Origin of the sequence: Plantactinospora mayteni, from assembly GCF_016862935.1 — a bacterium.
Taxonomy (GTDB): Bacteria; Actinomycetota; Actinomycetes; order Mycobacteriales; family Micromonosporaceae; genus Plantactinospora; species Plantactinospora mayteni.
This window is the reverse complement of sequence record NZ_BONX01000026.1, coordinates 1-57,671: the sequence shown is the minus strand read 5'-3', so window position 1 is coordinate 57,671 and position 57,671 is coordinate 1. Positions and strand designations below refer to the sequence as shown.

The 57,671-nt window shown below is 72.9% G+C and carries 40 protein-coding genes and 1 pseudogene (1 of these 41 running past the window's edge); 18 read left to right on the top strand and 23 right to left on the bottom strand.

The window, feature by feature from the left end; translation table 11 throughout:
- Positions 1–1,481, bottom strand: the 5' portion of a protein-coding gene (locus tag Pma05_RS19375) for a tetratricopeptide repeat protein (RefSeq protein WP_203858851.1). Its footprint begins 1,414 nt before the window's first position; only the first 1,481 of its 2,895 coding nucleotides appear in the window; its start codon is at positions 1,479–1,481; its stop codon lies beyond the left edge, outside the window.
- 235 nt (positions 1,482–1,716) lie between these two features.
- Between Pma05_RS19375 and Pma05_RS19370 the strand changes: the two genes are divergently transcribed.
- Entirely contained in the window at positions 1,717–2,694 is a 978-nt protein-coding gene (locus Pma05_RS19370) for a hypothetical protein (protein ID WP_203858850.1), read from the top strand.
- 107 nt (positions 2,695–2,801) lie between these two features.
- On the opposite strand, the gene Pma05_RS19365 is transcribed toward Pma05_RS19370, so the two are convergent.
- A complete protein-coding gene (locus Pma05_RS19365) occupies positions 2,802–5,204 on the bottom strand; it encodes a hypothetical protein (protein ID WP_203858849.1) in 2,403 nt (800 codons plus the stop codon).
- 258 nt (positions 5,205–5,462) lie between these two features.
- Between Pma05_RS19365 and Pma05_RS19360 the strand changes: the two genes are divergently transcribed.
- From Pma05_RS19360 to Pma05_RS19345, 4 genes are all read left to right on the top strand, one after another.
- Positions 5,463–6,215, top strand: coding sequence for a hypothetical protein (locus tag Pma05_RS19360; RefSeq protein ID WP_203858848.1), 753 nt, complete (start codon positions 5,463–5,465; stop codon positions 6,213–6,215).
- A gap of 166 nt (positions 6,216–6,381) precedes the next feature.
- Entirely contained in the window at positions 6,382–6,813 is a 432-nt protein-coding gene (locus Pma05_RS19355; protein WP_203859034.1) for an RNA polymerase sigma factor, read from the top strand.
- The gene (locus tag Pma05_RS19350) at positions 6,810–7,589 is read left to right on the top strand and encodes a DUF11 domain-containing protein (RefSeq protein ID WP_203858847.1); all 780 of its coding nucleotides are present in this window, start codon (positions 6,810–6,812) and stop codon (positions 7,587–7,589) included. Before Pma05_RS19355 ends, Pma05_RS19350 begins: the two co-directional genes overlap by 4 nt.
- Positions 7,590–7,687: 98 nt before the next feature.
- Complete coding sequence (locus Pma05_RS19345) at positions 7,688–9,196, top strand: Nramp family divalent metal transporter (RefSeq protein WP_203858846.1); 1,509 nt, start codon at positions 7,688–7,690, stop codon at positions 9,194–9,196.
- A gap of 85 nt (positions 9,197–9,281) precedes the next feature.
- Here Pma05_RS19345 and Pma05_RS19340 read toward each other — a convergent pair whose 3' ends face one another.
- Both Pma05_RS19340 and Pma05_RS19335 read right to left on the bottom strand, forming a co-directional pair.
- On the bottom strand, positions 9,282–10,082 hold the full coding sequence (locus tag Pma05_RS19340; protein ID WP_239312657.1) for an ABC transporter permease: 801 nt from the start codon (positions 10,080–10,082) through the stop codon (positions 9,282–9,284).
- A 31-nt stretch (positions 10,083–10,113) separates the two neighbouring features.
- Positions 10,114–11,133, bottom strand: a complete 1,020-nt coding sequence (locus Pma05_RS19335; protein ID WP_203858844.1) for an ABC transporter substrate-binding protein — start codon at positions 11,131–11,133, stop codon at positions 10,114–10,116.
- A 366-nt stretch (positions 11,134–11,499) separates the two neighbouring features.
- On the opposite strand from Pma05_RS19335, the gene Pma05_RS19330 reads away from it, so the two are divergent.
- The gene (locus Pma05_RS19330; protein ID WP_203858843.1) at positions 11,500–12,444 is read left to right on the top strand and encodes an LLM class F420-dependent oxidoreductase; all 945 of its coding nucleotides are present in this window, start codon (positions 11,500–11,502) and stop codon (positions 12,442–12,444) included.
- A 137-nt stretch (positions 12,445–12,581) separates the two neighbouring features.
- Here Pma05_RS19330 and Pma05_RS19325 read toward each other — a convergent pair whose 3' ends face one another.
- The 5 genes from Pma05_RS19325 to Pma05_RS19305 all read right to left on the bottom strand — a co-directional run bounded on the left by Pma05_RS19325 (position 12,582) and on the right by Pma05_RS19305 (position 19,962).
- Positions 12,582–14,075 carry a (Fe-S)-binding protein gene (locus tag Pma05_RS19325; protein ID WP_203858842.1) on the bottom strand — a complete coding sequence of 498 codons (1,494 nt, stop codon included), beginning with the start codon at positions 14,073–14,075 and terminating at the stop codon, positions 12,582–12,584.
- Complete coding sequence (locus Pma05_RS19320; protein ID WP_239312655.1) at positions 14,075–15,397, bottom strand: FAD-binding oxidoreductase; 1,323 nt, start codon at positions 15,395–15,397, stop codon at positions 14,075–14,077. The genes Pma05_RS19325 and Pma05_RS19320 overlap by 1 nt, the downstream gene beginning before the upstream one ends.
- 3 nt (positions 15,398–15,400) lie before the next feature.
- A complete protein-coding gene (locus Pma05_RS19315) occupies positions 15,401–16,867 on the bottom strand; it encodes an FAD-linked oxidase C-terminal domain-containing protein (protein ID WP_203858841.1) in 1,467 nt (488 codons plus the stop codon).
- A gap of 126 nt (positions 16,868–16,993) precedes the next feature.
- Positions 16,994–18,574 (bottom strand): malate synthase A, encoded by a 1,581-nt coding sequence (gene aceB, locus Pma05_RS19310; protein WP_203858840.1) that lies wholly within the window; start codon positions 18,572–18,574, stop codon positions 16,994–16,996.
- A gap of 104 nt (positions 18,575–18,678) precedes the next feature.
- Positions 18,679–19,962, bottom strand: a complete 1,284-nt coding sequence (locus Pma05_RS19305) for a phospholipase D-like domain-containing protein (protein ID WP_239312652.1) — start codon at positions 19,960–19,962, stop codon at positions 18,679–18,681.
- Between the two features lie 177 nt (positions 19,963–20,139).
- On the opposite strand from Pma05_RS19305, the gene Pma05_RS19300 reads away from it, so the two are divergent.
- From Pma05_RS19300 to Pma05_RS19290, 3 genes are all read left to right on the top strand, one after another.
- Positions 20,140–20,298: a hypothetical protein gene (locus tag Pma05_RS19300; RefSeq protein ID WP_203858839.1), complete on the top strand. Its 159-nt coding sequence runs from the start codon at positions 20,140–20,142 to the stop codon at positions 20,296–20,298.
- A 333-nt stretch (positions 20,299–20,631) separates the two neighbouring features.
- Positions 20,632–20,922 (top strand): HesB/IscA family protein, encoded by a 291-nt coding sequence (locus Pma05_RS19295; protein WP_203858838.1) that lies wholly within the window; start codon positions 20,632–20,634, stop codon positions 20,920–20,922.
- Positions 20,923–21,272: 350 nt separating this feature from the next.
- Complete coding sequence (locus Pma05_RS19290) at positions 21,273–22,196, top strand: DMT family transporter (protein ID WP_203858837.1); 924 nt, start codon at positions 21,273–21,275, stop codon at positions 22,194–22,196.
- A 136-nt stretch (positions 22,197–22,332) separates the two neighbouring features.
- Here Pma05_RS19290 and Pma05_RS19285 read toward each other — a convergent pair whose 3' ends face one another.
- The gene (locus Pma05_RS19285) at positions 22,333–23,277 is read right to left on the bottom strand and encodes an NAD-dependent protein deacetylase (protein WP_203858836.1); all 945 of its coding nucleotides are present in this window, start codon (positions 23,275–23,277) and stop codon (positions 22,333–22,335) included.
- Between the two features lie 232 nt (positions 23,278–23,509).
- Here Pma05_RS19285 and Pma05_RS19280 point away from each other — a divergent pair, with 232 nt between their 5' ends.
- Together Pma05_RS19280 and Pma05_RS19275 are read left to right on the top strand one after the other, a co-directional pair.
- A complete protein-coding gene (locus Pma05_RS19280) occupies positions 23,510–23,947 on the top strand; it encodes a hypothetical protein (protein WP_203858835.1) in 438 nt (145 codons plus the stop codon).
- 444 nt (positions 23,948–24,391) lie between these two features.
- The gene (locus tag Pma05_RS19275) at positions 24,392–24,781 is read left to right on the top strand and encodes a cupin domain-containing protein (protein WP_203858834.1); all 390 of its coding nucleotides are present in this window, start codon (positions 24,392–24,394) and stop codon (positions 24,779–24,781) included.
- Positions 24,782–24,819: 38 nt separating this feature from the next.
- Here the strand turns inward: Pma05_RS19275 and Pma05_RS42610 are convergent, their stop codons facing one another.
- The gene (locus tag Pma05_RS42610) at positions 24,820–26,382 is read right to left on the bottom strand and encodes an MGH1-like glycoside hydrolase domain-containing protein (RefSeq protein WP_239312649.1); all 1,563 of its coding nucleotides are present in this window, start codon (positions 26,380–26,382) and stop codon (positions 24,820–24,822) included.
- Positions 26,383–26,440: 58 nt separating this feature from the next.
- Positions 26,441–27,643: a threonine synthase gene (locus Pma05_RS19265; RefSeq protein ID WP_203858833.1), complete on the bottom strand. Its 1,203-nt coding sequence runs from the start codon at positions 27,641–27,643 to the stop codon at positions 26,441–26,443.
- A gap of 175 nt (positions 27,644–27,818) precedes the next feature.
- On the opposite strand from Pma05_RS19265, the gene Pma05_RS19260 reads away from it, so the two are divergent.
- Both Pma05_RS19260 and Pma05_RS19255 read left to right on the top strand, forming a co-directional pair.
- Positions 27,819–28,607 carry an aldo/keto reductase gene (locus Pma05_RS19260; RefSeq protein ID WP_203858832.1) on the top strand — a complete coding sequence of 263 codons (789 nt, stop codon included), beginning with the start codon at positions 27,819–27,821 and terminating at the stop codon, positions 28,605–28,607.
- Between the two features lie 247 nt (positions 28,608–28,854).
- Positions 28,855–29,856, top strand: coding sequence for a hypothetical protein (locus tag Pma05_RS19255; RefSeq protein ID WP_203858831.1), 1,002 nt, complete (start codon positions 28,855–28,857; stop codon positions 29,854–29,856).
- A 76-nt stretch (positions 29,857–29,932) separates the two neighbouring features.
- Here Pma05_RS19255 and Pma05_RS19250 read toward each other — a convergent pair whose 3' ends face one another.
- Complete coding sequence (locus Pma05_RS19250) at positions 29,933–31,081, bottom strand: glycoside hydrolase family 12 protein (RefSeq protein WP_203858830.1); 1,149 nt, start codon at positions 31,079–31,081, stop codon at positions 29,933–29,935.
- A gap of 266 nt (positions 31,082–31,347) precedes the next feature.
- Entirely contained in the window at positions 31,348–32,271 is a 924-nt protein-coding gene (locus Pma05_RS19245) for an IclR family transcriptional regulator (RefSeq protein ID WP_203858829.1), read from the bottom strand.
- 54 nt (positions 32,272–32,325) lie between these two features.
- On the opposite strand from Pma05_RS19245, the gene eda reads away from it, so the two are divergent.
- The 4 genes from eda (at position 32,326) to ctaD (ending at position 37,566) form a co-directional block, all read left to right on the top strand.
- Positions 32,326–32,985 carry a bifunctional 4-hydroxy-2-oxoglutarate aldolase/2-dehydro-3-deoxy-phosphogluconate aldolase gene (gene eda, locus Pma05_RS19240; RefSeq protein ID WP_203858828.1) on the top strand — a complete coding sequence of 220 codons (660 nt, stop codon included), beginning with the start codon at positions 32,326–32,328 and terminating at the stop codon, positions 32,983–32,985.
- A 106-nt stretch (positions 32,986–33,091) separates the two neighbouring features.
- Positions 33,092–34,189 carry a sugar kinase gene (locus tag Pma05_RS19235; protein WP_203858827.1) on the top strand — a complete coding sequence of 366 codons (1,098 nt, stop codon included), beginning with the start codon at positions 33,092–33,094 and terminating at the stop codon, positions 34,187–34,189.
- Between the two features lie 305 nt (positions 34,190–34,494).
- Positions 34,495–35,601 carry an FAD-dependent monooxygenase gene (locus Pma05_RS19230; RefSeq protein ID WP_203858826.1) on the top strand — a complete coding sequence of 369 codons (1,107 nt, stop codon included), beginning with the start codon at positions 34,495–34,497 and terminating at the stop codon, positions 35,599–35,601.
- Positions 35,602–35,805: 204 nt separating this feature from the next.
- Positions 35,806–37,566, top strand: a complete 1,761-nt coding sequence (gene ctaD / locus Pma05_RS19225; RefSeq protein WP_203858825.1) for an aa3-type cytochrome oxidase subunit I — start codon at positions 35,806–35,808, stop codon at positions 37,564–37,566.
- A 57-nt stretch (positions 37,567–37,623) separates the two neighbouring features.
- Here the strand turns inward: ctaD and Pma05_RS19220 are convergent, their stop codons facing one another.
- The 9 genes from Pma05_RS19220 to Pma05_RS19180 form a co-directional block, all read right to left on the bottom strand.
- Complete coding sequence (locus tag Pma05_RS19220; RefSeq protein WP_203858824.1) at positions 37,624–39,663, bottom strand: SWIM zinc finger family protein; 2,040 nt, start codon at positions 39,661–39,663, stop codon at positions 37,624–37,626.
- Positions 39,660–43,526, bottom strand: coding sequence for a vWA domain-containing protein (locus Pma05_RS42605; protein WP_239312646.1), 3,867 nt, complete (start codon positions 43,524–43,526; stop codon positions 39,660–39,662). Before Pma05_RS42605 ends, Pma05_RS19220 begins: the two co-directional genes overlap by 4 nt.
- A complete protein-coding gene (locus Pma05_RS19210) occupies positions 43,523–44,737 on the bottom strand; it encodes an ATP-binding protein (protein ID WP_239312643.1) in 1,215 nt (404 codons plus the stop codon). The genes Pma05_RS42605 and Pma05_RS19210 overlap by 4 nt, the downstream gene beginning before the upstream one ends.
- Before the next feature lie 78 nt (positions 44,738–44,815).
- Positions 44,816–49,741: a hypothetical protein gene (locus tag Pma05_RS19205; protein ID WP_203858823.1), complete on the bottom strand. Its 4,926-nt coding sequence runs from the start codon at positions 49,739–49,741 to the stop codon at positions 44,816–44,818.
- On the bottom strand, positions 49,738–50,586 hold the full coding sequence (locus Pma05_RS19200) for a DUF4132 domain-containing protein (protein ID WP_203858822.1): 849 nt from the start codon (positions 50,584–50,586) through the stop codon (positions 49,738–49,740). Before Pma05_RS19200 ends, Pma05_RS19205 begins: the two co-directional genes overlap by 4 nt.
- Before the next feature lie 113 nt (positions 50,587–50,699).
- Entirely contained in the window at positions 50,700–51,929 is a 1,230-nt protein-coding gene (locus tag Pma05_RS19195) for an MFS transporter (RefSeq protein ID WP_203858821.1), read from the bottom strand.
- Between the two features lie 78 nt (positions 51,930–52,007).
- Positions 52,008–52,595: an isochorismatase family protein gene (locus Pma05_RS19190; RefSeq protein ID WP_203858820.1), complete on the bottom strand. Its 588-nt coding sequence runs from the start codon at positions 52,593–52,595 to the stop codon at positions 52,008–52,010.
- A gap of 2 nt (positions 52,596–52,597) precedes the next feature.
- Complete coding sequence (locus Pma05_RS19185) at positions 52,598–53,896, bottom strand: nicotinate phosphoribosyltransferase (RefSeq protein WP_203858819.1); 1,299 nt, start codon at positions 53,894–53,896, stop codon at positions 52,598–52,600.
- 212 nt (positions 53,897–54,108) lie between these two features.
- Entirely contained in the window at positions 54,109–56,787 is a 2,679-nt protein-coding gene (locus Pma05_RS19180) for a LuxR C-terminal-related transcriptional regulator (protein WP_203858818.1), read from the bottom strand.
- Positions 56,788–57,012: 225 nt separating this feature from the next.
- On the opposite strand from Pma05_RS19180, the pseudogene Pma05_RS19175 reads away from it, so the two are divergent.
- A pseudogene (locus tag Pma05_RS19175) lies at positions 57,013–57,671 on the top strand (P-loop NTPase family protein); the annotation flags it as partial.

Here is a 57,671-nt window from a genome sequence, read left to right as displayed (position 1 = left end):
GCCCGGACGAACCAGGCGAGCACGGTGTCCTCGCGCAGCCGGTACAGCTCCTGGGCGGCGGCGACCTGGAAGACCACCCGGGTCGCCTCCGGACACTCCCGCAGCACCCGGCGCAGCCACTCCTTGGCGGACGGCTCACCGGGCGCGTCGGCGAAGGTCACCACCACCGGCCAGTACCGGTCGACGAACGCCTTCTCCAGGCGTTGCCGCATCTGCCGGCGTACCTTCTCCCGGTCGCCGACCCCGTCCTGCTTGAACCACTGGTGCACGGTCCGTTCGGTGTACGCGAGCGTGCAGGCGTACTGGTAGCGGAGCCTGATCGAGTCGGGTCGGCGGCGCAGATAGCGCAGCGTACCGAGCAGGTGCCGGGGCAGGTCGCGGAGCCGGTCGGCCCGGGTGGTCCAGATGTGGTCGTCATACCAGCCGCCCTGCTCGCGCAGTACCAGTGCCGACTGGTAGGTGTCCAGCGCGTCCAGGAAGAGCCCCATCTCCTCCTGCACGCTGGCCACCATCACCCGCAGGTCGGCGTTGAACGGGTCGAGCCGGAGCGCCTCGCCGTAGTAGCGCAGCGCCTCGTCGAACTGCCGCCGGTCCTGCAACTCCTTGCCCTTGTTGTACGCGGCGAAGAGCGCCGCCGGCAGTTCCCGACCGCACCAGTTCCGCCACGGGGCGGCCCGGCCCAGCCGGGTCACCGGCAGGATCGTGGCCAGCACCCAGTACGCGGTCCGCCGGGTCGCCTCCTCCCAGGTGCCGCCCCACTGGGTGGTCATCGCGCTCCGGCCGCCGCCGAGGAAGGAGGTGACGGTGGCGGAGACGCCGTAGCAGGGTGCCTGGGCCCGGACCTGCAACACCCCGGTCACCCGGTAGCCGATCCTCGGCCAGAGCCGGGGCAGCATCTGGAGCAGGATGACCAGCGGGTTGCCGCTGCGCGGGTCGACCCCGCTGGCCACGTCGAGGAAGGTCTCCGGCGGCGGGTCGGCCGGCCCGGCGTACGGCGGATAGATGTGCGTCTCGGAGAGCCGCTGGCAGAACTGGCTCTTCAGGTCGTCGACCGGCGCGCTGCGGTCCGGGGTGGCGTCGGTGAACTCGTGTACGTCCACCGGGCCGGGCCGGTAGGCGAGCCGGACCCGGCGCCGGTGCCGCCAGGCGGCGAAGCAGATCAGGGCCAGCAGGAGCAGCCCGAGTCGCTGCCGCAGCGGGTGCGGCCCGTCGCCGCCGAGGGCGATGGCGAGCCCGTCCAGCGGGCCGAGCAGCCAGGTGTCGGGGCGACCGGCCCGCAGGTGCGCCCGGCCGATCCAGACCAGCGCGGCGAGCAGGGCCAGGGTGCTGAGGAGTTGCCAGCCGAGCGCCCGTCCGGTCCGGGGGAGCGGCAGCGCGGCGGGCGCGGCCCGAGATTCTCTGCCGATCCGCCGGGGCGTTGGCTGCTCCCACTGCTCGGACCGTTGGATACCGTGCGACGTTCTTCGTGCTCGATGAGGCATCTCGGCCACCGACGAGTCTCGGCTCGCTCCCCTTTCGTGACAAACCCGCACCTCCAGGCTAGAGATCGTGGTAACGACTGCGGTCCGGAATGCCCGTTCTCGGGCGTCTCGTTGGGGTGGTCGCGACCCGCCCGTACCAGTGGTTTCCGCACCGGCCCGGCCTCCCTCCGGCGGGGGAGGCCGGACCGTCGTGCGGGGGATCCCGCTCCGCCGGCCGTCGGCGACGCTGGGGGACATGACCAGGAGACGGCACGGCATCGACGTACTGTCGCGGCGACCGCAGCGGTCGCCGGCCGGGCCGGCGCCGGGCCGGAGCGCGACGGCCTGGGTGCCGTACGCGGTCCTGCTCTGGGCGATCGGGTACGGGGGGCTGCGGGTCTACTGGGCGCTGGGGAACGCCCCGGAGTTTCCGCCGCTGGGCACCGATCTCTTCCCGGTGGCCGGCTGGGGCGCGGTCGCCCTGGTCGGCGCGGCGGCACCGCTGGCGGTCGCGCTGGATCGGGCGGACCGCTGGTGGTGGCCGCTGGCCGGGGCGGCCTGGGGGGTGAGCACGGCCCTGGCGACGCTCTGCCCACTGCTGTTGCTGGACGCCGTCGCCGTGCTCATCCCCGGGCTGGGTCTCACCGTCGACCCGGCCGGGATCGCCGGCCGGCTCGGCTGCCTGGCCGGCGGGGTGCTGCTGGCGGTGGCCACCAACGGATACCGGCGACGCTTCCGGGGCGACCGCCCGCTGTTCGGCGGCCCCCTCGCCGGTACGCCCCGGTGGGCCTGGGCGGCGGCCTACCTGGCGGTGGCCGGCTGCCTGACCCGGCTGGCCGCGCAGTACGCCGTCGGGGTGGCGGAGATCCCGTTCGCGGCCGGGCCGGCCGTACTGGTCTTCGAGGCGGGATTCCTGCTCGCCGGAGTACTGCTGCCGCTGGCCCTGGTGCACTCCTGGGGCCGGGTGTTCCCGCGCTGGCTGCCGCTGCTGGCCGGTCGGCGGGTACCCCGTTGGCTGCTGCTCGGCCCGGGCTTCGGGCTCGGACTCCTGCTGGTCGGCTACTTCGGCGTCGGCACCGGGCAGTTGGCGGTGGAGACGGTCGCCGGGAGCTGGGATCCGGGCGACGGGACGTACCCGCTCTGGTTCTTCTGGGTCTCGATGCCGGCGTACCTGCTCTGGGGGCTGGGGCTGACGGTGGCGGCGCTGGCCTACCGGCGGCGTACCCGGAGCTGACGCCCGCCGCCCGCGCCCTCCGCTTCCGGTTCGGGACTACGACGACGCGGCGATCCGGCGGCTCCGGATCGCACACCTGACGAAGCGGCGGCACCTGCGGCCGGGCGCTACGCCTCCTCGTGCAGCGCGGCCCGGCCCTGCCGGGGCACCCGACGTACGGCGCCGACCGCCTCGGCGAGGTCGTCCACGGTCCGCCAGACGGCGGGGTCGACCCAGTACCCCGAGTGCCGGGCCGCCGCCGGGGCCGGCTGCCCGTGGATGTACCAGTTGCTGACCGGGTCCGGCAACTCCACGTCGACCTCGGCCGGAGGTCGACCGGCGGGGAAGATCCGGCCGCCGATGTAGTCGGTCCGGTAGTAGAAGTTCCGCCAGGCGTGCAGCGCCACTCCGGGAGCGCCACCGGTCGGGGCGAGCCTGCCCAGCACCCGTTCGCCGAAGTAGGCCGGGAACGCCCAGCCATACAGTGTGGACAGTGGTGAACCGAAGGTGACCAGGGCGACCACGTCGTCGTCCGGCCGGTTCTCCCGTTGCAGCAGCGCGGCGGCGGCGAGTACGGTGCCCTGGCTGTGCGCGGCCAGCACCACCCGCCCGCCACTGTCGTGGATCCGCCACAGCCGCTGCTGCAACTCCGGAACGGCCCGTTCGGCGTACGACGGCGGAGCCAGCGGGTGGTAGGCGCGCGGCCAGAAGGTGAGTACGTCCCAGAGCACCCCGATCCGGCGTCGGCTGTGCAGATCCCGCCAGCCCTTCCGGAGTACCAGGATGATCACGACGGGAATGCCGGCCGCCAGGTAGCTGCCGAGGGTGAACGTCCACTGTGTCCCCCAGGGCAGCTTGCCGAAGACCCAGTACCGGATCTGGAGTACGACCAGCAGGACCGTGCCGATCGCCGCGATGGCGGTGAGCAGCTTGTCGAGGTCGTGCGGCATCCGGGCGAACCGGCGGGCCCGGGCGATCCGGGCCTCCCAGCCCCGGCCGAGCATCGCCGGCCAGAGCCGGGCTATCCGCTGCCGCTCCCGGCCCTCGTCCGCCACTGTGCTGCGCTGCCAGCGCGGCTCGGTCCGGGGCCGGGGCGAGTGCTCCCGGTACCACGCCCGGATCCGCGCCCGCTCGGCCCGGTCCGCTCCGGCCCGCCAGTAGCTGACCAGTTCGTAGGCGGCGAAGAGCAGGATCAGCGCCAGCGGAAACAGGGTCAGGTAGTGGACCAGCCGGCCGAGGATCGGATAGAGATACAGCTCGACCCGCTCGGGTGGCCCGGTCGGCAGGTGCACCCGGGTCGACACCTCGGCGGTGACCGCGGCGACCCGGGACATCACGCTGACCAGCACCACGTTGAGCGCGAAGACGCTGAGGGTGAGCGCGACGAACGGGCCGAAGGCCACGAAGGTACCCCGCCGCCAGCCGCCCGGCAGCACGGCCGCGAGCACCAGCAACAGGGTGCCGAGTACCCCGCCGAGGGTCAGCCCGGCCACCGCGCCCATCCCGGGCAGGTAGCCGAACGACTGCGGGTACGCCGGCTGCACGGCGGCGAACCAGCCGGCGCAGCAGACCGCCGTCGCCGCCACCCCGAGCAGTACGGGCGGAACCGCCAGCGGGCAGCGTCCGGCGGCCACGAACACCAGTGCACCGACCAGCACCAGTACGCCGAGGGCGAGCGCCACCCGGGCCAGCACCGGGGCGTGTACCGGTGCGCCGGCCAGCCGCGCCGCCTCCCGTACGGTGTGCCCGAGCACCAGTGCGACGAAGCCGAGACCGGCGGCGATGTGCAGGTACCCCTGTTCGAGCGCACTGCGCCGACCGTCCCAGAAACCCGGATCGGCCAAACCGATCCCGCACCGCGCCGCACCCCGCAACTCCCGCCCCCGCCCGGAACCGGGTGCGCCGGGGCTGGTCGCCTCGTAGCGGCCGATGGTGCGTAACGCGAGGACCGCCAGCAGGACCACCATGGCCAGCGGTACCAGGGTGCCGGCCAGGATCCGCCGGGCCGGGTGGTCGGCGAGCAGTGGGTCGTGCAGCAGCCGTACCGGCCAGGTGTCGTCGGCGCAGCCGGACTGCCCGCCGCACTGGTAGCCGAGCAGTTCCATCCCGGTCATCGCGGCGATGAGCAGGAGGTTGAGGGTGAGGCCGAGGGCCGCCCAGCGGACCGCCGTTCGGTGCAGCCGGAACAGCGCCGGCCGTCGGTGGGTACCCGGGCTGCACATCCAGCCGGCCACGTTCGCCAGCGCGAACGGGAAGAGCAGCAGCCAGAGCACCCGGGCCCCGCTGCGCGAGGTCAACCCACCCCACGAGTACGCCTCGACGTGCCGGCCGGGCAGGTCGGCGGTGCGGTAGAAGCCGGCGATCCGGTCGCCGGAGACGTGCTGCGGGGCCGCGTCGGCGAGCAGGTCCTCCGGCGTCGTGCCGCCGACCCCGTGCAACCGGAGTTCGGTGATCCCGGTCAGGTCGGTGCCCGGCGGGACCAGCCCGGACGGGCGCGGGACCGGGGACGTGTCGTAGCGCTGCAACGGCATGGCGTACCACCTGGGGTTTTCGGGTCCGCGGCAGGTGGTGCGCCCGCTTGCCGGCCCGGCCGGCGAACCTCGGGGCACCCGGAACGTGAACGGATCCTGTCACCTCATCCGTGCTCCGGTCTGGTCAACGGTTCGAGTCGGTTCTCCGACACGGCACCACCTTGGTCCCGATCGGGTGCAACCGCGACGCGGGGACGGATGTGTATGCCGCGACCGGGCACGACGAGCGAGCCCGGACACGAGCTTCGAGGGGGGACGATGCGAAAGATCGGGTTCGGAACCGGCCGGCGCCACCCGGTGGCGACGTCGGCGGTTCTGCTGGCTGCCGCGCTGACCGTGGCGCTGGCGGGCTGCGGCTCCGACGCCGCGCCGACAGCCGGACCGAGCGGCACACCGACGGTGACCGGCGTACCAGTGACACCCACCGGTGTACCGGCGACGCCGGCGGGGGAGAGCAGCCCGGCCACGGCGGCGCCGACCGGGGCGCCCCGGACGAGCGGGACCGGGGCGACCACCCCACGTCGGCCGGCTCCGGCGCGGTCGACCGGTATGCCGAAGCCACCGGCGTCGTACGACCCGGCCGAGGACATCACCGACCTGTCGGCGCAGACTCCCGGCCTGCGGCTCAGGGCGCCGGTCAACGGCGTACGGCACGGCGACGTGACGGTGACCATCCGGAACACCGGACCGCAGCCGGTGTGGGGGCTGACCTTCATCGTCGAGGTGCCGGAGAGCATGACGGCGGACGGCGGCGACTGGTCCGGCTGCACCCCGCTGCGGTCGAAGCGGGTCGACTTCCCGGCCGGGTCGAAGTGCGAGAAGGGCTACCTGGCACCGGGCGAGTCCCGGGTGTACCGGTTGGGCATGAAGTCGCCGGCCGCCAAGGACGGCGCGGACAGCTTGATCTCCCGGTGGCTGGTCGACGTCTGGTCCGGCGGAAAGCGTGGCGAGATCTACCGGGATCTCGGGCCGGACGACAATCGGCGCATCTTCCTGGTTTACCGTGCCTGACACCATCGCTCTGGTGACCTCCCGTGCTGATCCGCCCCGGAGTACCTTCCGTGCTGCCACGCCGAGCGTGCCGGGCGGCGAGGCCGTCGACCGGACCGGCGGTGGGGCCAGGCCGGAGGTCGCCACCTTCCAGGAGTTCTACGCACTGACGTTCCACCCGCTGACCATGCAGCTCTGGGCGTACACGGGGGATCTGGCCCAGGCGCAGGACGTGGTCCAGGACGCCTTCTGCGCGCTGTTCGAGCGGTGGGACCGGATTTCCCAGTACGACGACCCGACCGCCTGGGTACGCCGGGTCGCCTGGAACCGCGCCACCAACCGGTTCCGGCGGTCCCGTACCTTTCTGCGGTGGGCGCAGCGGCAACGCGAGAGCCACGTGCCGGAGCCGAGCCCGGACCGGGTGATGCTGGTGGCGGCGCTCGCCGAACTGCCCGCCACCCAGCGCCGTGCCCTGGTCAAGTTCCACCTCGGCGACCTCTCCATCGCGGAGATCGCGGTCCAGGAGGGTGTCTCGGCCGGCACGGTCAAGTCATGGCTGCACCGGGGACGGGCGGTTCTCGCCGCCCGGCTGGCCGAGCGGGGGGAGGAGCAGCGATGACCGGATTCGACGACGAGCGCGCGGTCGGCGCCGCCTTCGCCGAGTTCGACCGGGTCGGGCGGCCGTACCTGACGGCGCCGGGGATGGCCGACGTACGGGCGCGGGTCCGGCGGCGGCGGGTGGTCCGGCGGTCGGCGCTGACCGGTGCGGCCGGGGTGCTGGCGGTCGTCGCCGCGGTGTCCGGTACCGCCCTGGTGCAGCGGACGTCGCCCCACCAGTCGACCGCGGTCGTACCGCCGGCCGTTCCGGTGACCACGTCCGCCGCGCCGACCCCGACCGGTCTGGCCAGTCCGGACAGTTCGGCCGGCCCGACCGCGCCCACCAGGCCGGCCTCGGCGACGCCGACGGGTCGGCCGTCCGGTGTGGCGCAGCACGGCAGCACCCCGACGAGTTCGGCACCCGACACGGCGGACGTCTCGGCCAGCAGCACCTACCTGACGTTCGGTCCGCCCAGCGCCGACGTGCGCGAGGGATCCCTGTCCGTCATGGTCGTGAACGCCGGTCCGGCCGACGTCGACACGCTCTCCGTGGTGGTGACCACACCGGCCACGGTGGAACTCGGGGAGCCGCGCGACGGGTGCCGGCTTTCCGGATCCGCCGGCACCTTCCGGTGTACGGCCGGCCCGCTGGCCGCCGGGGCGACCGTACGGTTCCGGTTCGGCTTCGTCGCACCGCCCGGCCCGGTCGACAAGACCCCGGCAACGGTGACGGTACGCGGCACCGGCCGTGACCCCGACCAGTCCAACAACCGGGTCGACTACCTGATCCGGGATTGACCGACCAGGGAGCGTGCTGACAGAGATCGATTATTGCTTACCGGTTTCTGATGGATGACGATTGATGTCCGGGGGGATCTTTCCCAAGGAGGCGATCCATGGCGGAAGCAACTCAGGTCCCGGACGTCCACTCCTATCCACTCGGCACCAGCCGTCCCCCGCTCGCCGTGGCCGACCTTCCCGAACCCGAGGAGGTCTTCAAGGTCCGCCGGCTCGGCCCCCGCGAGCTGTTCAAGTACGCCCTCGGTCCCAGCCTGATCGCGCTGGGCATCTCGATCGGCAGCGGCGAGTGGCTGCTCGGCCCGCAGGCGGTCGGCCAGTTCGGCTTCGTCGGAGTGGGCTGGGTCATCCTGGTCTCGGCGCTGCTCCAGACCTTCTACAACGTCGAGTGCTCCCGGTACGTGATGGCCACCGGCGAGGCTCCGGTGGTCGGCTGGGGCCGGGTGCCGCCCGGCTACCTGCTCTGGGTACCGGTGTCGGTGTTCCTGGTCATCTTCGCGTTCATCGCCGGGGGGTGGGCGGCCTCGGCCGGCCAGGGCGTCTACGCGTTGGTGCACGGCGAGGTCGCGCCCGCCGGTGCCGAGGAACCGCGCCTGTGGGCGATCGCCCTGCTGGTGCTGGTCTTCCTGATCACCGCCGGAGCGAAGCGGATCAGCCGGGCCCTGGAACTCGCCAACTGGGTGATGGTCGGCACCATCCTGATCGTGCTGCTGGTCGTGGCGCTGCTGGTGGTGCCCTGGGACATCTGGTGGGAGGGGATCCGGGGCTTCGTCACCCCGGCCGCGCCGCCGGAGGGGATCACCGCCACCCAGCTCGGCGGGCTGGCCGGGTTCACCGCCCTCGCCTCCGGACTCAACTGGTATGTGATGGGCCACTACCGCGACAAGGGCTACGGGATGGGCCACCGCACCGGTTACCTCTCCGGGCTGCGCGGCGACCGGCGGGAACTGCTGGCCACCGGGGTCACCTTCCGGGACGACCCGGCGAACGCGGCCCGGTGGCGGCGGTGGTACCGCCTGCTGCTCACCGACATGTGGGGGATCTTCTTCGTCGGCGCGATGCTCGGGATGCTGCTGCCCACCATCCTGATGGCGCACGCGGTGCAGGTCTCCGGCACGGTGCCGACCGCGCAGGACGTACCGACGTTCGTGGCGACCGCGCTCGAACCCGACTACGGGCCACTGATGTTCTACGGCATGCTGCTGATCGGCGTACTGGTGCTGTTCAGCACCCAGCTCGGCATCTTCGAGGGCATGGTCCGGGTCAGCACCGACGCGGCACACGGGACCAGTCCCCGGCTGCGCCGGCTGCTGGAGGGCGACCCGCGCCGGTTCTACTACCCGTTCATGCTGGTGCTACTGGTGATCATCTCGGTGATCCTGCACCTGGCGGTGCCGGTCAACCTGGTGCAGTGGTCGGCGAACATGTCGAACCTGGGTGCCCTGTTCTATCCGTTCCTGCTGATCTATCTGAACAGCCGGCTGCCCCGGCCGGCCCGACCCCGCCCGTGGCACTACGTACTGCTCGTCGCCAACGTGCTGTTCTTCGGCTTCTTCTTCGTCAACTTCGTCGCCGACCTCGTCGGTGACCCGTTGATCACCTTCTGAGGTGTCCGGAGGGGTCCCTTCCCAGGCAGAACGCGACCGGAAGGGGCCCTTCTTCGGAGGCATGCCGGTGGCCGGTGACGAGCGCTCACCGGGCCGAGGTCGTCTCCCGTACCCATGGCAGGGCCAACCACTCGATGACGACCAGGGCGTTGTAGAGCACGATGCTCATGACTCCGACCAGGATGATCGCGGCCCAGGCGGTCGCGCTGTCGGCGACCCCGCTGTATTGAAGGATCTGGAAGCCCAGCCCCGCGCCGTCCGCGGCGTAGAACTCACCGAGGACGGCGCCGATGGCTGCCAGCGGCATGGCGACCTTCAGGCCGATGAATATCTGCGGCAGCGCGGCCGGGAACCGGACCTTGGAGAACGCCTGCCAGCGCGAGGCGTCCAGGGACCTGGCCAACTCGGCCAGGTCCGCGGGGGTGGTGGTGAGTCCGGTCGTCGTGGCCAGGGCGACGGGGAAGAACGCGAGCAGGATGACCATCGTCAGGATCGGCTTCTGACCGAAGTCCAGGGCGATGACCAGCAGCGGCGCAAGAGTGATCTTCGGGACCGCGTTGACGGCCACGAGCAGTGGCGAGAACATCCGCTCGGTCGCCCGGGAGGCGGCCAGGGAGATGCCGATCAGGACTCCCGCCACGGTGGCGAGCAGGAAACCGATCACGGTTTCCAGGGTGGTGGTCCAGGTGCCGTCGAGGAGCTCTCCGGGCCTGCGCCGGAACGCCGCGAGGACGTCGGTCGGCGGCGGCAGCACCGCCGGGTGGACCAGCGGGTACGCGGTGGTGACGAGCCACCAGGCGGTGATCGCGAGTAGCAGCCCGAGGACGGGCCACACCGCGGCGTACGCCACCCGGGCGGCGCCGTACCGCCACCGGGTCGCGCGCACCTCGGATACCTCGGATCGAACGTCGACCATCTCAGCGCTTCGGCGTCAGGCTGGCGTCGACGATCTGCTCCGGCGTCACACCCGGGGGGATCGACCCGGCGGTCTCCAACAGGGCGATGCTGCCGGCCACCCGGCCCAGGTCGATCCCGCCGACTCCGATCTCCGAGGTCACGTACGCGGCCATCAGCTCCAACTCGGCGGCGGCCGGTGCGGCAGCCGCGGCCGGCACGTTCCTGTGCAGAATCTCCCCGGCCTCCGCGGGGTTCGCGATGCTGTATTCCAGTCCCTTGAGCAGGGCGGCGGTGAACCGCTTGGCCAGGTCCGGCTGTTCCGTCGCGATCTTCTTCGAGGTGACCAGCACGTTGCCGTAGAGGTCCCGCATGACGTCGCTGTACGGCAGGACGACCGCCTTCCGGCCCTTCGCGGCGGCCTCGACGGTGGGCTTGCCGACCACGAACTGCCCGATGCCCTGGACGCCCCCACCGGCCAGCGTGCCGATCAGGGTCTGCGGGGTGCCGTTCACCCACTTGACCTTGCTCGCGTCGATCGCCGCCAGCTTGGCGTACGTCGGGAAGAGGTTCCGGACGACCGAACTGGGGCTGTCGGCCAGCGTCTTGCCTTCCAGGTCCTTCGGTACGGCGATCCCGTTGCCCTCCAGACTCATGATCGCGGCCATGGTCTTCTGCTGGATGGCGGCAACCGCGACGACGTCCTTGGCCTGTCCCTGCCCGGCGGCGAGGAGTAGACCGGTGAGGTCGAGCGGGCTGAACGCCGCCTGCCCGGCGGCAATCATCTTGAGGTTCTCGGCGGTGGCGTTGCCGGGCTTGATCTCCACCTCCAACCCGGCCTCCCGGAAGTACCCCTTCTCACGGGCGACCCAGGCGTACGCGTCACGCCCGAAGTTCCCGAAACTGGTCAGGTACTCCACCCGCTCCAGCGAGCCGGAGCCGCTGCCGTCGGTGCCGTCGTCGGAGGAGTCCGAGCAGGCGGCAGCGCTGAGCAGCAACGTCGTAGCCAGAGCGGCGGCTGCGGTCGTACGCGCGAGTCTCACGGGAACCGTCCTTTCGATCCGGCGGTACCCGACCGTCCGGAGTGGGGGGTTGGGTGAGTACGGGAGCCTGGTCGAAGCACGGCCGGGGCGGGGAAGGCGGGAGAGTCCGAGTAGAGCGTGGGAAAGGCCATTCTGCCTGCGAGGTCCGGTCCACACCAGCGCAATGCCACACTGGACCAGCGAACGGGGCAAACCTTGCGCCGGGTAACAATGAACCTTTTCAACCTGAACCGCGTGGCGCTCAGGCACCGCGTCCGACCTTGCGGTCCGCCGGACCGCAAGGGGAGGTTGAAAAAGGTTCAATGACGTGGATCATTACCGGACTGCTGCCCGCCGACAACGCCGGTGGGGTGGGAGGGGCATGACATGCGCGTAGCGATCTTCACCGAGCCGCACCGCGGCGCCAGCTACGACGACCAGCTCCGGATGGCGCGACTGGCCGAGGACTCCGGATTCGACGGCTGGCTGCGGGCGGACCACTACCAGGCGATGGGCGACGACCCCGGGCTACCCGGCCCCACCGACGCCTGGCTCACCCTCGCCGGCCTGGCCCGGGAGACCTCGCGGATCCGGCTCGGCACGCTCGTCACCTCGGCCACGTTCCGACTCCCCGGCCCGCTCGCCGTACTGGTCGCCCAGGTCGACCAGATGAGCGGCGGCCGGGTCGACCTGGGCCTCGGCGCCGGCTGGTACGAGCGGGAGCACCGCTCGCTCGGGATCCCGTTCCCCGCCGTGGGGGAGCGGTTCGACCGGCTCGCGGAGCAGCTCGCGATCGTCACCGGACTGTGGCGCACTCCGACCGGCTCCCGGTTCAGCTACGCCGGCGACCACTACCGGCTGGAGGACGCCCTCGGCCTGCCCAAGCCGATCCAGCGGCCAGGGCCGCCGATCATCGTCGGTGGCCGGGGCCCGAAGCGGACCCCGGAGCTGGCCGCCCGGTACGGGGACGAGTTCAACATGCCGTTCCGGACGGTCAAGGAGACGGCCGAGGCGTACGCGCGGGTCCGCGAGGCGTGCGACCGGCTCGACCGACAGGCGGCCGGCCGCGATCCGCTGGTCCTCTCCGCCGGAATCGTGGTGGCGATCGGCCGGACCGACGCCGAGGTACGGCGGCGCCTCGCACCGCTACACGAGAAGAGCGCCCTGCCACCGGAGGATCCGGTGGCCGGTTCGCCGGCCCGGCTCGTCGAGCGGATCGGCGAGTTCGCCGAGGTCGGCACTGTCCGGGTGCACCTGCGCCTGACCGAGATCGACGACCTCGACCACCTGGAACTCATCGCCGCCGAGGTGCTGCCGCAGCTCGCCGGGTAGGCCCGGCTCACGGCGCTGGCCGGACGTTGCCGGTGGGAGTGCGTAGGCCCGGCTCACGGCGCCAGCCGGAGGTTGCCGGTCGGAGTGCGGACGATCGACCCGGCCGGTGGGTCTGCCGGGTCCAGCTTGCTGGGCTGTCACGACAGCAGGCGTTCGACCGGTAGCCGCCGGATGGAGGCGTCGAGCACCTGCGCGGTGTGCGCCACGGCGACGCCACCGGCTCCGGCGGGTTCCGCCGAGCCCGTACCGCCGAGCCGGGGGATCGCGGCGGCGATCTGCATCAGGCAGCCCGGATTGGCGGTCACCAGCAGCCGGGCGCCGGTGGCGAGCACGTCTCGGGCCTTGCGCTCGCCGAGCCGGGCCGCCGGCTCCGGGTTGAGTACGTTCCAGATCCCGGCCGAGCCGCAGCACAGTTCCGGATCGGCGATCTCCCGCAGCTCCAGCTCCGGGATGGCCCGGAGCAGTTCCCGGGGCTGACTCCGGATTCCCTGGGCATGGCCGAGGTGGCAGGCGTCGTGGTAGGCGACGCTGACCGGCAGCGGATGCCGTTTCGCCACCGGCCCCAGTTCGACCAGTAGTTCGGAGAGGTCGCGGACCCGGGCGGCGAAGGTGGCGGCCGGTTCGGCGTACGCCGGGTCGTCGGCGAGCAGTTCGCCGTATTCCTTGAGTGAAGAGCCACAGCCGGCGGCGTTGACCACGAAGTAGTCGATGCCGGCGTCGGCAAAGGCGTCGATCAGGTCCCGGGCGAATCGACGCGCTTCCTCCTGGCGTCCATTGTGCACACTGAGCGCGCCGCAACAGCCCTGCCGGTCGGGCCGGATCACCACCTCACAACCTTCGGCGGCCAGCACCCGCGCGGTCGCCGAGTTCACCCCCGGGAAGAACGCGCTCTGCACACACCCGGTGAGCATCCCGACCACTGCCCGGCGTCGCCCGTACGCCGGCACCCGGTCCGGGGCCTTCGGTGCCCGGGTCAGCCGGGGGGCCAACGACTCCAGGGTGGCCAGGGTCGGCGCCAGCCGGGGCAGCAGCCCACTCCCGGCCACCAGCCGGCGCAACCCGCTGGCCTGGTACGCCCGCAGCGGCCCGCGCAGCAACCGCAGCCGCTTCGGGTACGGGAAGAGCGCGAAGACGGCTGCCCGGAGCACCCGCTCCCGGGCGGGGCGGCGGTGCCGGCGCTCCACCTGCTGCCGGGTGTTCTCGATCAGCGTGTCGTAGCGCACCCCGGACGGGCAGGCGGTGACGCAGGCCATGCAGCCCAGGCAGGCGTCGAAGTGCCCCACCATGGAGTCGCTGAGCGGTTCGCCCTCCAGCCCCTGCCGCATCAGGTGGATCCGGCCCCGGGGCGAGTCCATCTCCTCGCCCCACAGCACGTACGTCGGGCAGGTGGGCAGGCAGAATCCACAGTGCACACAGTCGGCGACGAGGTCGGCCGGCGGCGGCCGGTACTCGTCGAAGGCGGGCCCGCCGGACGCCGCCCCGAGCAGCCCGAGCACGTCCCGGGGCACGCTGGCCGGTCGGGCACCGCCCGCCGACGGCGCGTCAGGCCCGGGCGGCGCGGGCGGGGCGGCAGCGGCCGGGATCGCCTCGGGTACGGCGGGTTCGGGCGGGAGCGGGTCGGGTGACGGCATCAGATTGCTCCCACGAAACGTCCGGGTGCCAGCCGTGCGTCGGGATCGAACCGGTGCTTGACCCGGCGCATCAGCTCCAGCCCCTCCACCGGACCCCACAGGTCGACCCGGTCGCGTACCGGATCCGGCGCGGTCAGCACCACGGCGTGCCCACCGGCCTCGGCGGTGGCGCCCCGCAACTCCTCGACGATCCGGGCCACCCGGTCCGGGTCGGCCGCCGCCGGCAGACCGGCGTAGAGCACTCCGGTGCCGGCCGAGCCGCGTACCCCGACCGGCACGCCGTGTCGGTCGGCCGCCGCCCGGCCCGCGGCCAGCAGGTCGGGTACGCCGGAGAGCACCCCGGTGAGCTTGAGCCCGGTGTCGCCGGGCTGCCACGGGTACCGCCCCCACCAGGGTGGCGCCGCCGTGCCGGGCAGCGCGTCGGCACCGAGCAGCCGGGCGGCGACCTCGGCCCTTCCGGCGACTCCGGCAGGCGTCCCCTCCAGCAGCAGCACCACGTCGTAACCGCCCTCCGGCGGCGCCTCGACCTCCAGGGCGGCCGGCACCAGTTGGGCCCCGAGCACGGTGCGGAGCAGCCGGCCGACCCTTGCCACCCCGTCCGCCCCGGCGGCGGTGACCCGGCAGCGCACGTACGACCGGGCGGCCGGTACCGGGTGCAGCCGGAACACGCACTCGGTGACCAGGCCAAGGGTGCCGTACGCCCCGGTGACCAGCTTGCCCAGGTCGTAGCCGGCGACGTTCTTCACCACCTTGCCCCCGGCGTGCGCCACCACTCCGTCGGCGCGGACCAGGGTGACCCCGATCAGCAGGTCCCGGACAGTGCCGTAGAGCATCCGGCGCGGCCCGCTGCCGTTCACCGCGACGGTGCCGCCCACGGTGGCGCCGCCGACCGGATCGTCCAGCCCGAGCTGCTGCCCGGCCGGGGCGAGCGCGCTCTGGAGTTCGGCCAGCGGGGTGCCGGCCCGGACCACCACGATCAGGTCGCCGGCGGCGTGCTCGACCACTCCGGTGAGCCGCCGGGTCTGCACCACCAGGTCGAGGGTGCGCGGCGGGTTGCCCCAGTCCGACCTGCTGCCGCCGCCGGCGAAGACCACGCTGAGCCCGAGTCCGGCAGCGGCCCGGAGCAGTGCCGCCGCCTGCGCGGTCGAGCCGGGCGCGGCGACGATCCGGGCCGGTACGCCGCCGACCGCGTCCGCCGGCCCGGCCGGCCGGACCACCCCGATCTCCGCACCCTCCGGACCCGAGCCGTCGTGCGCGGCGATCGCGGCCCGGAGCGTGTCCATCTGTGCGGTGGTGTTGGTGTCGGTGTCGAGTCGGGGCATGGGTCAGAACACCTCCGCGAGACCGGCCTCCTGGAGCGGGTGTGCGCCCTTGTGCCGGCCGGGCACCTCGCCGCAGAGCCGGGGAGTGGGGAAGATCTTGCCGGGGTTGGCCAGCGAGCGCGGGTCGAAGGCGCAGCGCAGCAGTTGCATGGTGTCCAGGTCGTCGTCGGTGTACATCCGGGGCAGGTACTTCGCCTTGTCCATCCCGACACCGTGCTCCCCGGTGATCGACCCGCCGTACCCGACGCAGAGGTCGAGGATGGCGCCGGAGAGTTCCTCGGCCCGCTCGGCCTGCCCGTCGATCGCGTCGTCGAAGAGGACCAGCGGGTGCAGGTTGCCGTCTCCGGCGTGGAAGACGTTCGCCACCCGGATGCCGCGCTCGGCGGCGAGTTCACCGATCCGGCGCAGCACCTCCGGCAGGGCGGTACGCGGGATCACCCCGTCCTGCACGATGTAGTCCGGGCTGATCCGGCCGACGGCGGCGAACGCCGACTTCCGCCCCTTCCAGAAGAGTGCCCGCTCGGCGTCGTCGGCGGCGATCCGGATCTCGAACGCGGCATTGGCCCGGCAGAGCCGCTCCACCTCGGCGAACTGCGCCTCGACCTCGGCGGCCGGGCCGTCCAGCTCGACGATCAGCACCGCGCCCGCGCCGGCCGGATAGCCGCACCGCACCGCCGCCTCGGCCGCCTCGATGGCGAGCGCGTCCATCATCTCCACCGCCGCCGGCACCACCCCGGCGGCGATGATCGCCGAGGTCGCCGCACCGGCCGCGTCCGTCGTGGCGAAGGCGGCCAGCAGGGTACGCACCGACTCCGGCAGCCGGACCAGCCGTACGGTGACCTCGGTGGCGATCCCGAGGGTGCCCTCCGAGCCGACGAAGGCGCCGACCAGGTCGTAACCGGGGCTGTCCGGTGCCGCCCCGCCGAGCCGGACGAGGTCGCCGTCCGGGGTGACGATCTGCAAGCCGAGCACGTGATTCGTGGTGAAGCCGTACTTGAGGCAGTGTGCCCCGCCGGAGTTCTCCGCCACGTTCCCGCCGATCGAACAGATCTGCTGGCTGGACGGGTCGGGGGCGTAGTAGTAGCCGTACGGGGTGGCGGCCCGGGTGACCGCCAGGTTGATCACGCCCGGCTCGACCACCGCCCGTTCGTCGGCCGGCAGCACCTCGCGGATGGTGCGCAGCCGGGAGGTGACGATCAGTACCCCGTCGGGGTGCGGCAGGGCGCCGCCGGAGAGCCCGGTACCGGAGCCCCGGGCCACGAACGGCACCCGCGCGGCCACGCAGGCTCGGACCACCCGGGCGCACTCCTGCGCGGTCCGAGGCAGCACCACCAGCGCCGGCACCACCCGGTACTGCGCCAGCCCGTCGCACTCGTAGGTCCGTAGCCGGGCCCGGTCGTCGATCACCTGCTCGTCGCCGAGCGCGCCGCGCAGTTCGCCGGCCAACCTCTCGATCACCGCTGTGGGCATCGCCGACCTCCGGGTCTCTGCGCGGGCGCGGTGACCGGCGCCGCTCGGCGCCTCGGCCTCCACGCGTCGGGTCTCAGGGCTCTGCTGCTGGGTTTCCGTTCGTCGTCGACCTCGGGTCGGTCCGGCTCAGGGCATCCGCTCGTACGCGGGCAGGGTGAGGAAGTCGACGAACTCGTCCGCCACGGCGACCTCCATGAACAGGGCGCGTGCCTCGGCGTACCGGCCGGGGTCTCCGCCGAGCCTGTCGATCTCCTCGTCGGCGATCCGCTCGACCAACTCCCGGGTCACCCGGGCACCGGTGTCCAGCGTGACGTCGTTGTGCAGCCACTGCCAGACCTGGGAGCGGGAGATCTCGGCCGTCGCCGCGTCCTCCATCAGGTTGAAGATGGCGACCGCTCCCGAGCCGGCCAGCCAGCTCGCCAGGTATTGAATCCCGACGCTGACGTCGTTGCGCAGTCCCGCCTCGGTCGGCGCCCCCGGGGTGGCCGCCACGTCGAGCAGTTCCGCCGCGCTGACCCGTACCTCCTCGCGGGTCCGGTCGAGCTGGTGCGGCCGGTCGCCGAGTACGCCGTCGAAGACCTCGCGGCAGACCGGCACCAGGTCGGGGTGGGCGACCCAGGAGCCGTCGAAGCCGTCGTTCGCCTCCCGGGTCTTGTCGTCCCGGACCTTGGCCAGCGCGGTCTCGTTGACCTGCGGGTCGCGCCGGCTGGGGATGAAGGCGGCCATCCCGCCGACGGCGTGCGCGCCGCGCCGGTGACAGGTCCGGACCAGCAGTTCGGTGTACGCCCGCATGAACGGCGCGGTCATCGTCACCGCGTTCCGGTCCGGCAGCAGGAAGTCGGCACCTCGGGTACGGAACTTCTTGATCACGCTGAACATGTAGTCCCAGCGCCCGGCGTTCAGCCCGGCGGAGTGCTCACGCAGCTCGTAGAGGATCTCGTCCATCTCGAACGCGGCCGGGAAGGTCTCGATCAGCACGGTGGCCCGGATCGTGCCGCGCGGGATGCCGAGCCACTCCTGCGCGGCCAGGAAGACGTCGTTCCAGAGCCGCGCCTCCAGGTGGCTCTCCAGTTTCGGCAGGTAGAAGTAGGGGCCACTGCCGGCGTCGAGTTGCGGCCGGGCGCAGTGGAAGAGGTAGAGGCCGAAGTCGACCAGGCTGCCGGAGGTGCGCTCGCCGTCGACCAGGATGTGCTTCTCCGGCAGGTGCCAGCCGCGCGGCCGGACCACGATGGTCGCCAGTTCGCCGTCCCGCAACCGGTAGTGCTTTCCCTCCGGGGTGCGCAGCTCCAGCTTGCGGGCGATCGCGTCCCGGAGGTTGAGCTGTCCCTCGACCACGTTCGGCCAGAGCGGGGTGTTGGCGTCCTCGTGGTCGGCGAGCCAGACCTTGGCGCCGGAGTTCAGCGCGTTGATGGTCATCTTGGCGTCGGTCGGCCCGGTGATCTCGACCCGCCGGTCGACCAGCCCGGGTGCCGGCTCGGCGACCCGCCAGTCAGCGGCCCGGATCTCCGCCGTCTCGGGCAGGAAGTCCAGGGTGCCGCCGCCGGCCAGCGCCGCCGCCCGCTCGTCGCGCGACGCCAACAGCTCGCGGCGACGGCCGTCGAACGACCGGTGCAGCCGGGCCACGAAGTCGAGCGCCTCGCCAGTGAGTATCTCCTGGTAGCGGTCGTTCGTCGGTCCGGTGACCTGGACGCCCTGCGGCAGCTTCATCGCCGACCTCCTGCTAGGTGATCCCCGTGATCAGGGTACGACGCTCCGGGCGTTCCGGCGCGGCGTGATCCACCCGGATCACGGGGATCGCGCTGCCGACCGGGTCAGCGGATCGCGCCGCCGTTGGCCCGGCAGGTGTCCCGGACGTGCCAGAAGTCGCTGAGGTAGTCGTCGTGGATGCCCCGGCCCATCACCCGCAGCATCGCCTCGTCGGCCTGGCGCAGCGCGGAGACGTTGTAGTTGTGGCTGCCGGTGAAGACCCGGGGCACGATGTCGTCGTCGTACGCGCCGTCGATCAGCATGTACTTGTTGTGCGTGCGGATGTCCCGGCCCGGCCCGACGTTGTAGTCGCACTTGGTGAGCTGGACGTTGCTGCCCAGCGCGTTCAGTACTCCGTCGTTCGCCTCGCTGTAGACGACGTCGACCCAGCAGCCGGCGTTGCGCAGCGCGGTGAGCTTCTTGGCCACCTCGGGCCGGTTGAACGAGAACATGTTGACCCGTACGTCGGTCTGCCGGCGGGTGCCGTTGTCGTCGTAGGAGCAGGAGGCGACCGAGTCGAGCACGCTGACGACGGTGTCGGTGGCCGGGTCGCTGACCGGCTGCCCGGACCGCTCCCGCCGGGGGAAGAAGTACGCCCGGTAGGTGGTCCCGGTCGGGGTGCCCCAGTAGTAGTCGTTGTTGCCGGCCGAGTTGTAGCGGTAGGACCGCAGGTCCGCGAAGTACTGCCGGTACGCCTGGTAGGTGGTGGCGTCGCTGAACGTCAGCCCGTTGTTGTACGCCTCGTTCGCGTCCCACCAGCCCAGGTTCGCCGAGCCCTGGAAGACCACGTTGGACACCGTCGAGCCGTTGTTCAGCACGATGCCGGACGCGATCAGGAACTTGTTGTGGTTGTAGGCCGTCACCGACGATTCGGTGTAGTCGATCCGGCGGGTGCCGATGCAGCCCCGGTCGGCGGTCGGGAACTTGTCGGCACAGTGCACGATGTACGACCCGGCGGTGTCGTTGCCGCCGAGCACCGGCAACAGGCGCTGGTAGGGCCGCTGGGTGACCTGCTCGTGATCCAGGATGATCTTGACGCGTACCCCCCGCTGGTGCGCGTTCAGCAGTCGTCCGGGCAGGTCGGGAGTGGTCTCCGAGTCGGTGACGTCGGTGACGCCGAACCCGAACCAGGACATCTGGATCTCGCCACCGGCCGGTACCCGGTCGATGATCCGGGCGAGCTGGATGAAGATCGCGTTCTGCTGGGCGGCCGAGCCGGTAGGCCGGTTGAAGACCGCGTCGTTCATCGTCGGATCCGGCTCGGCGGCGCTGGCCGGTCCCGCCCCGAGCGCTGGTACGCCGAGCGTGCCGGCGGTGAGCATGAAGACGAGTGCCGAGCGGGCTGCCAAGCGTGAAGAAAATCTACGTATCCGCATGGCTAGATGATTGCATCGAACCGTGACCGACGGAACCTCCGCTCCTGGTACTGATCGGCCGCCCTGCGCGGTTGTCCCGGAGGTGAGCGGTCGGGCCGTGCTCGACCACCTCGCGCCGTTGAAACTGCGCGGCCCGGGCGGGGGATCGTGATGGACGGAACCCGGGTGGTCGCCGACGACCGGGTGCACCTGATCGGTTACGGGCCGTCGGCGAGCACGATCGGCGCGAACCGGGCCGGCCGGTCCGCCGTACGGGAGATCCGACGATTGCTCGACCCGGTGTCGACTCCGGTCGGAATGCCGCGCTGACCTGCTTAAACGTCCCGCTTGGCGGACCCCGTGCACTCCCTAACACGCTCCGCCGGGCGGCTCACCGCATTTGACGAATCGGGTTGGAAGCGGCAACGTAGGGCAAGTACGGCCTGTCGCCACGAGTTGGGGACTCGGTGCGACGTGCACCGGCCGTACCCAAGGCGTCAGCCTGGTCCGCGCAGCGTGTGGGGACCAGACGAACGGGCTGACTACATGACCGATGGCCGCCGCGATGTCCGAAGGCCCCTGCTGGCCTGACGCGGGTGCCCGGAGCAGCCCGCCGGATGGGCGCACCGGGCCGAGCACACGAACAATCCACGAGGAGTCTGCATGCTCACCATGACCGAGAACGCCGTACTCGTGATCCGGGACCTGACCGCGCAGCAGGAAGTACCGGACGGCGCCGGGCTGCGTATCGCCAGCGACCTCACCGCCGGGTCGCTCAACCTCACCCTGGCGGAGAGCCCCACCCAGGGTGACCAGGTGGTGGACAGCGACGGCGCCCGGGTCTTCCTCGACCCGCAGGCCGCGCAGATCCTCGACGACAAGGCCCTGGACGCCGCGGTCGACGCACAGGGTGCGGTGCAGTTCGGCTTCGCGGAGCAGCGCCCGGCGACCTGACGCCGTACGTACCCCCGACGACCTGGATCGGGTCTCCCGCCGGCTGGGATCAGCGGCGGGCGACCCGGCCCCGGTCCGGTACAGTCCAGCCGTGCACCGTTGCTTCCCCATCACCCCGCCGCCGCGCTCCTGAGCGGGGCGACACCCCCAGCGGCGTCGTACCGATCCGGCCGATGCGCTGTTCCTTGCTGAACCTTTTTCCACCTGAACCGCGCGGCGCTCAGCGCACCGCTTCCGACCTTGCGGTCCGTCGGACCGCAAGGGGAGGTGGAAAAAGGTTCACCGGGTGATCCTGGGCTCGCCCCGCTTCCGCGACCACTTTCCCTCTCGTCGCAGGAGCGCGAACCCTCATGCACACCTCTTCCGCACCACTGGCTGCCGTGCGTCACCGGTCCGGTGCCGGCCTGTGGTTTCTGATCGTCTCTGGCACCTTGTGGGGCACCGGTGGACTCACCGGCAGCCTGCTGGGTCAGCACACCGGGCTCTCCCCGGTCGCGGTCGCCGGATACCGGCTGGCCGTCGGCGGCACCCTGATCGTGGCCTTCCTCGCCCTCACCGGACGCCGCCCGCCGCGCGGTCGGGCGGCCTGGACCCGGATCGCCGTCTTCGGTGTACTGGCCGCGCTCTACCAGGTCTGTTACTTCGGCGCGGTGTCGCTGACCTCGGTCAGCCTCGCCACACTGATCACCATCGGTGCCGCGCCACTGCTGGTGCTCGGTGCGGAGGCGGTGACCGGCCGGCGCCGGGTGGACCGCCGTACCGCCGGAACCTGCGCGCTGGCGGTGGCCGGGCTGGTGCTGCTGGTCGGGCTGCCGGCCGGTGGCTTCGGGGCACTCGCGGTGCTCTCCAGCGCGCTGCTCGCGCTGGTCTCCGCCGCCGGGTTCGCCGCGATCACGCTGGTCGGCGCCCGGCCGGTGCCGGATCTCGACGAACTCGCCGGCACCGGGTACGGCTTCACCCTCGGCGGTCTGCTGGTGGCACCACTGGCCGCCGGCACGGTGGGGCTCGGCTTCCAGCCCGGTCCCGCCGCCCTCGGGCTGCTGATCGCGCTGGGCACCGGGCCGACCGCGGTCGCGTACCTGCTCTACTTCCGTGGGCTGCGTACCGTCCGGCCCGGCACCGCGGCGCTGTTGGCGCTGCTGGAGCCGCTGGTCGGCGCGGTACTCGCCGCACTGCTGCTCGGGGACCGGCTCGGCCCGGTCGGGCTGCTCGGCGCGGCGCTGCTCGGCACGGCCGTGGTGCTGGCCGCCCGGTCGCCGGTCGCGGCTGCGTAGCCGGGGTCGGCTCGGCCCGGCTCGTCGTCTGGGACTTCAACGAGCGGGCCCGCTGCTGCCACGCCCGCAGCGGGTGGGTGCACGACGACTACCGCCGGCCGGACGATCCGCGCATCGGGTCGTACCGGATGCGGGGCTACCGGCTGGCGGCGCTGGCGGCGCCGGCCGGGGCCAGCCCGGTGCCGCCCGGCGCGCTCCCGTCCGGCTCTGTCGGACCGGCGGTGCGGCGGCCGGCCGGGTCGGCGGAACCGGCGAGCCGGACCAACTCCGGCAGCACCTGGCCGAGCGGCGCGTCGATGGTCAGCTCGGCGTAGTCGTCGCCCCGGGTCGGGCCCCGGTTGACGATCACCACCGGGATGTCGAGCTTCGCCGCCCGGATCACGAACCGGCGGCCGGACATCACCGTCAGGGACGACCCGAGCACCAGTAGCAGCCGGGCCCGCTCGACCAGGTCGAAGCAGGCCCGGACCCGGTCCGGCGGTACGGACTCGCCGAAGAAGACCACGTCCGGCTTGAGTAGGCCGTCCGGACACGCCTGGCAGTCCACGGTCCGGAAGCCCTCGACCAACTCGTCCGGCAGCTCGACGTCGCCGTCCGGGTTGACCGTGCCGGAGCGGGCGGCGAACCGGGGATTGGCGGCCCGCAGCCGGCGGTCCAGCGTCTCCCGGTCGGTGGTCTCGCCGCAGCCGAGGCAGATCACCCGGGCCAGGCTGCCGTGCAGTTCGACCACGGACCGGGCGCCGCCCGCCTGGTGCAGGCCGTCCACGTTCTGGGTGAGGATGCCGGCCAGCAGTCCGCGCCGGTCGAGGTCGGCGACCGCCCGGTGCCCGGCGTTCGGGGCGGCCCGGGCGACGGTCCGCCAACCGAGGTGGCTGCGCGCCCAGTACCGGCGCCGGGCCAGCGGATCACCGACGAACGTCTGGTACGTCATCGGGGTGTGCCGGCGCAGCGCCCCGCTCGGCCCCCGGTAGTCGGGGATCCCGGAGTCGGTCGACAGGCCGGCACCGCTGAGCAGCACGACGCCGCCGCCGGTCAGGAGTCGCGCCAGCGGGGCGTAGCGTTCGGCGCTCCGGTTCTCCACCCGTCCATGCTGCCTCGCCGTACGCCCTCGCGGCGAGCGCGGCGACGCACGGCGAGCCACCGGTTCGTGTCTTCGATCGGACAGGCGTACTAAGTGTGGTCATATGTTGACGGAGAGTAATGTCGTCTCGGGGCAGGTACCGCCCGTGGGTTCGCGCCACCGCTCGCCGTGGCCACGCCCGCAATCCCTCGTCGACGGGCCACGAACGGCCCGACCAGCAAGGAGTACCGCCATGTCCGAGACCAGCGACGCCAAGCACACCGCAGCCGACGAACAGCCGACCGTCGCCACCGACGAACAACCACCCGCCGTGGGCACCGAGGCGGACGGGGTCGGCGTCGCGGCCGTACCCGCCACCGTCGCCGGACTGCCGGCCACCGCCCAGGGCCACTTCGCCGTGGTGAACGCGAACGGAACCCTCGCCAGGGGCTTCGGCGCGGTCTCGTCCACCCGGCTCGCCCTTGGCCAGTACCAGGTGGTCTTCATCCAGAACGTGGCCTCCTCGGCCTTCACCGCGACCATCGGCCTGACCGGCAGCGTCGGCACCTCACCGTCCGGCGAGATCGCCGTGGTCGGCCGGGCCGGCGTTCCGGCCGGAGTCTTCGTGCAGACCTGGAACAGCTCCGGCGTACCCGCCGACCGCGCGTTCCACCTGCACGTCTCCTCCTGAGCCGTACGCACCGCGACGCCTGGCCGGCGCGCCACCGGCCGGGCGTCCCACCGGCCAGGCGCTACCGCCTGGCCCCCGGTCCCCGCGGTGCGGCCCGGTGCCGCGGGGACCGGCCCGCTGCCAACTGTGAGTCCTGGCCGCCGGCCGAGCCGTGGCCGACCACGAGCGCGCGGCGCCGCCGGTGCAACGTGGCGTCGCCGCGCTCTGGCCGTCTCCCGTCCGCGCAGCCCATCGGCGGTACGCCAGCGGGGACCTGGCTCGACCGGTCCGACTCGTCGAGGTCGATCCGGCTAGATGTGGGGTTTCCCACCGTGCCCGGAAGCAAACCCGACGCCCGGCCGGACCTGGTAGAACGTCACCCGGATGGGTTCGGGCGGTCCCAGCGGTCACATCTGCCCCAGCCGGCGCGGAATCAACGCCTCGGTTCCTGGGTAAGGAAGGGGCATGGAGCACTTCACGATCGCCACCGTCGCCGAGGAGAGCCCGGACTTCCGCCGGGTGTTGTGGACCGGCAAGCACACCCAGTTGGTCATCATGACGATCCCGCCGGACGGCGAGATCGGCGAGGAGGTGCACGAGGTCGACCAGATCCTCACCTTCGTCAGTGGTACCGGCGAGGCCCGGGTCAACGGCCAGACCCGCAAGGTGACCCAGGGCGACCTGGTGATCGTACCGGCCGGGCAGAAGCACAACTTCGTCAACGCCGGCCCCAACCCGCTGGTGCTCTACACCATCTACGGCCCTCCGGAGCACGCCGACCAGGCGGTGCACCACAGCAAGGAGCAGGCCGAGGCGATGGAGCAGGCCGGCAAGGACGAACCGCCGACAAGCTGACCGGGGTACGGCCGCGTCAGCTCACCGGTACGGCCGCGTCAGCTCATCGGCTCCGCGAGGAGGTCGAGGGTGAGCGCGGCGGTCCAACTGAACGCCGGAGAGCCGATCCCGGCCCCGTTGTCGGGGTGGAAGTACTCGTAGTAGCCCGAGTGCCGGACCAGGTCGAGCAGGGCCGAGCGCAGCGTGTCGGCCAGCCCGTCCCGGCCGTGCGTACGCAGACCGGCCCGGAGCAGCCAGTTGATGTTGAACCAGACCGGGCCCCGCCAGTACCGGAACGGGTCGAAGTCGACGGCGGAGCGGTCGTAGCTGGGTACCGGCATCCGGGGGCCGACCCCGAACCGGGCCGACTCCAGCGCGGTCACCAGGCTCGCCACCTGCCCGGCCGGCAACTCCGGCAGGACCAGCGGCAGCAGTCCGTTGACGCACCGGGCCGGGCTGTGCAGGCCGGTCCGGACGTCCAGCGCGTGGAACATGCCGGTGGCCGGGACGAAGAGCCGGTCCAGCAACTGCCGGGTGATCGAGGCGGCCCGTTCCCGGTGCGGTGCCGGGTCGGCGCCGACCACCTCGGCGATCCGGGCCAGCGCCAGTTCGGCCGCGCCGCGCAGCGCGTTGAACCCCGGGCACTCGACCAGGAACGGGTGCCGTACCGCCAGGTCGGCGTCCCGGTAACCCCCGTCCCGGTACGACAGCGCGATCGTCAGGTAGCGGGCGTAGTCGTCGTCGGTGGGGCGGTGGTCGGAGGAGACCACCTGGTTGTCCCGCCGGGCGTACCGGCGCAGTACCTCCACCGCCACCGGTACGCCGGCGAGCGCCTCGTCCCAGGCCGGGCTGTTGTCGAGCCCGGACTCCCACGGGTGCACGATGGCGGCGAGCCCGGCGCCGCCGACGTCCCGGGCGGTGGCCAGGTATTCCTGCTGGGCGACGAGTCGCGGATAGAGCCAGCGGAGTTCGGCGGTGGCCGCCTCGTCCGGTGCGCGCCGGTAGACCTCCCAGGCGCCGACGGCATGCACCGGTGGCTGCACTATCCCGCTGCCCAGCCTGGCTGCCCCGGCGCCGTTGCCTGAGCGGGCTGCCCCGGCGCCGTTGCCTGAGCTGGCCGGCCCGATGCTGCGGTTGCCCGAGGTGCTGGCGTCGCCCTTCGCCGTCCGGCCGGTGGGGATCGGGAGACCGCCGGGTGCGGCAGCACGGCCTGCGGTCGGGAGGTCGCCGTCGGGCTTCGGGCCGCCGCCGTCGGAGCCGGTCGGGCCGCCGCCGCTCCAGAAGGTCGGGCCGGGGAAGTAGTCGCGGTCGGTGACCCCGGGGTCGAAGACGATGTGCGGCACCCGCCCGTCCGGCCACTGCGCCGCGAAGAGGCTGCGCAGGTCGCGCCAGGCCCGCTCCGGTGCGACGTGGGCCAGCCCGATGCTGATGAACGCGGCGTCCCAACTCCACTGGTGCGGATAGAGGGTACGGGACGGCACCGTGTGGGTACCGGTCCAGTTGGCGGCCAGGATCGCGGTCGCGCCGCGCCAGGTCTCCGCGTCGGCCTCGCCGAGGTGCTCTGGTACGTCAACTGGTTCGGTCGATCCGGTCGCCCGGACGTGCTTCGCGGCGTGAGACATAACCACTCAACGCTTAGTGCCAGTACGCCGTCGTTGTCAAATTCCGGTCCGCCCGGCGTCAGCCCACCACCGGCAGGCTGTCCACGTCCACGGTCTCCGGATACTTCAGTCCGGCGCCGGTGTTCAGCACCACCACCCGCTCGTCGGCGCGGATCCAGCCGCCGGCCCGCAGTTGCCGGGCGGCGGTGAGGCAGGCGGCTCCCTCGGGGCAGAGCAGCAGCCCCTCCCGGGCACCGAAGTCGTGCAGGTCGGCCAGGATCGCCTCGTCGTCGACGGCGATCGCCGTACCGGCGGTGTCCCGGAGCGCGTCGAGGATGAGTTCGTCGCCGAGCGGCGCCGGTACGTTGATGCCGAAGGCGACGGTCCAGGCGTCGGCCCACGGCTCGGCCCGGGTCGCCCCGGCGCCGAACGCGCGCACGATCGGGGCACAGCCGGTCGACTGTACGGCGACCAGCCGGGGCAGGGTGTCGCCGATCCAGCCGAGTTCCCGCAGCTCGTGCAGTGCCTTGTGGATGCCGATCAGCCCGACCCCGCCGCCGGTCGGATAGAGGATGACGTCCGGCACCTGCCAGCCGAGCTGCTCGACGACCTCGTACCCCATGGTCTTCTTGCCCTCCAGCCGGTACGGCTCCTTGAGGGTGCTGACGTCGAAGATCTCCCCGTCCGGGGAGCCGGCCGAGTCGGCGATCAGTGTCCCGACGTACCGGCCGGCGTCGCTGATCAGGCCGTCGATCAGGTGCAGTTCCGCGCCGGCCGCCACGCACTCCCGCCGGGTGATGGTGGGCGCGCCGAGCGGCATGGCGATGGTCGCCCGCATTCCGGCCCGGGCGGCGTAGGTGGCCCAGGCGGCACCGGCGTTCCCGTTGGTCGGCATCGCCACGTGCCGGATGCCCAGCTCGCGGGCCCGGGACACCCCGACGGCCGCACCTCGGGCCTTGAACGAGCCGGTCGGTACCAGCCCTTCGTCCTTGATCAGCAGGTCGGGTACCCCGATCGACTCGCCGTACCGGGCCGCCGGCAGCAGCGGAGTCCAGCCCTCGCCGAAGGTGGTGACGTGCCGCTCCTCGGCGACCGGCAGCAGTTCGCGGTACCGCCAGAGGTCGGCCGACCGTCCGGCCAGCGCGGCCGGGTCCACCGCCTTGCGTACCTCGGCGAGGTCGTACCGGGCCAGCAGCGGCGAGCCGCACGCGCAGAGGTTCTGCGGGCGGTCGGCGGGGTGGCTGGTGTCGCAGCGCGGGCAGTGCAGGTGCGTCAGGTACACCGGGCGGCCTCCGACTCCTCGGTTTCCCCCATGATCCCTGCCGGGCGGCCGGCCCGGGCGCCAACGGCCGCGTTTTCGATCTCGTCCAGCCGGTCACCCATGCCGCCCATTCTCCGCCGATCCGGCGCCGTACACCGGAATGTGTGGTGCGGGCGTACCCGGGTAGAAAAGCACCATGACCTCTGCGATCGACCAGCCCACCGTCCCGTTGCCGAGCGAGGTCCGGATGCCGATGCTCGGCTTCGGCACCTGGCAGCTGCGCGGTCGGCGCGCCTACGACGCCGTGCGGGAGGCGCTCGACGTCGGTTACCGGCACCTCGACACCGCCACCATGTACGGCAACGAGGACGAGGTGGGCCGGGCGATCCAGGACAGCGGGGTACCCCGGGAGGACATCTTCGTCACCACCAAGCTCCCGCCGGAGCAGGCCGGTCGGGAGCGGCAGACCATCGCGGCCAGCCTCGCCGCGCTCGACACCGGGTACGTCGACCTGTGGCTGATCCACTGGCCGCCGTCGCAGGACCGGGCCAGCATCGCGAGCTGGCGGGAGCTGCTGGCCGTCCGGGACGAGGGCCTGGTCCGGGCGGTCGGGGTGAGCAACTACGACACCGGCCAGCTCGACATGCTGATCGAGGCGACCGAGGAGGCACCGGCGGTGAACCAGGTCCGCTGGGGTCCGGCGCTGCACGATCCGCGCCGGCTCGACGAGCACCGGGAGCGGGGGGTGGTACTGGAGGGGTACAGCCCGCTGAAGACCACCGACCTGGCCGATCCGGTACTCGGGGAGATCGCTCGTACCCACGGGGTCACCCCGGGCCAGGTGGTGCTTCGCTGGCACCTCGACCACGGCATCGTGGTGATCCCGAAGTCGGGTACGCCGTCCCGGATCCGGGAGAACTTCGACCTCTTCGGCTTCTCGCTGAGCGAGAGCGAGCTGCGCCAACTCGACGCGATGGGCCGCTGAACCGCCGCACAGCCTGGAGCCGCTGGGTCGCTGCGCTCTCCAGAGCCTTTGCGCCGCTGTCGCTGCTCTCCTGAGTTGCTGGACCGTTGGAGCCCGCTTGAGCCGCTGGGCTCTCTTGAGCCGTTGAGCCAATGCGCTGCCGAGCGACTACCCTGGCCGGCAACCGCCACCCGGGGCATCGCGCGTACCGCGCCGTCCGGCCCACGGGCCGTCGACCTGACGTGGCGGCGTGAGGGGAAGGTGCGGGATGTACGACCAGCTGCTCGGCGGGAGCTTCGGCCGACCCGGGCCGGAGGAGAACGGGCCGGAGCCGGACTTCGTCACCTGGCTGCTCTATCTCGACCGGGCCGAGGATCCGGGCTGGCTGGGTTCGCTTGCCCACTGGTGGCACGACGAGGTGTGCCGGGCCCTGCTGCCGTTCGTCCATCCGGTCGGCGCCAACGCCCCGGCCACCTCGCTGACCGCGTTCGAGCAGGATGCCGGCGGGCGCGGGCGGCGGCGCCGGCCGGCGCGCTGGGTGGACGGGATCACCGACGACTTCGCCCAGCTCTCGGCCCGGTGGTTCGACGTCGCACCGACCGCGATCGCCTCCGAGTTGGACGTCTTCCTGGCCCGGTTCGCCGGTCGGCGGCACGTCCGGCTACAGATCTCGATCGGCTTCGAGGGCCGGTCCGGCGGGCTGCCGCTGGTACTGCCGGCCCTGGTCGAGCTGGCCCGGCTGGTCGGCGACGCCACCGACCCGGCGTACGGCGAGATCGTGGTCAACGCCGGCCTGCTCTCCCCGGCGACGATGCTGGACGCGGCGCTCGGCCGGTCCGCGGAGTCCTCGGCCGAGCAGAGCCGTACGTACCTGCGCGGTTACGACTGGGTGACGGTGTGCCCCCGGGAGCTGGTCGCCGGGCTGGGCGGACCGGAGCGGCTCCGGGTGGCCGGCGCCTTCGCCGAGGTACGACCGCTGCGGCACGGGGGTGTGCTGCTCCGGGCGACCGACGATCCGGCCGACTACCGCGCCGACCGGGTACGCGCGGCCTTCCGCGCTCTGGCGCCGGTACTGCCGCCCGGGCAACCGGGTGCGCTGCCCACGGTGCCGCCGGCCGGCTCGGCGATGCTGTCGGCGGTGCCCGGGGTGCTGGCCGGCGACCCCGGCGGGCACGACCTGAGCCGGGTGGTCTTCGCCGACCCCCGCACGCTGCACCCCCACCTCCCCGCCCAACCCCTACACCTCGGCCCCGGCCTCACCACCCACTGACCGCCGGGCTCCCCGCTGCGTGTGCTCCTACTACCCCGGGAGGGGCAGTAGGAGCACACGATCTGAGCTGAGCTCGTTAGGCGCGGTTGCAGGGGGTGCCGTTTAGGGTGAAGGAGGTTGGTGAGGAGTAGGTGCCGGTGAAGGTGCCCTGGTAGCCGAAGGACGCCGTACCGCCCGGTGCTATGGTGCCGTTCCAGCTGATGTTGCGGGCGGTCACTGCTGATCCGCTCTGCGTGACGGTGGCGTTCCAGGCGTTGCCGACCTGCTGCCCGGAGGGCAGGTTGTAGGTCAGCGACCAGTTGTTGATCGTGCTGGAGCCGGTGTTGGAGATGGTGACCGACGCGGTGAACCCGTTGTTCCAGGAGTTCGCCGTGTAGGCCACCCGGCAGGGGGTGCCGCCCGGCGGGTTGGTCGGCGGGGTCGTCGGCTGGCCGGTGGGCGGGTTGGTCGGCTGCGGGTTGCCGCCGCCGTTCACCGACGCGGAGAACGAGTTCACCCCGAGGCCGGCGCCGCCCTGCCACGGCTCGAAGCCGGCCTGGATGCTGGTCAGGTACCACGAGTTGGTGATCGCACCCCGGTTGCGGACGTCGTTGATGAAGTCCAGCACGCTGAAGTTCCAACTGTTGATCGGGGACGGCGCGAGGTACGAGATGACGTTGTTGCCACCGTTGTTGCCGCGCCACACGTCCCAGGTACGCCCGGCGACGGTGGCACTGCCGACCGAGGAGCCGATCGGCTGGATCGAGCCCTGCCGGTTGAACCAGATCATGATCTCCATCTGGTTGACGCCGTCCCGCTTGGGCGTCGGGTCCAGCCAGATGTCGTACGAGGCGTTGTAGGTGGCGCCGCCGACGAAGTTGTAGTTGATGCTGCTGCTCGCGCTGCTGATCTGACTCACCTGCATCGGCAGGTTGGTTCCCGGCGAGCAGTTGGTGTAGTGGCAGCCGAGGAAGACCGACGGGTACGACACCGGGGCGCCGCTGGTGTTGCCGACGCCGTCCTGCCGGGTGATGGAGAACCCGGTGTCGGTGACGTTGATGCACTGCTGGGCGGTGGTGCCCCAGCGGTTGTTCTGGACCACGTACCTGCCCTGGATGGTGGTCGAGCCGTACTGCTCGCAGATCTGCACGTCGGCCTGGGCCGGACCGGCGGCGCTGAGTACGGCGATGGCGGCGCTGGCCAACAGGCCGGCGACCGCCGCGAAGACGGGGACGGAACGTCTCATGATGCTCCTTGGGTGGTGGGTGTCCGTGGAGTGGTGCGGTGCCGCGAGGTACCGGGCGTGCGGCGGGTGGTGGTGCGGGGAGCGCTCCCATAGCAGCTGGAGACACATTTACATGCTTGAATTCGGAAAGCAACCGGGCGAGGGTCGGCCGGGGTTGTTCGTGCCGATGGGCCGGTTATGGCGGTTGCGTCGCCAGGCTGAACGGCGTACCGGCGGAAGAGGGTGAGCGGTGGCGGTGCCGGCGGGTGGGCGCGGCGGTGGCCGGGTCAGGCGCCGGACAGCAGGGTGCGGGCGGCCCGCACCTGCCGGACCGCGCCGTGCAGCGCGGCGGCGATCCGTTCCTCGCTCTCGGCGTCCAGCCTGGTCGCCGGTACGGAGAGGCTGATCGCGTCCACGGCCGGGGAGTGCAGCGGCACCGCCATCGCGAAGCAGACGATGCCGTCGGTGTTCTCCTCGCGGTCCACCGCGTAACCCCGGTCCCGCACCGAGGCCAGCTCGACGTGCAGCAGCTCCGGATCGGTGATGGTGTGCCGGGTGAGCGCCGGGAGCGGCCAGCTCAGCAGCCGGTCCACCGCCTCGTCGGTACGCTGTGCGAGCAGCACCTTGCCGAGCGCGGTCGCGTGCGCCGGAAGCTGCCGGCCGATCGCGCTGTAGAGCCGCAACCGGTGCACCGACTCGCGCTTGGCCAGGTAGACGACGTGCGGTCCGTCCAGCCGGCCCAGGTGTACGGTCTCGCCGAACTGGCCGGCGAGGTCGTCGAGTACCCCGGCCAGCAGGCCGGTGGCGTCGTCCGCCTCCAGATAGGCGGCACCGACCTGGAGGGCGCGTACGCCCAGCCCGAACCGGGTACCGGTGGCGTCCGCCTCCACCCAGCCGCGCTGGATCATCGTGCGCAGCAGGCCGTGCAGGCTGCTCTTCGGGATCCCGAGTGCCCGGGCCAGCTCGACCAGGGAGCGGCGCCGCGGCGCGTCGGCCAGCGCCTCCAGTACGTCGAGGGTCCGGCCGGCCGACTTCACCGGCTGGAACGCCTCCACCGCCCCGACCGGGGCGATCGCGCCGGCCGGCGCCACCGCGTTGGTCTGGTCCGACCGGCTGGAGACGGTCGGGTCGTCCTGGTCCGACCGGTCGGGCGCGGGCTGGCCGGCCGGTTCGGGCCGGAGTTCCGCGCCGCTGGTCGTACCCGTCGTCATGGCGGCCACTCTAGTCGGCTTGACAGCGTGGACGAGCACAGTAGGGTCGCGTACGTGACCAGCGTTCAAGATGATGAACAGATTGTCGGCGTAACCGAGACCATCGCGGCGACCCGGATCCTGCCGGTCGTGGTCCTCGAAGATGCTGCCTCGGCGCCGGCGCTGGCCGCCGCGCTCACCGAGGGCGGCCTGCGGGCCATCGAGGTGACCTTCCGGACGGCCGCCGCCGCCGAGGCCATCCGGTTGATGGCCGAGCGCCCCGACCTGCTGGTGGGCGCCGGCACCGTGCTGACCCCGGCCCAGGTCGACCAGGCTGCCGACGCGGGCGCCCGGTTCGTGGTCAGCCCCGGCTTCTCGCCGGCGGTGGTACGGCACTGCCAGCAGCGTGGGCTGCCGGTCTTCCCCGGCGCCGCCACCGCCACCGAGATCCAGATGGCGCTGGACGCCGGACTGGAGACGGTCAAGTTCTTCCCGGCCGAGCAACTCGGCGGGGTCGGCATGGTCAAGGCGCTGGCCGCCCCGTTCCGGTCGGTCCGGTTCATCCCGACCGGCGGGGTCAACACCGGCAACCTCGGTGACTACCTGGCGCTGCCGGCCGTGCTCGCGGTCGGCGGCACCTGGATGGTCGCCCCCGCACTGCTCGCCGAGGGCCGCTGGGACGAGGTAACCCGGCTGACCACCGCCGCAGTCCGGGCCAGCCGTCCCGCCGGCTGACTGTCTGGCCCAGGCCGGCTCAGTCCAGGTCGACCCGCGTCCCCGTCCGCCGCTGACCGCCGTCCCCGCGCCCGTGCGGTGTCCGGCCCGCCCGAAAGGTTCGCCCATGTTGACGATCCGCTCCGCCGACGACTGCCGCTTCGACCTGGTCTCGCTCGGCGAGGTGATGCTCCGGCTCGACCCGGGTGAAGGGCGGGTACGCACGGCGCGGACGTTCCGGGCCTGGGAGGGCGGCGGCGAGTACAACGTCGCACGTGGGCTGCGCCGGTGCTTCGGGCTGCGTACGGCGCTGGTCAGCGCGTTCGCCGACAACGAGGTGGGACGGCTGCTGGAGGACCTGATCCTCACCGGCGGGGTGGACACCTCGTTCGTGACGTGGGTGCCGTACGACGGTATCGGCCGGAGCGTCCGCAACGGGCTCAACTTCACCGAGCGGGGTTTCGGGGTACGCGGCGCCGTCGGCACCTCCGACCGGGGGCACACCGCGGCCAGCCAGCTCCGCCCGGACGACGTCGACTGGGAGCACCTCTTCGGCACCCTGGGTGTGCGCTGGCTGCACACCGGGGGCATCTACGCGGCGCTCTCCGAGGGCACCCCGGAGACGATCGAGGCCGCGATGACCGCCGCGCGCCGGCACGGCACCCTGATCTCGTACGACCTCAACTACCGGCCCAGCCTCTGGAAGGCGGTCGGCGGCCAGGCCAGGGCGCAGGAGGTCAACCGGCGACTCGCCCGGTACGTCGACGTGATGATCGGCAACGAGGAGGACTTCACCGCCTCGCTCGGCTTCGAGGTGCCGGACACCGACGAGTCCCTCGCCGAGCTGGAGGTGGCGAACTTCCAGCGGATGATCGAGGCGGTCGGCAAGGAGTACGACAACTTCCGGGTGGTGGCGACCACGCTGCGCACCGTACGCAGCGCGACCGTCAACGACTGGGGTGCGATCGCCTGGTCCGCCGGCAGCGGCTTCGTGCAGGCGACCCATCGGCCCGGCCTGGAGATCCTCGACCGGGTCGGCGGCGGCGACAGTTTCGCCTCCGGGCTGATCTACCGGCTGCTGACCGGAGGAGACCTGGCCAGCGCGGTGGAGTACGGCGCCGCGCACGGCGCGCTGGCGATGACCACCCCGGGCGACACCTCGATGGCCAGCCTGAAGGAGGTCGAGGCACTCGTCCGGGGGGCGGGCGCCCGGGTCCAGCGGTGAGGCGGTGACCGGCCCGGAGCCCGGGACGCGTCACTGAACCTTTCTCCACCTCCCCTGCCGGTCCGTCGTGGCCGTAGGTGGAAGTCGGGACCCGGTTCAGGTCGAGAAAGGTTCACCCGGGCGGCGTCCCGGCATCGTCCGTCGACGCGACTACCTGGTCCCTGGGTCGGCGCCGCTGATCTTGTGGCCGATGCGGGTTACCCGGCCGTGAGCTGGGCACATCCGATCGGATCTTCCGCTGGGGTGATAGCGCGGAGTAGTGTCTTGCCTTCAACGCGTGCCGATCCCCCCGGAGGCGTCACCAGATGGCCGCATCCCAGCTGCGCGTTCTCGTCGTCGGCGCAGGGATCGCCGGCCTGGCGGTCGCGCGTACCCTCCGGCTCGCCGGGTTCCGGCCGGAGGTCACCGAGCGGTCCTCCGGGACCGGTGCTCCCGAGATCGGTCTCTACCTGCCCGGCAACGCCGAGCGGGCGCTCCGGGAGATCGGGCTGGACGATCCGGTGCGACCGCTCGGCCAGGTCATCCGCTGCCAGCGGTTCCTGGACGCCCGGGGCGGCGAACTGTGCGAGGTCGACCTCGACAAACTCTGGTCCGGGGTCGGCGAGTGCCGGGCGCTGCCCCGGTCCGACCTGCACCGGGTGCTGTTGAGCGGTGCCGGCGGCGAGGTGCGGTACGAGACCGAGGTCCGCGCCCTGGACCTGCACCGGGACGCCGTGACGGTCACCTTCGGCGACGGCGGCCAGGCCGAGTACGACCTGGTGGTCGGTGCCGACGGGCGCCGCTCGGCGGTCCGCGCGCTGGCCGCGCTCGGCGGACCCGCCCGGCCGGCGGGGCAGGTCGTCTACCGCGCCGTGGTCAGTGGTGGGCCGCCGCTGACCGACTGGACCGGGCTGCTCGGCGAGCGGGCCGCGTTCGTCGCCGTGCCGATGGGAGCCGGCCGGCTGCACTGCTATGCCGACGAGGTCGGTACCGCACCACCGGCCGACCCGCTGGCCCGGGTACGGGAACTGTTCGGCGGGTACGGCGGTCCGGTGCCGGCCATCCTGGACGCGCTGGACCAGGTGCAGGTGACCCCTACCGACGAGGTGGAGTTGGGCGCGTGGTCGAGGGGCCGGGTGGTGCTGGTCGGTGACGCCGCACACGCCACCGCGCCGACGCTGGCCCAGGGCGCCGCGATGGCCCTGGAGGACGCGCTGGTACTGGCCCGTTCGCTGTGCCGGTCGACGGGCGTACCCGAGGCGCTGGACAGCTACGAGAGCCGGCGGCGGCCCCGGATCAAGTGGGTGCTGGACCGGACCCGCGACCGGAACCGGACCCGGGACGTACCCCCGCCGCTGCGCGATCCGCTGTTGCGGATCCGGGGCAACCGGATCTTCCAGGAGCACTACCGGCTCCTCGTCGACCCGGCGTGACGGTGTCGGTGCGGGGACCAGTGATCCGGAGCGCGGATCGCTGCCCCGCGTGGCGGTGCCGAGCGGGCCTGGCGGGGCCGTACGGCGGGTCGGGGCGTACCCGAGGAGGGAGGCGCCGCTGCCGGGGACTATTCTGCCTGCGAGGTACGGCTCGCAGATCAACAGCGCGTGCCGAGTGGGACTAACGAGAACCGGAGGCCACTCGTGACCACCGTCGCACCCAAGCCGATCGTGACCCGGCCCTGGCCGGTACGCCAGCCGGTCAAGGGCTCGGCACTCGCGCGGCTGCTGCGTACGACGGACGCGAAGCAGATCGGGATCATGTATATGGTCACGGCGTTCGCGTTCTTCATGATCGGTGGCCTGATGGCGCTGCTGATGCGCGCCGAGCTGGCCCGGCCGGGACTCCAGTTCCTGTCGCCGGAGCAGTACAACCAGCTATTCACCATGCACGGCACGATCATGCTGCTGTTCTTCGCCACGCCGATCGTCTTCGCGTTCGCGAACTTCGTGGTGCCGATCCAGATCGGTGCCCCGGACGTGTCGTTCCCCCGGCTGAACAGCTTCGCGTACTGGCTCTATCTGTTCGGCGGGACGCTGGCGCTGGGCGGCTTCCTCACCCCCGGCGGGGCGGCCGACTTCGGCTGGTTCGCGTACACCCCGCTGAGCAACGTGGAGCACTCGCCCGGGGTCGGCGCGAACATGTGGATCGTCGGCCTGGCCATCTCCGGTCTGGGCACGATCCTCGGTGGCGTCAACATGATCACCACGATCCTGACGCTGCGGGCGCCCGGCATGACGATGTTCCGGATGCCGATCTTCACCTGGAACATCCTGGTCACCAGCCTCCTGGTGATCATGGTCTTCCCGCTGCTGGCGGCGGCCCTCTTCGCGCTCGCCGCGGACCGGATCCTCGGCGCACACATCTTCGACGCCGAGACCGGCGGCCCGATGCTCTGGCAGCACCTCTTCTGGTTCTTCGGGCACCCCGAGGTCTACATCGTCGCGCTGCCGTTCTTCGGCATCATCAGCGAGGTCATCCCGGTCTTCTCCCGTAAGCCGATCTTCGGCTACAAGGGTCTGGTCGGCGCGACCATCGCGATCGCGGCGCTCTCGATGAGCGTCTGGGCGCACCACATGTTCGCCACCGGCCAGGTGCTGCTGCCGTTCTTCTCGTTCCTGAGCTTCCTGATCGCGGTGCCGACCGGCATGAAGTTCTTCAACTGGATCGGCACGATGTGGCGCGGCCAGATCAGCTTCGAGACCCCGATGCTCTGGGCGGTCGGCTTCCTGGTCACCTTCCTCTTCGGCGGCCTCACCGGCGTACTGCTGGCCAGCCCGCCGGTCGACTTCCACGTCTCCGACTCCTACTTCGTGGTGGCGCACTTCCACTACGTGCTCTTCGGCACCATCGTCTTCGCCGTCTACGCCGGCATCTACTTCTGGTTCCCGAAGATGTTCGGCCGGATGCTGGACGAGCGCCTCGGCAAGGTGCACTTCTGGCTGACCTTCGTCGGCTTCCACACCACGTTCCTGGTGCAGCACTGGCTCGGCAACGAGGGCATGCCCCGGCGGTACGCCGACTACCAGGTGATCGACGGCTGGACCACGCTGAACATGATCTCCACGATCGGTTCGTTCATCACCGGCATCTCGACCCTGCCGTTCCTCTACAACGTCTGGAAGTCGTACAAGGCCGGGCCGCTGGTGGAGGTCGACGACCCGTGGGGTCACGGCAACTCGCTGGAGTGGGCGACCAGCTCGCCGCCGCCGCTGCGCAACTTCGACCGGATGCCCCGGATCCGCTCCGAGCGGCCGGCCTTCGACGCGAAGTTCCCGGAGCTGGCCGCCGGCGGGCAGTCGCTGGCCGGTCCGCCCGAGGGTGGCGCCAAGCCGCTGACCAGCGAATCCGACCACGGCGCCAGTTACACCGAGGACACCGCCAGCGACATCGACCAGCGGTAGTCCCACCCGGTTCGATCTCGCGGCCGGTACCCCGAGCGGGGTACCGGCCGCGAGTCGTTACGCGTCGTCGCTCCAGGAGGCACGGACCAGCGCCCGCTCGGTGGCCGCGAGGTGGGTGACGGCGGCGACCCAGGCCCAGGCGTACCGGTCCGGATCCGGTTCGGTCAGCCGGCCGAAGGCGTCCCGGCCCTGCCGGTCCGACTCCGCGGCGAGCGCGGTGGTGAGTTCGGCGGCGACCTGGAACCCGGCCCGCCGCAACGGAGTGACCAGACCGGGGCCGTCGCCCCGGGCAGACTCGCCGACGGCCCGACGTCCACCGGCCACGGCCAGCTCCACGAGCCGGCGTACCCGCCACAGCGGTGCGCTGGCCACCGGGTCGGGCCCGGGGCGGTCGACCGGTACGTCCAGCACGCTGGCGAGCGGCGGGAGGTGTGCGCCCTGGAGCAGGTCGTACCCGAGATCGGCGTGGCCCTGCCAGTCGTCCGGCAGCCGTAGCGTCTGCTCGGATCCCGGCACCGGACCGACCGCGAGCGGGACCAGCGTGCTCGCCCGATCGGGGTCCAGCCGGGCGACCACCCGGATCCGCAGGCCGGGACGGCTCGCCAGCCGGCGCAGGTTGGCCAGGTGCGCCAGCGCGGGATGGGCGTTGGCCGGTACCAGCCGGATCACCGGCCCGGCTTCGAGCGCCGACAGCTCACGGGCGAGTACGTGGTCACCGGTCGCGCCGATCAGCACGAGATCGGCACCGACGAGTTCGGCTCCGGCACCACCCTGTTCGGCCGGGCCGGCGGTGTCGGCCGCCGGATCGAGCTGGGCGCCCACCGTCGCCGTGAGCGGGCGGGCGAACAGCCGGTCCAGTGCACCCCCCGACCAGCTCGGCCCGCTGATCGGGCTGGCCCGTACCCCCCGACCCGCACCGAGCCGGCCGTCCGGCGAGACGGTCGTACCCGTGATCACCAGTCCGGCGCGGGCCAGTCGGGCATGGGTGAGCCCGGCCGAGCCGACCTCGACCAGCGCCGTCGCGGAGCTGCGGGCCCGATCCGGCCCGCCGGGCTGCACGTCCGGGATGGAGAACCACCGGCCCTCGTCGTCCACGAGATGGGTGACCACTCCGCCGTAACCGGTCGCGCTGATCACCGGCTCGCGGCAGACGCCGTACACCCGGAGACCGCCGCCCGGCCGGTAGCTGCGGCGGGATATCCCGACCAGGGCCGGGTCGGGGTCGCCGGCGGCGAGCCGACCGGCGGTGAGCAGGAGTTCGTGCAGCACCTGGACCAGATCGGCCAACCGGTGGCTGTCGTGGCGGCCCCGGGCGGCCCGTAGACCGCGGACCACCCGCAGCGCGGCGCTCTCCGCGCGGTGCAGCCCGGCCACCCGGGCGCTGTGCGCGGCCCGGAGCAGTTCGGCCTGGGGCACCGCACCCGAGCCGGGAACCCCGGCGGCGAGCACCGCCGCCGCCGCGCGCCACAGGTCCTCCGCCGCAGCCCGCGCGGCGGCGCTGGGAGCACTGTTCCGGGCACCTCGGCCCGCCGATCCCGAGCTGGACGCGGGGTCGTCGGCCCCGACTGCCGAGCCGGTCCGGTCGCCGGTACGCTTCGCGCCCTTTCCTCCGGCGCCGCCCCGACCCGCGCTGCTCCGGCCGTTGCTGTCTCGGCCTTCGTTGTCTCGATGGCCTTCGGTGTCTGGGCCTTCGGTGTCCGGGGGAGTTCCGGTGCCGGTCTCCGGCGCGCCTGCGCCGGTAGTGGTGTGCGGTGCCGGAACCATGACCGGATCGGCGACCGGGCAGGCGGTCAACACGGCCACCAAGTGCAGGCAGCGCGGCGCCAGCAGGCAACCGCAGCGGGCCTGGTCGGCATCGGTGATCACGCCGGACGGTCCGGGTGCCAGGGTGACGACGGTGTCCGGACCGAAGTCCAGCCGGACGCCCTCGTCCGCCACGGTGCGGGGCAGCGCGCCGACCCGTTCGACCGTCGCGTCCAGCTTCTTGAGCAGCCGTGGGCCAAGTGCCTCGGTGGCCGCCGCGACCACCTGCGGCACCACCGGCGGGAGGGCGGCCGGTACGGCGGTCGGCGCCTCGGCCGACAGGGAACGCGTCATCGGGATCCTCCGCGTAGCCGGTCGCCCACCCACCGGGCGAGCTCGAGGGGACTGAGCGCGGCCACCGGCATGCCGGCCGCGACGAGTTGTTGGGCGATCGGCACCGAGTAGCGCGGCACCCCGCCGTCGTCCAGCGCGGCGCAGCCGAGCAGTTGGACGCCGGAGGTGGCCAGCGAACGGACCTCACCGAGCAGCCCGGCGATCGGGTACCCCTCCTCGAAGTCGCTGACCACCACCACGATCGTCCGGCTGGGCACGGTCACCAACGAGCGGGCGTGGGCCAGCCCGGCGGCGATGTGCGTACCGCCGCCGACGTGTACCTCCAGCAGCAGGGAGAGCGGGTCGCTCACCCGGTCGGTCAGGTCGATCACCTGGGTCGAGAACGCGAGGAAGTGGGTCGACAGCGTGGGCACCCCGCCCAGCACAGCGGCGGTCAGCGCCGACCACACCACCGACGCCTCCATCGACCCGGAGACGTCGACCACCAGCACCAGCCGCCAGTCCGCCTCGCGCCGGGCGAGGGTCTTGAAGATCGGCCGCTCCGGGATCACCACCGTGCGGCCGTCGTCGAGCCGGCGGGTGTGCGCGAGGTTGGCCCGGAGCGTACGGGCGAGGTCGAGCCGACCTCCGGGGCGACGGGTGGGCCGTGGGGTGGCCACCCCGGTCAGTGCGGGACGGAGCTGGGTGGCGAGTTGCCGGGCGAGTTCGTCGACGAGTCGCCGGACCAGGGGGCGCAACCGGGCGAGCTGTTGCTCGGGCAGGCCACCGGCCAGCGAGAGTACCGAGGTCAGCAACTCCATCGACGGGCGTACCGCGGCCGGATCGAGTTCGGCGAGCACGTCGGTACGCCCGGATTCGGCGGCCCGGGCCAGGACCTCCTCCCGGATGCCCGCCCCGAACAGGGCCTCCAGCTCAGCGGCCCACTCCCGCGCGGTCGGGAAGGACGCCTCCTGGCCCCCGCCGGCACCGGCCGGTCCCGAGCCGAAGTCGGTCGCGCCCTCACCCTGTCCCGCGCCGTACAGTTCGTCCAGCGCGTGCGCGTGCCGGCGGGCGTCGTCCGGTAGCCGTTCGGACTCCCGGCCGAGGAGCAGCCGCCACCGGTCGGCGGGTCCGTACCGGCGTACCTCCGGCGACAGATCCGTCGCGGAACCGGGCCGGGCCGTCGGGTCGACGGTGGCCGTGGCGGTGCGCGAAGCGCCGTTCGGGTCGGCTCCGGTCGGGTCGGGTCCGGTCGGGTCGGGTCCGGATATCGGCAGGCGGAGCGCGGAGAGCGCGGCCCAGCCGGCCGCATCGGCGGCGGCCCAGCGGATCAGCAGCTCGGGCGGGGCGGCGAGGGTCAGGTCGATCCGATCGCCGAGACGTTCCGTGACGGTCCGCAGCAGTCGGTCCCGGGCCGCCGGTGAGAGAGTGTCGAAGCCGCCGCGCAACGCGGGTAGCCGGTCCAGAAAGTCCTGGTCGGTCAGCCGCTCGACCCGGTCGAGCAACGGGCCGAGCGCGGACGGCGCGGACTGGAGCAGCGGGCCGGCGGCGGTGAGCATCCCGGCCAGCAGGTGGTGCAGCCGCCGCCGGCCGTCCGGACTCGAGCCGGCGTCGACCCAGCCGGCGGCGCGGGTGCCGAGGGCGTCCGCGCCGTCCAGGTCGAGCAGTACCCGGGCGGCCAGCGCGGCCCCCTGGACGAGCGGGGAACCGGCCTGGGCCAGCCGATCCAGGGCGTCGTCGAGGCGCAGGCCGATCCGGTGCTCGCCGGCCCGGACGGCGAGCGCGACCAGCGCGGCGGCGTCCTCCGGCTGATCGCTGCCGGCCAGCCCGGGCAGCCCGCGGACCGCGGCGTCCAGCAGGACGACGGCCAGGTCGGCCGCCTGCCGTCGCCCGTCCGGGGTGGTGCCCGGCAGGTGCTCCCGGCGCAGCGCCTCCAGCAGGTCGAGGGCGCTGAGCAGTTCGGCAAGGGTGCCGGTGGACGGCAGCACGTCGGCGGCGAGGGCGAGCCGGTCGGCGACCAGCTCGGGCAGGTCGCCCCGGGCGGCGGCGTTCAGCCCGGCGATGAGCTGCGCGCAGGTGGGCCCGCCCTCCGCCGCCTCGCGACGGAACCGTTCCCGCAACGTGCCGGTGGCGGCGAGGGCCGCGGTGACCCCGCGTACGCCGACCAGGTCCAGCAGGGCGGCGACGGAGGGCTTCCAGGAGACCTCCCAGCGGGTGGTGAGCGCGGTACCGTCACCGGTGCCGGAGACCTCGATCGGCGTACCGTAGTCGATTCCGCAGATCTGGAGCCGGCGGAGCAACGTCTCCCGCCGGCCGTCGAGTTCCGAGCGGAGCGGGTCGAGGCGGAGTTCCCTGGACGCCGGGTCACCGGGGTGGGGCAGTCGCAACGCGACGAGTTCGGCCTCCACCGACGGGCCCAGACCGGACCGTGGCGCGCCGGGGGCGACCCGACCCCGGTCGGTGCCGACCAGCACGGTGTCGAGAGCCCGGGCCAGTGCCCGCCCCCGACCGAGTGGCTCACCCTGACCGAGTACGGTCGTCACCGCTTCCAGCAGTTCGCCCCGGCCGGGCGCCGGCAGTACGCGCAGTCGGGCCAGGTCGTCAGCCATCCGCAGGGTCTCGGCCGCCTCCCCGGTCCCGGCGGTGTGCCCCGCCGCCCGGAGGGTCCGGCACAGCTCGGTGATGGCCCGCGCGGCGGCCTCCCGGATCCGCTCCGGGTCGCCGCCCGAGGTGAAGACCGCCTGCTGCCAGCGGGGATCGCGGATGCCGGCCGCATAACCGGAACGGGAATCGAGCAGGTCGAAGGCGTAGGGCACCAGCGAGGTGGCGACCGCGCCCGCGCCGTCCGAGGTCGTGCTGCCGGCCGCGCCGCCGTTGGCCGTACCAGCGCTGGTTGTGCTGGCGTTGGCCGTACCAGCGCTGACTGTGCTGGCGTTGCTGGCTGCGGTCGGGATCGAGGTGGCGGACCGCGACGCTGTGCCGGGCCCGGCCGGGCCGGTGGCGAGGGCGGGAGCGTGGAAGGCGCCCACCACCGCGACCACTCGCCGGCCCTCGGCCCCGGCCCGCGCGATGACCTGGCGCATGTGTTCCTCCCGGGCCAGGTCCCGGGCCGGTACGCCGGGGCCGGCAGTGGCGTCCTGGCGCATCGCCCAGCCGACCCCGAGTGCCGCCCGGCGCACCGCGTCGGCGGGACAGCCCGGGGCGAGTACCTCGACCGCCCGGTCCCACAGGTCGTCGCCGTCCCGGCCGGTGCCGCCGGCGGCGAGCGCGGCGGCGAAAGCCGGTCCACCCGGCCTGCCCTGCTCGGGCTGGTCGGTACCGGCGTCCGTCTCGTCCTGCCCGGCACCCGCCTTGTCCTGCCCGGCACTTGGCTTGGCCTGTTCGGCGGCCAGCTTTTCCTGCTCTTCACCCGGCTTGTCGTGCCCGGCACCCGCCTTGGCCTGTTCGGCGGCCGGCTTGTCGTGCCCGGCGCCCTGGGCCGGCCCGGAGTGGTCGGTCGGCGCCGGGGCGTCGGCGGACCAGCCCGAATCGGTCAGTGGGAGGTCGCAGCAGAACACCTCGGCCCCGTGCTCCCGGGCCCACCGGATCGCGGCCAACTCCGGCGAGAAGTCGGCGAACGGATAGAAGCCGAGCGGCCCGTCGTCCCGGGCTCCGGCCAATGCGACCGGCGCCCGGGTGGCCGGATCGGCCAGGTAGGGCAGCCAGCGCTGGAAGTCGGTGGGCAGCTCGACGCAGACCACCTCGGGAGCGGCGGCGTCCAGCAGTGCCGGTACGACGGCCGCCAGCGCCGGACTGTGGTGCCGTACCCCGATCAGGTACGGCTCGGTCGAGCTGGCGAGGGTGGCGAGCGCCGCCCGGGGATCGGTCGATGCGGCACTCGTCACCGGAGCGTCTCCCGCAGGTCCCAGAGCCGCCGCCACATCGACGCACCCTCCTCGGCACGCCGCCGTACCGGGCCGTCCCAGTAGCCGATCAGCCGGCCGTGGTCGGCCTCGTCGTCCTTGCGGACCACCCCGAGCAGGTGCCCGGGCATCAGGTCGAGCGCGTCGGCCCCGGAGAGGTACGCCGTGGCGAGCCCGAGTGAGGCGGCCACCTGCACCGCCTCGGCGGTCGACATCACCGTGCCCGGCCGCTCCACCGACCAGCCCTCCGCCGAGCGGCCGGCGCGCAGGTCCCGGAAGACCGTGACCAGGGCGTCCAGCACCGAATCGTCGACGGTGAACGAGGCACCGGCCCGGTGCACCGCGGCGATGGCCTGCCGGCGTACCAGCTCCATCTCGGTTCCGGCGTCGGCGATCGGGTGGATCGTCTCGAAGTTGAACCGCCGCTTGAGCGCGGCCGACATCTCCGACACGCCCCGGTCCCGCAGGTTGGCGGTGGCGATCACGGTGAAGCCGGGCGCCGCCGGGATCACGCCGTCGGTGGTGTCGGCGAGTTCGGGTACGTTGATCCGCCGGTCGGAGAGGATCGACACCAGCGCGTCCTGCACCTCCGGCAGGCAGCGGGTGACCTCCTCGACCCGTACGCACCGGCCGGTACGCATCGCGGTGAGCACCGGTGACTCGACCAGGGCCTGTCGGGTCGGTCCCTGGGCGAGCAGCAGCGCGTAGTTCCAGCCGTACCGGAAGGCGTCCTCGGTGGTGCCGGCGGTGCCCTGCACGGTCAGCGCGCTGGTACCGCAGATCGCCGCCGCGAGCAGCTCGGAGAGCATCGACTTGGCGGTACCCGGCTCGCCGACCAGCAGCAGCCCACGCTCGCCGGCCAAGGTGACCACACAGCGCTCGACCAGGGCGCGCTCGCCGACGAACTTGGCCGGGATCTCCAGCCTGGCCGGCAGCTCGGTGCCGTCGGCGCCGCTCCGCCGCTCCGTCGCCAGGGTGAGCGGTTCACCGTCGCTGCCCTGGATGAACGTGACCACGGCGCGCGGAGTCAGCGCCCAGCCGGGCGGTCGGGGGCCGTCGTCGTACGCGGCGAGGAAGGCGAGTTCGGCGGCGTACCGCCGTTCGGCCGGCAGCACCTGCCAGCCGGGATCGCCGATCGCCGGACCGGCGGGGGTGGTCGGGGTGCGGGGAGTCGTCTGTTCGGTCGTGGTCACCGGAGTTCCCTGATCTCTTCTCTGTGGTGGCGTGCGGGGTTCTGTCTCAGGTGGTGCTCGGCCGTGCCGCCCGCCGGGTCAGCGGCGGGTACGGCCGGGGGTGCGCAGTTCCTCGAACCGGGGAACGTCGCCGTCCCGGAGTCGTTGCCAGGCCCGGCGGTAGAGGTCCGGCACCGGCTCCAGGGGAAGGGTCGTGTCGAAGGGCGGGAGCGGCTGTCCCGGGATCCTGTACAGCTCCACCTTCCACTGCTCGATCGGCAGTCGCGGGCTCGAGTTGTCGAACCAGGCGCAGGGCAGGAAGAGCGAACGACCGGCCCGGGCACGGGTGGCCCGGACGACCAGGTCGGTGCCGGCCAGTTCGGCGTGCGCGGCCTTGAACCGGGTCGGTTTCCAGCCGGTCCACCGGGTCACGTTGCGGTCGGTCGGGTCGGGCAGGGCCAGCACCGTCAGGTAGAGCGCGGCGGCGTCGCCGCCCAGCCCGTGCGCCTCGGCGACCTCGGCGACCAGGTCCGGCACCGACCGTGCCGGGTCCTGCGGCCACCAGGTGCCGGTCGCGTCCCGGGTGCCGGCGACCGGATCACCGGGATCGGCGAGCAGCGCGGCGAAGCCCGGATCGCGGGCCAGCCACAGGGCCGTCTCGACCGGGAACATCCGCTGGGATCCGCCGCGCAGCGCCGGCAGGAACGGATCGCTGCCGGCCTCGTCCAGCAGGGCGACCTTGATCCCCGGGTCGGGCTGGTCGTCGTGGGTGGCCAGGACGACGGCGCCGTACCGCTCCCAGCCGTCCCCGGTCTCGGTCGGGGCGCCGGCCACCTTCCGGAAGGCATCGAGCCGGACGTACTTGCCGAGGCCGAGCAGCAGGTCGGGGTTGGCCAGCCGGTCCCGGACGGCGGCGAGCGCGCCGGGCAGCGCGGCGCGTACCGGGTCGCCCGCCGGGGTGTGCTGGGCCACCCAGGCGGCGGTGGCGACGGCACCGACCAGGATGTCGGCGGTGAAACCCTTCGCCTTTCCGTCCACCGGTACCACCCGGTCGCCGCGGACCGTCCAGACCAGGTCGGTGTTCAGCACCGGGCTACCGGCCGGGTCGAGCAGCGCCGGCAGCGCCCCCTCCGGTCCCCAGCTCGTCCGTACCGACTTGGCCGCGTCGGCGAGGAGTTGCTCGGGTACGGCGATCGTCCGGCCCACCGCCGCGTTCCAGACCGCCGCCGCGGCGGCCACGTCCGGGCCCTCCGTCCACAGTCGAGCGGGCTGCTCGGGCAGCAGCGCCGCGACGACGTCACGCCGGACGCCGCGCCCGATCCTGTCCAGTGTCCGGAAGGCGTACGCCACCTCGGTCGCCTTGACCTTCAACAGCTTGCGGGTCTCGGCCGACAGCGGGGCCTCGGTGTCCACCTGGAGCATCCCGGCCAGCACCAGCTTGCCGACCGTCGGGGTGACCCCGGTGAGTTCGACGAACCGGTCGACGGCCTCGGGCAGCCACGGCAGCGGACCGCGCGTCGCCCACTCGGCCAGGAAGGACCCGAGCCAGCCGGCGGGCCGGTCGTCCCCGACCGGAGCCGAGGAGTGCACCGTGTAGGGAGCCGGCACGGCGAACGCCCCGGTCGGGTCGCGGTACAGCGCGGAGAAGCGGTAGCCGGGCGAGGTCGTCTCCGCCTGCTGGTGGTGGTACATGCTGAGGAACGTGCCCTCGGCGATCGGCAGGGTGCCCCGCCAGTTGCCGGCCCGCCTCTTCCCGTCCGGCAGCGTCAGGTGGCTGTCGGCCAGGTGCAGGGTGAAGCGCCGCCACTGGTCCGACGCGGTCAGACCCAGCTCGTCCAGCCCGGTGAGCAGGGCACGCAGTGCCTCCCGGCTCGGCTCGACGGTGGTCGCGGCCACGGCCCGGTATGCCAGGGCCGCGCTGTGGGCGAGCATGACCGGCCAGTTCACCGGGGCGTGCGGCACCGCCGTCCCCTCGTGGTGCAGTTCGGGGAGCGGGTCCGGCAGCGGCGCGGCCACGGCCCGACGGATCGCCCGGAGCTGCCGCATCACCTCCCTGCCCTCCGCTCTCGATCGGTGGTGGCCGCTGCCGAGCAGACCGTCCATCGCCTCGTGGAGTTCCCCGTCGGTCGGCCCGGTGACGGGTTCCTCCGCCGGGCGGGCGGCCGGCTTCTTCCGCAGCCGTTCCGCCAGATTGTCGAGGGTGGCCTGCCGGGCCACGGCGAACCGCAGCACCCCGACCACCCCGGCCCGCACCTCGTCGTGGGTGAGCTGCGGCAGGGTGGTCCGGACCAGGGCGAGCAGGGCCTCGGTCCGGGCGGCCTTCGCCTCCGCCTTCGCCTTCGCTTTCGCCTTCGCATCCGCCTTCGCATCTGCCTCTGCCGGCTTCGCCGACTGCACCTCGGTGGCGCCCTTGAGCAGTGCGGCAGCCGTCTCGTGGTCGATCCGGCGCAGCGCCACCGAGCCCTGCGGGTCGCGGGGCCGGAGCTGGTGCCAGTGGTTGCGGGGCGGCAGCGGTATGGCGTCGGGTGTGTAGTCCCGGTTCTGACCTCGCTGGCCGGCCGCCGCGCTGACCACCCCGTCCGGGTCGACCAGGCTCAGGTCGTCGAGCACGGCCCTGGGCCGGTCGTCGCCGGGCAGCGTCAGCGCCGCGACCGGCACGCCGCGGGAGACCGTGACCGACCGGCCGGCGAGGTCCTCGCCCCGCTTCGACCCGTCCGGCAGGTTCACCACCCGCCAGCCGAGCAGCCCGTCCACCGGTACGCCGAGCGGGGTGACCCGGTCCGTCGGGGCGGGCAGCAGCCAGCTCGACGTGTCCCGCAGTGTGCTGCCGCTCGGGGCGTCCGTCAGCGCGTCGGCCAGGAAGCCGGGCAGGCTCGGCCGGCCGCACGTGCCGGTGGTCGGGTCGAACTCGCGCCACTGGTAGCCGCCGGCCTTTTCGTGCGCCCGCACCCAGTAGGACGTACCGTCGCTGATCACCGGTCGATCGATGGGCAGCACGGTGTCTCCCACATGCAGCGGACCGTCGCCGGTGGTACGCCCGCCACCTGGTACCGGCAGGGTGACGTTCCCACTGCGCCGGTCCCGGGCGGGCATGTCCGGCATGGGTTGCGGGGCGTCTGCCGAGGTGTGCCAGTAGCCGCGCGACTCGTAGTCGAGTTCGCGGGACGTCCAGTAGACCAGCAGCGCGCCGTCGACGTACTGGAACTGGGGTCCGCCCTGTATGTCGCCGGCCGGGATCCGCAGGTCGTGGCTGAGTACGGTGCCGTCCGCGTCGATCACCCGGGCCCGGGCCGGCCCGCCGACGACCAGGTAGGGCCAGGCGTCCGCCACGAGGCGGTGGTCCCCCCCGACCACGTCGGCGAGGGCCTCCTCCCAGGCCGGCCAGCCCAGCTCGTCGTAGATGCCGCCGCGCAGCGCCCGGGCGACCGCCTCGGCGAGATCGATGCCGGCCACCGCGGCGACCTCGTCCGGGGCCAGCGCCAGCGCCTCGCCGGGCAGCGCGAGGATCAGCTCCGCCGCCTGCCCCAGGTCCGGCAGGCCCGCCGTGTGGCACTCCTGGGCCCGCGCGCGGACCCACTCGGCCAGCACCGGGCGCCCACCGGGGGAGTCGGCCAGCCGCCCCATCACCTGCCGGCCGGACCCGTTGTTCGGCAGCGGGATCAAGCGGAGCAGCGCCGCGCGGAACCGGGCGTCGCCGGCCACCCCGAGGAGGTCACGCTGCCCCTCGCCGTTCGCCCAGGTGTCGAGGGGCAGGTTCCTGCTCTCGGGATCGCTCACCGGCACGTCCAGCGAGAGCAGCAGGTCGACCAGGTCGAGGTCCGCGACGGCGGCGACGGTCGCACCGGACTCGGCGAGTTCGGCGCGGAGTCGGCCGGCCATCCCGGTCACCAGCTCGTACAACGCCGGCAGCCGGCGGGGTGTGCGGTAGCTGCTGGCGTGCCGGGACTCCAGGAGGCGCCGCAGCCAGCCGCTCGACCCGTCGGCCGGGCGCTCCGAGGCGGGCAGGGCACCGTCGACCAGCCCCTCGGCGGCGCCGGTCTGGACGAGGATGTCGAGCCACTGCGGGATCACGTCGCCGTCGTAGTCGTCCCGGGGCATCAGGTTGAGCAGCGTCCCGCGTACGGACCGGTCGTGTCCGGCCAGCTTGACCAGCTCCGGCAGGTGCGCCTTCCACCACGCCGTCGCCTTCAGCGTCGCCGGCAGGCCGATCAACTCGATCAGGTACGCCCGCTCGCGCTCCTCCGCCCCGGCCGCGTCGCCGGCCTTCGCGGCGGCCCGGACGAGTCGACGTACGGTGGTCGAGGTCTGCGCCGCCGGCACGAGCCCAGCCGCGACACTGCGTACGCAGAGCTGGCAGAACCGGTCCAGGGCCTGGTCGGCCGGCAGCCGGGCGGCCAGGTCCTTGGCGTATCCGGCGAGAGTCGTCGCGGAGAGTGCCCCGGCCAGCGCGAACTCCAGGTAGACGCCGTCGAGGCGATCGGGGTCGACGGTCAGCCCGTGCTCCGCCTCGGCCTTGCGGGCCCGGTTGAACATCTGCCCCGCCCATGTCTCCTCGTCCAGGTCGAGGAAGACCCGGCCGGCCTGCTCGTAGAAGGTCGGCAGGAAGTGTGGCACCGACCGGGCCAGCCGACCGGCGAGCGCGTGGTATGCCTCGACGGCCAGCTTCGGCTTGGACCGCGCCTGCTGGGCGATCCGCTTCGTCTCCGGCACGATCGCCAGCGCCTCGCGGCCGTCGTCGGGGTGGTGCACCAGCACCCACTCCGGGAAGCCGAGCGACTGCCGCTGGCCCAGCCCGACCACGAGCGGTTCCTCGGTGCGGTCCAGTCCGAGGAAGCCGGTGGCGGCGTCCTCCGCGATGCCCAGTTCGGCGGCGACCAGCCGGACCACCGGCCGGTCGTCCAGCACCGGGTGCCGGTAGGTGCGGGCGGTCAGCGGCACCGCCTGCTCGCCGGCCCCGGTGGCGTCCAGCGGCAGCACCGCACCGGCCGCGAGCAGTTCCTCGACCTCGGTCGTCATCGTCGTCACGCGCCCTTCTCCGCCTCGACCGGTTGGCCGCCGCCCAGCGCCGCGGCCATTCGCATCCCCTCAGACCAGGCCACCGGCCCGACCTCCGGCAGCCGCAACTGCCGGCCGTCCCGGAGTCGCCAGGAGAGGCTGCCCATGGTCCAGTCGGACCAGTAGTCACCGTCGAGCCAGCCGGTCGCCTCGACGATCCGCCCGGACTCGTACACCCGGCAGGTGATGATCGAGCCGGACACCTGACAGCCCAGCGCGGTGGCCCGGGCGAGCAGCGTGGCCCGGCTCGGCAACTTCGCTCCGTCGAAGTCGGTCACCTCGGTCGCCCGCTCCCGGACGTCGGCCGGCTTGGCCCAGGTGGCCCGGTGGAGTTGTTCGACCCGCTGGGTGACGCCCAGGTCGGCGGCGAAATCGCGCAGCTCGTCGAGGTCGGGCAGGAGGATCGGATGCGGCAGGGTGACGGTCTCGGCCGCCAACCGCAGCGTCTCGCCGTCGAGGTCGACCACCCGTAGCTCGCCGGCCCCGGTGACGTCCCGGAGGAAGCCGGCCTCCTCGTCGTCGCCGACGACCACGAGATCGCGCAACACGTCCTGCCACGCCGGGTCCGGCCAGATCCGGCCCAGCAGGGCGGTCGGGACGGGCACGGACGACACCATCCAGGCGTCGACCTGGGCGAGGCAGGCCGCGGAGTGCCGGTCGAGCCACTCCGCGAGCTGACGTAGCCGGTCCACCTCCGGATGGTCCCGCAACGCCTTCGGCAATGTCTTCAGTGGACGCCCGGACCCGCGCCGGGCGACCACTTTGTGCTCCACCAGAGAGACCTCGTACGTGTCACCCGCCGACAGCCAACCCACGAATTCACCTTTCGCCCCAGGACACCTTGCTCCGCCGCATTCCGCTCCGGAACAAGGCGGAACGCTAGCGGGTGCGACCGACAAGATCTGCCCCGGTGTCCCTTCGGCGGCAATTAGTCCAGGACGGACGCCGGATGTTTGGCGGGTGGTTCGCCGACCGGTCGTCCGGCGCGTCCGGCCCGGTGGCGGCGTAGCTCGGTGGGGAGCAGGACCACCCCGACCAGTGCGCCGACCAGGCCGGTCGCGGCGAAACCCCAGAGCGGCGCGGAGGCGTCGATCACCGCGCCGGCCAGCGGCGCGCCCAGGGCCAGGCCGGTCGTGATCGCGGAATTCTGTAGGCCCATCGCCTCGCCCCGGACCCCCGGCGGGACGAGCTGGCTCACCGCGTTGGTGTTGGCGGCGAGGGCCGGCGCGCAGAGTGCCCCGGCCGGCAGCAACGCGAGACCCAGCGACCACCACTGCGTACCGGCGAAGCCGACCGGGATGGTGCAGAGCCCGAGCAGGGTGACGATCAGCACCGGGGAGATCGACCGCGACACCATGCCGTAGACGAAGCCGCCGATCAGGGAGTAGACCGCCCACACTGTCAACACCAGGCCGGTCCACTCGACCTGACCGGCCGTCCTGAGTACCGCCACCACGGCGACGTCGGTGCCGCCGAGCGTCAGCGTGGTGGCTGCGCTGACGGCGAGCAGTCCGAGCATCCGGGGCGTCAGCCACTCCCGACGGCTGACCGGCCGCGCCGGGTCGACCGGCTCGTGGTCGGTCCGGGTCGGCGGGTCGAGCCAGAACAGCGCCAGGCCGGCCAGCGTGATGCCACCGCTGACCACGAGCAGCACGGTCCGGGGCGACACGCTGGTCGCCAGCACCACCGCCAGGGCCGGCCCGACCATGAACGACAGCTCCACGCCCATCGAGTCCAGCGCGTACGCCGGCCGGCGCTTCGCCGCCGGGACGAGCGCGGCGACCGACTGCCGGACCACGCCGAAGACCGGCAGCGTCAGCAGGCCGCCGAGTAGCGCCCCGACCAGCAGCACCGGGTACGGCATGAACTGCGCGGTGGCCCAGAAGGCGGCCTCGGTGACGGTGGTCAACGCGAGTACCGGCCGGAGTCCACGCCGGTCGACCAGCCGGCCCAGCAGTGGGGCGCCGACGGCGGAGCCGATCGTCATCGCGGCACCGGCGAGTCCGGCGGCGGCGTACCCGTGGTCGAGGTGCAGCACGACGTACATGGTCAGCGTGATGGCCGTCATGGTCTTCGGGATCCGGGCCAGCAGGGCGACCACCATCAGCGACCGTACGCCGGGCAGCGCGAGCGCCTCCCGGTAGGGCGTGAGCTTCATCAGCGGCCCGTACCTCCCCGGTCATCCCGGGGAGCGGGCCGGAGTTCCTTCCGGCGGGGAGGGGCGGACGCCATCGGATCAGTCTTCCGGCCGGCCGGGCGGCGGTGCGCCGCGCAGGGTGACACCGGCCTCGCGGAGCATGGTCAGCGCCGCGTCGGTGGTCCCCGGGTCGACCCCGGCGGTGAGGTCCAGCAGGACGGTGGTGGCGAAACCCTCCCGGGCCGCGTCCAGCGCGGTGGCCCGTACACAGTGGTCGGTGGCGATCCCGACCACCTCGACGGTGTCGACGGAGCGCTGCCGGAGCCAGTCGGCCAGCCCTTCGTCGCCCACGGTGCTCCCCTCGAACCCCGAGTACGCCGCCGCCCATGCTCCCTTGTGGAACACCGCCTCGACCCGCTCGGTGGCCAGGTCCGGGTGGAACTCGGCGCCCTCGGTACCGACCACGCAGTGCCGGGGCCAGGAGGTGGCGTAGTCGGGCGGGTCGCCGAAGTGCGCGCCCGGGTCCACGTGGTGGTCCCTGGTCGCCACCACGTGCTCCCAGCGGTCCGGTTCGGCGGCGAGCAGCCGGGAGATCCCGGCCGCGACCGCGCCGCCACCGGCCACGGCGAGGGAGCCGCCCTCGCAGAAGTCGTTCTGTACGTCGACGATGATCAGCGCTCGGCCCATCGCTATCCTTCCGGCTGGTCGGCGTGGACGACGGTGACCGGGATGGTCGGGTCGCCCGCCGAGAGCTTGAGTCCCTCCCAGGGGATGGAGATCAGGCACTGCCGCAGGTGCTCCCGCGACTCGGTCAGGCTCGGCAGCGGCTCCGGCTCGCCGTTCGTCACGTACCGCTGCTGCAACGCCCGGTCGCCGGGCTGTGGTTCGGGTGCGCCCTGCGAGACGACGACCTCCTCGGTCGCCGTACCGCTGGGCTTGTGCCGCCGGGCGGCCGTCTTGCGCCCGCCGACGGTCGCCTTGTGCTCGGAGCGCTTGACCACGGAGCGGCCGTCCACCTCGACCAGCTTGTAGACCAGCCCGGCGGTCGGGGCGCCGGAGCCGGTCACCACGGCGGTGCCGGCGCCGTACATGTCGACCGGCTCGGCGGCGAGCGCGGCGATGGCGTACTCGTCGAGGTCGCCGGAGACGATGATCTTCGTGTCGAGGGCGCCGAGCGAGTCCAGGAGTTCCCGCGAGTGCTGGGCCAGCACGGCGAGGTCGCCGGAGTCGATCCGTACCGCCCGCAGATCGGGCCCGGCGACCGCGATCGCGTTCCGGATGCCCTGCGCGATGTCGTAGGTGTCGACCAGCAGCGTGGTGCTCTTGCCCTGCGCCGCGACCTGCGAGGCGAACGCGGTCGGCTCGTCGTCGTGCAGCAGCGTGAACGCGTGCGCGGCGGTGCCGGCGGTCGGTATCCGGTAGCGCTGCCCGGCGGCCAGGTTGGAGGTGTAGCCGAACCCGGCCAGATAGCTGGCCCGGGCCGCGGCCACCGCCGCCTCCTCGTTGGCCCGCCGGGCACCCATCTCGATCAGCGTACGGCCGCGGGCCGCGGTCACCATCCGGGCCGCCGCCGCCGCGATCGCCGAGTCGTGGTTGAGCACCGACAGCGTCAGCGTCTCCAGCAGTACGCACTCGGCGAAGGTGCCGGAGACGGTCAGGATCGGCGAGCCCGGGAAGTAGAGTTCACCCTCGGCGTAGCCGTCGATGTCGCCGCTGAACCGATATCTCGACAGCCACTCGGCGGTCGGCTCGTCGACCACTCCGGTGTCCCGGAGGAAGGCCACGTCCGCCTCGTCGAACCGGAACTCCGCCAGCAGGTCGACCAGCCGGGCGGTACCGGCGACCACGCCGTAGCGGCGGCCGGTCGGCAGCCGGCGGGTGAAGACCTCGAAGACGCAGTGCCGGTCGGCGGTACCGTCCCGGAGGGCGGCGCTGACCATGGTCAGCTCGTAGTGGTCGGTGAGCAGCGCGGGGCGGGAACTGGGCACCACGCCAGCCTAAGCGTGCCGCGCCGCCACCGGCCGCCGGTCACCTCGACCGTCGACGGCCACCTCGGCCCAGCGGCTCGGCCCAGTAGTTCGGCTCAGTAGCTCGGCTCAGCCGCCCAGCCCAGTGGCTCGGCTCAGTGGCTCGGCCCAGCCGCCCAGCTCAGTGACTCGGCCCAGTGACTCGGCTCAGCCGCCCAGCTCAGGGGCTCGGCTCAGGCGTCGGGCTCGCTGTCCTGCTCCGGGATCGCCTTCAGCGCGGGCCACAGCTCGCCGCGCCCGGCCACGCCAAGCTTGTTGTAGACCCGCTGGAGGTGGTTCTCCACGGTGCGGGTGGAGATGTAGAGCTGCTCCGCGATGTTCCGGCTGGCCAGCCCTCGGGCGGCCAGCCTGGCGATCTGCCGCTCCCGTTCGGTCAGCGCCGGCTGGCGTGCCGACAGCGCGGGCGTACGCAGCACGTCGCAGTGCCGGAGCAGCCCGGCGAGCCGCAGGTTCGCCTCGTGTGACCGGGTCGACCGGGCCGCCCGCAGTCGGGTCACCGCCCGGCTGGTCGCCTCGGCGGCGAAGACGTTGAGGTCGAGTGCGGCGAAGTCCTCCGCGACGGCGAGCAACTGGTCGCCGGAGTGGCCGTACTCGGCCCGGGCGTGCCGGGCCATCAGCGCCGGCAGCGGGCCGTCGACCGTCTCGCTCAGCTCGGTCAGCCGCTGGGCCACGGTCCGCCGTCGGCCGGTGACGATCGGCTCGCCGACCTCGATGTCGGCCCGGCCGAACCGGACCAGGTCGTGCAGGGCCAGTATCTCGTGCCCGGCGAAACCGTCCGCCTGGAGCCGGTGTACCAGCTCGCGGAGCGTGCCGACCGCGCCGGCGAGGTCGCCGGTGGCGGCTCGTACGGTGGCCCGGGCCTGTTCGAGCCAGGGGTAGAGCACGGCCATCCCGGAGGTCTGCGACCGGTCCGACTCGGCCATCGCCTCGGCCGCGGAGTCGACGTCGCCGCGCATCGCCGCCGCCTGGGCCCGCTCCGCGTGTGCCAGCCCGGCGAAGACCCGGCTGGTGGCGAGGACGGCACAGGCACCGAGGCTGGTCCGCAGCGCCTCGCCGGTCTGGCCGCGCAGCCGGGCCGCCTGGGCGCGCAGGATGGAGAGGTAGCCGGAGCCGAGCCGGAAGTCGCCCGCGTCGGCCAGGTCGGCGAACTCGGCGGCGACGATCGCGTCGATCCCGGCCAGATCGCCGGCGAGCGCCAGCCGGGTGCCCCGGGCCAGCTCCAGCGCGAGTTGCAGGTAGGGCATCTCGGCCCGCCACTGCGCGGCCTCGGCGGCCACCCCGTCGACGGCCCGGCCGCTGAGCGTCAGCTCGCCCCGGGCGGCCTGGAGGTGCGCGATGGTGCACCGGGCCAGGCCCCGGGCGGCCACCGTGGCGGCCGGCCGGTCGAGTACCGAGCGGCTCAGCCGGAGCGCCTCGGCGCACTCCAGCCGGTGCAGTCGCATGATCGCCTCGAAGGCGACCACCCGGGCCCGGTCGGCCGGGTCGGTCAGCCGGGCGGCGTCCGCCGCGATCTCGGCCACCGTGGACTCCCGGTCGAGCCCCCAGTACGACACCATCCCGCGTACGGTCAGCCACCGGCTGCGCCGCTCGTCGGTGGAGATCTGGTCGGCGACCGAGTCGAGTACCCGGATCGCCTCCTCGGCCTGGTCACCGAACATCAGGATGGTGGCCAGCAACTCGGCGGCCTGGTAGCCCCCGCCGGCCTCCAGCGCGGCCCGGGCCAGCCTGGCGGCGAGCGGTACGTCGAACTGGCTGAACGCCTGGCCGCCGGCGCGCAGCAGCAGGGCCGGATCCTGCGCGGTACCGGAGTCGAGCCGCCAGACCGCCACCCGGAGCAGGTCGTCGCGGCGCCGGGTGCCGGCCCGCTCGACCAGCTCGGCGAGGTGGGCGTTGAGCCGGCGGGCCCGGGTGACCGGGCAGCGCCGCCGGACCACCTCGCCGTAGAGCGGGTGGGCGAGCCGGACGTCCGAGCGCCGGTCGTGCACGTCGACCCGGATCAGGCCGCGCTCCTCGGCGGTCTCCACGCTGGAGCTGTCGGTGGCCCGGTGCAGCAGGGTCAGCCCGATCGGCTCGCCCATCGCGACCAGTTCGACCACGGCGCGTACCCCCGGGTCGAGCTGGCCGATCCGGGCGTCGATCAGCTCGTCGAGGCTGGCCGGGAGCTGGCTGCGGCCGGTCCACCGCCAGACGCCGTACGTCCGGTTCAGTTCGTCGCTGGCGTGCGCCGCGATCACCAGCTCGCGGAGCATCAGGGCGTTGCCGGCGGAGAGCCGGTAGAGCCGGTCCGCCGAGGGCGCGTCCATCGGGTCGCCGAGCATCGCGGTGAGCAGGTCGTTGCTGTCGTCCGCGGTCAGCGGCGCCAGCTCGGCGTGGTCGACCAGGTCGTCCGTCCACAGCGCGCGGATCGGCAGCGGCACCGCCTCGCCGCTGCGCAGCGTGCCCAGCACCGTGGCGTTGTCGGAGCGGGCGATCAGATAGACCAGCGCGGCCGAGGAGGGGTCGAGCAGGTGCGCGTCGTCGATGCCGATCACGATCCGCCGGCCGGCCGCCTGCTGGTGCAGCGCGTCGACGGCCCAGCGCATGATGCCGGCCGGGGAGAGACCGGCGGGCTGGTCGGCCGGGAGCACCTGGGCGAGCCCGCCGAACGGGATGCCGGCGGTGGCGATGTTGGCGGAGGCGGACCAGACGGCGCAGCCGTGTGCGGGCAGCTCCGCCAGGCCCTCGCTGAGCAGCCGGCTCTTGCCGACTCCGGCGGTGCCGCTGAAGAAGATGCCTCGGCTGCCCGGGCTGGTGGCGGCACTCACCAACCGGTTGAGTTCATCCGTTCGACCAACGAAGCTCCACCGCCCCATCGAGGCAGCATATAGACCGGATGCCATCCGCGCGCGCCTGGTGACTGAATGAATTTGAGTAGCCGGCCGGGCATCCATGAGTATCGTTGGTGCTCGTAGCGTACGGGCATCGACACGTAGCGTTCCGATATTCGGCGGGACCTCGGCAGGTGTCACCGGTCGAGCCTGGCCGACGGCAGCGGTCCCGACCGGAAGGTACCGGTCGGCTGGGAGGTGGAGACGGCGATGGAGTTCCGGTCGCTCCCCGTCTCCGGGCCACCGGGGGCATCCGGCACCCGGACGCCCCGCCGTACGGCGGGCGACGAACCGGCCCTGGTCGAGTCCCCGCCCGACGAACCACTCGCGGTGATAACGGTCGGGCCGTCCACGGCGGACCGCCGGGCCGTACTCGCCGGACTGCTCGGCGCCGCCGCGCCGCCGCTGCGGGTGCCGGCGGGCAGCTTCCTGGTGGTCGACTACGCGCCGTGCGTCGGCGGCGCCGCCTACGTGCCCGGGCTGCGCTCCTCCCGGGAGTACCGGCCGGCGCCGGTCGGTGCCGGCCCGGCCCTGGCCCGCCCGCCACGCCGGGTCGAGCTGACCGTGCCCGACCCGCTGCTGCGGCGCTTCACCCTGGTCGACGCGCCGGACACCGGCACGCTCGGTGTGGCCGGCGTCCGGGTGGTCCGCGACGCGGTACGCCGGGGCGGCGCGCTGCTCTACGTACTCCCCGACGACCAGCCGGTCGCCGCCGCCGAACTGGACCTGCTGACCGAGGTGGCCGAGGAGGCCGCGGTCTTCCTGGTCGGCACCCCGGGCACCGACGACGGCTGGCCCGCCGGGTCCGGCCCGGACACCTCCGCCGGTGACGGGTCCGGTGCCGCCACCGGTTTCCCGGCCGCCGGCCA

Coding starts and splice junctions, on each gene's coding strand:
- Pma05_RS19370 (WP_203858850.1), top strand. CDS start 1,717: ATGACCAGGAGACGGCACGGCATCGACGTACTGTCGCGGCGACCGCAG.
- Pma05_RS19365 (WP_203858849.1), bottom strand. CDS start 5,204: ATGCCGTTGCAGCGCTACGACACGTCCCCGGTCCCGCGCCCGTCCGGG.
- Pma05_RS19360 (WP_203858848.1), top strand. CDS start 5,463: ATGCGAAAGATCGGGTTCGGAACCGGCCGGCGCCACCCGGTGGCGACG.
- Pma05_RS19355 (WP_203859034.1), top strand. CDS start 6,382: ATGCAGCTCTGGGCGTACACGGGGGATCTGGCCCAGGCGCAGGACGTG.
- Pma05_RS19350 (WP_203858847.1), top strand. CDS start 6,810: ATGACCGGATTCGACGACGAGCGCGCGGTCGGCGCCGCCTTCGCCGAG.
- Pma05_RS19345 (WP_203858846.1), top strand. CDS start 7,688: ATGGCGGAAGCAACTCAGGTCCCGGACGTCCACTCCTATCCACTCGGC.
- Pma05_RS19330 (WP_203858843.1), top strand. CDS start 11,500: ATGCGCGTAGCGATCTTCACCGAGCCGCACCGCGGCGCCAGCTACGAC.
- Pma05_RS19325 (WP_203858842.1), bottom strand. CDS start 14,075: ATGCCGTCACCCGACCCGCTCCCGCCCGAACCCGCCGTACCCGAGGCG.
- Pma05_RS19320 (WP_239312655.1), bottom strand. CDS start 15,397: ATGCCCCGACTCGACACCGACACCAACACCACCGCACAGATGGACACG.
- Pma05_RS19315 (WP_203858841.1), bottom strand. CDS start 16,867: ATGCCCACAGCGGTGATCGAGAGGTTGGCCGGCGAACTGCGCGGCGCG.
- aceB (WP_203858840.1), bottom strand. CDS start 18,574: ATGAAGCTGCCGCAGGGCGTCCAGGTCACCGGACCGACGAACGACCGC.
- Pma05_RS19300 (WP_203858839.1), top strand. CDS start 20,140: ATGGACGGAACCCGGGTGGTCGCCGACGACCGGGTGCACCTGATCGGT.
- Pma05_RS19295 (WP_203858838.1), top strand. CDS start 20,632: ATGCTCACCATGACCGAGAACGCCGTACTCGTGATCCGGGACCTGACC.
- Pma05_RS19290 (WP_203858837.1), top strand. CDS start 21,273: ATGCACACCTCTTCCGCACCACTGGCTGCCGTGCGTCACCGGTCCGGT.
- Pma05_RS19280 (WP_203858835.1), top strand. CDS start 23,510: ATGTCCGAGACCAGCGACGCCAAGCACACCGCAGCCGACGAACAGCCG.
- Pma05_RS19275 (WP_203858834.1), top strand. CDS start 24,392: ATGGAGCACTTCACGATCGCCACCGTCGCCGAGGAGAGCCCGGACTTC.
- Pma05_RS42610 (WP_239312649.1), bottom strand. CDS start 26,382: ATGTCTCACGCCGCGAAGCACGTCCGGGCGACCGGATCGACCGAACCA.
- Pma05_RS19260 (WP_203858832.1), top strand. CDS start 27,819: ATGACCTCTGCGATCGACCAGCCCACCGTCCCGTTGCCGAGCGAGGTC.
- Pma05_RS19255 (WP_203858831.1), top strand. CDS start 28,855: ATGTACGACCAGCTGCTCGGCGGGAGCTTCGGCCGACCCGGGCCGGAG.
- Pma05_RS19250 (WP_203858830.1), bottom strand. CDS start 31,081: ATGAGACGTTCCGTCCCCGTCTTCGCGGCGGTCGCCGGCCTGTTGGCC.
- Pma05_RS19245 (WP_203858829.1), bottom strand. CDS start 32,271: ATGACGACGGGTACGACCAGCGGCGCGGAACTCCGGCCCGAACCGGCC.
- Pma05_RS19235 (WP_203858827.1), top strand. CDS start 33,092: ATGTTGACGATCCGCTCCGCCGACGACTGCCGCTTCGACCTGGTCTCG.
- Pma05_RS19230 (WP_203858826.1), top strand. CDS start 34,495: ATGGCCGCATCCCAGCTGCGCGTTCTCGTCGTCGGCGCAGGGATCGCC.
- Pma05_RS19220 (WP_203858824.1), bottom strand. CDS start 39,663: ATGACGCGTTCCCTGTCGGCCGAGGCGCCGACCGCCGTACCGGCCGCC.
- Pma05_RS19195 (WP_203858821.1), bottom strand. CDS start 51,929: ATGAAGCTCACGCCCTACCGGGAGGCGCTCGCGCTGCCCGGCGTACGG.
- Pma05_RS19190 (WP_203858820.1), bottom strand. CDS start 52,595: ATGGGCCGAGCGCTGATCATCGTCGACGTACAGAACGACTTCTGCGAG.
- Pma05_RS19180 (WP_203858818.1), bottom strand. CDS start 56,787: ATGGGGCGGTGGAGCTTCGTTGGTCGAACGGATGAACTCAACCGGTTG.